This is a genomic window from Nonomuraea sp. NPDC049709, from assembly GCF_040674815.1.
Classification (GTDB): Bacteria; Actinomycetota; Actinomycetes; order Streptosporangiales; family Streptosporangiaceae; genus Nonomuraea.
Map to the genome: position 1 here is coordinate 55,365 of NZ_JBFANM010000023.1, position 56,823 is coordinate 112,187.

The 56,823-nt window shown below is 69.0% G+C and carries 51 protein-coding genes and 2 pseudogenes (2 of these 53 running past the window's edge); 27 read left to right on the top strand and 26 right to left on the bottom strand.

Annotated features, from left to right (window positions below; translation table 11 throughout):
* The 4 genes from AB0J69_RS23920 to AB0J69_RS23935 all read left to right on the top strand — a co-directional run.
* A protein-coding gene (locus tag AB0J69_RS23920) for an aldehyde dehydrogenase family protein (RefSeq protein ID WP_364121032.1) crosses the window boundary here: on the top strand, positions 1-1,281 show its 3' portion. 147 nt of this gene lie to the left of the window's left edge; 1,281 of the gene's 1,428 nt are visible here — the last part of the coding sequence; its start codon lies beyond the left edge, outside the window; it ends in the stop codon at positions 1,279-1,281.
* A gap of 13 nt (positions 1,282-1,294) precedes the next feature.
* The gene (locus AB0J69_RS23925) at positions 1,295-1,921 is read left to right on the top strand and encodes a nuclear transport factor 2 family protein (protein ID WP_364121035.1); all 627 of its coding nucleotides are present in this window, start codon (positions 1,295-1,297) and stop codon (positions 1,919-1,921) included.
* Between the two features lie 100 nt (positions 1,922-2,021).
* Positions 2,022-2,957, top strand: a complete 936-nt coding sequence (locus AB0J69_RS23930; protein ID WP_364121038.1) for a tyrosine-type recombinase/integrase — start codon at positions 2,022-2,024, stop codon at positions 2,955-2,957.
* Between the two features lie 156 nt (positions 2,958-3,113).
* Complete coding sequence (locus tag AB0J69_RS23935) at positions 3,114-3,551, top strand: NUDIX hydrolase (protein ID WP_364121041.1); 438 nt, start codon at positions 3,114-3,116, stop codon at positions 3,549-3,551.
* A gap of 169 nt (positions 3,552-3,720) precedes the next feature.
* Here the strand turns inward: AB0J69_RS23935 and AB0J69_RS23940 are convergent, their stop codons facing one another.
* The gene (locus AB0J69_RS23940; RefSeq protein ID WP_364121044.1) at positions 3,721-4,566 is read right to left on the bottom strand and encodes a winged helix-turn-helix domain-containing protein; all 846 of its coding nucleotides are present in this window, start codon (positions 4,564-4,566) and stop codon (positions 3,721-3,723) included.
* Positions 4,567-4,839: 273 nt separating this feature from the next.
* On the opposite strand from AB0J69_RS23940, the gene AB0J69_RS23945 reads away from it, so the two are divergent.
* Positions 4,840-5,661 (top strand): SDR family oxidoreductase, encoded by an 822-nt coding sequence (locus tag AB0J69_RS23945; protein ID WP_364121047.1) that lies wholly within the window; start codon positions 4,840-4,842, stop codon positions 5,659-5,661.
* A gap of 61 nt (positions 5,662-5,722) precedes the next feature.
* On the opposite strand, the gene AB0J69_RS23950 is transcribed toward AB0J69_RS23945, so the two are convergent.
* Positions 5,723-5,929: a hypothetical protein gene (locus AB0J69_RS23950; RefSeq protein WP_364121049.1), complete on the bottom strand. Its 207-nt coding sequence runs from the start codon at positions 5,927-5,929 to the stop codon at positions 5,723-5,725.
* A gap of 297 nt (positions 5,930-6,226) precedes the next feature.
* On the opposite strand from AB0J69_RS23950, the gene AB0J69_RS23955 reads away from it, so the two are divergent.
* A complete protein-coding gene (locus AB0J69_RS23955; RefSeq protein WP_364121052.1) occupies positions 6,227-6,748 on the top strand; it encodes a hypothetical protein in 522 nt (173 codons plus the stop codon).
* A 296-nt stretch (positions 6,749-7,044) separates the two neighbouring features.
* On the opposite strand, the gene AB0J69_RS23960 is transcribed toward AB0J69_RS23955, so the two are convergent.
* Entirely contained in the window at positions 7,045-10,380 is a 3,336-nt protein-coding gene (locus tag AB0J69_RS23960) for a S8 family peptidase (protein WP_364121055.1), read from the bottom strand.
* 91 nt (positions 10,381-10,471) lie between these two features.
* Here AB0J69_RS23960 and AB0J69_RS23965 point away from each other — a divergent pair, with 91 nt between their 5' ends.
* Positions 10,472-11,494: a helix-turn-helix domain-containing protein gene (locus AB0J69_RS23965; RefSeq protein ID WP_364121057.1), complete on the top strand. Its 1,023-nt coding sequence runs from the start codon at positions 10,472-10,474 to the stop codon at positions 11,492-11,494.
* Between the two features lie 367 nt (positions 11,495-11,861).
* Here the strand turns inward: AB0J69_RS23965 and AB0J69_RS23970 are convergent, their stop codons facing one another.
* Positions 11,862-12,074 carry a hypothetical protein gene (locus AB0J69_RS23970; protein ID WP_364121060.1) on the bottom strand — a complete coding sequence of 71 codons (213 nt, stop codon included), beginning with the start codon at positions 12,072-12,074 and terminating at the stop codon, positions 11,862-11,864.
* 275 nt (positions 12,075-12,349) lie between these two features.
* The gene (locus AB0J69_RS23975; RefSeq protein WP_364121063.1) at positions 12,350-13,693 is read right to left on the bottom strand and encodes a HAMP domain-containing sensor histidine kinase; all 1,344 of its coding nucleotides are present in this window, start codon (positions 13,691-13,693) and stop codon (positions 12,350-12,352) included.
* 804 nt (positions 13,694-14,497) lie between these two features.
* Here AB0J69_RS23975 and AB0J69_RS23980 point away from each other — a divergent pair.
* A complete protein-coding gene (locus tag AB0J69_RS23980) occupies positions 14,498-14,665 on the top strand; it encodes a hypothetical protein (RefSeq protein WP_364121065.1) in 168 nt (55 codons plus the stop codon).
* A 302-nt stretch (positions 14,666-14,967) separates the two neighbouring features.
* Here the strand turns inward: AB0J69_RS23980 and AB0J69_RS23985 are convergent, their stop codons facing one another.
* The gene (locus AB0J69_RS23985; RefSeq protein WP_364121067.1) at positions 14,968-16,578 is read right to left on the bottom strand and encodes a hypothetical protein; all 1,611 of its coding nucleotides are present in this window, start codon (positions 16,576-16,578) and stop codon (positions 14,968-14,970) included.
* An 898-nt stretch (positions 16,579-17,476) separates the two neighbouring features.
* Between AB0J69_RS23985 and AB0J69_RS23990 the strand changes: the two genes are divergently transcribed.
* On the top strand, positions 17,477-17,599 hold the full coding sequence (locus AB0J69_RS23990; protein WP_364121070.1) for a hypothetical protein: 123 nt from the start codon (positions 17,477-17,479) through the stop codon (positions 17,597-17,599).
* A 253-nt stretch (positions 17,600-17,852) separates the two neighbouring features.
* On the opposite strand, the gene AB0J69_RS23995 is transcribed toward AB0J69_RS23990, so the two are convergent.
* Complete coding sequence (locus AB0J69_RS23995) at positions 17,853-18,044, bottom strand: hypothetical protein (protein WP_364121073.1); 192 nt, start codon at positions 18,042-18,044, stop codon at positions 17,853-17,855.
* 1,119 nt (positions 18,045-19,163) lie between these two features.
* Here AB0J69_RS23995 and AB0J69_RS24000 point away from each other — a divergent pair.
* Positions 19,164-19,739: a hypothetical protein gene (locus AB0J69_RS24000; RefSeq protein ID WP_364121305.1), complete on the top strand. Its 576-nt coding sequence runs from the start codon at positions 19,164-19,166 to the stop codon at positions 19,737-19,739.
* 1,548 nt (positions 19,740-21,287) lie between these two features.
* Here the strand turns inward: AB0J69_RS24000 and AB0J69_RS24005 are convergent.
* The gene (locus AB0J69_RS24005; RefSeq protein ID WP_364121075.1) at positions 21,288-22,778 is read right to left on the bottom strand and encodes a carboxylesterase family protein; all 1,491 of its coding nucleotides are present in this window, start codon (positions 22,776-22,778) and stop codon (positions 21,288-21,290) included.
* A gap of 97 nt (positions 22,779-22,875) precedes the next feature.
* Here AB0J69_RS24005 and AB0J69_RS24010 point away from each other — a divergent pair, with 97 nt between their 5' ends.
* On the top strand, positions 22,876-23,475 hold the full coding sequence (locus tag AB0J69_RS24010) for a TetR family transcriptional regulator C-terminal domain-containing protein (RefSeq protein ID WP_364121078.1): 600 nt from the start codon (positions 22,876-22,878) through the stop codon (positions 23,473-23,475).
* A 250-nt stretch (positions 23,476-23,725) separates the two neighbouring features.
* Here AB0J69_RS24010 and AB0J69_RS24015 read toward each other — a convergent pair.
* A pseudogene (locus tag AB0J69_RS24015) lies at positions 23,726-24,387 on the bottom strand (Tn3 family transposase); the annotation flags it as partial.
* Between the two features lie 225 nt (positions 24,388-24,612).
* Here AB0J69_RS24015 and AB0J69_RS24020 point away from each other — a divergent pair.
* Positions 24,613-24,765: pseudogene (locus AB0J69_RS24020) on the top strand (site-specific integrase); the annotation flags it as partial.
* Positions 24,766-24,895: 130 nt separating this feature from the next.
* Positions 24,896-25,105, top strand: coding sequence for a hypothetical protein (locus AB0J69_RS24025; RefSeq protein ID WP_364121081.1), 210 nt, complete (start codon positions 24,896-24,898; stop codon positions 25,103-25,105).
* Positions 25,106-25,250: 145 nt separating this feature from the next.
* Here the strand turns inward: AB0J69_RS24025 and AB0J69_RS24030 are convergent, their stop codons facing one another.
* Positions 25,251-26,456, bottom strand: a complete 1,206-nt coding sequence (locus AB0J69_RS24030) for an ABC transporter substrate-binding protein (RefSeq protein WP_364121084.1) — start codon at positions 26,454-26,456, stop codon at positions 25,251-25,253.
* 177 nt (positions 26,457-26,633) lie between these two features.
* Here AB0J69_RS24030 and AB0J69_RS24035 point away from each other — a divergent pair, with 177 nt between their 5' ends.
* Positions 26,634-26,882, top strand: coding sequence for a hypothetical protein (locus AB0J69_RS24035; RefSeq protein WP_364121087.1), 249 nt, complete (start codon positions 26,634-26,636; stop codon positions 26,880-26,882).
* A 36-nt stretch (positions 26,883-26,918) separates the two neighbouring features.
* Entirely contained in the window at positions 26,919-27,371 is a 453-nt protein-coding gene (locus tag AB0J69_RS24040; RefSeq protein ID WP_364121090.1) for a hypothetical protein, read from the top strand.
* Here the strand turns inward: AB0J69_RS24040 and AB0J69_RS24045 are convergent.
* Positions 27,292-28,164: an IS5 family transposase gene (locus AB0J69_RS24045; protein ID WP_364121092.1), complete on the bottom strand. Its 873-nt coding sequence runs from the start codon at positions 28,162-28,164 to the stop codon at positions 27,292-27,294. The two genes, AB0J69_RS24040 and AB0J69_RS24045, sit on opposite strands and share 80 nt — an antisense overlap.
* 389 nt (positions 28,165-28,553) lie before the next feature.
* Between AB0J69_RS24045 and AB0J69_RS24050 the strand changes: the two genes are divergently transcribed.
* Positions 28,554-31,520, top strand: coding sequence for a hypothetical protein (locus tag AB0J69_RS24050; protein ID WP_364121094.1), 2,967 nt, complete (start codon positions 28,554-28,556; stop codon positions 31,518-31,520).
* Between the two features lie 69 nt (positions 31,521-31,589).
* On the opposite strand, the gene AB0J69_RS24055 is transcribed toward AB0J69_RS24050, so the two are convergent.
* Positions 31,590-31,979 carry a hypothetical protein gene (locus AB0J69_RS24055; RefSeq protein WP_364121097.1) on the bottom strand — a complete coding sequence of 130 codons (390 nt, stop codon included), beginning with the start codon at positions 31,977-31,979 and terminating at the stop codon, positions 31,590-31,592.
* On the opposite strand from AB0J69_RS24055, the gene AB0J69_RS24060 reads away from it, so the two are divergent.
* Positions 31,966-32,745, top strand: a complete 780-nt coding sequence (locus AB0J69_RS24060; RefSeq protein WP_364121100.1) for a hypothetical protein — start codon at positions 31,966-31,968, stop codon at positions 32,743-32,745. The genes AB0J69_RS24055 and AB0J69_RS24060 overlap by 14 nt on opposite strands.
* A 224-nt stretch (positions 32,746-32,969) precedes the next feature.
* Here AB0J69_RS24060 and AB0J69_RS24065 read toward each other — a convergent pair whose 3' ends face one another.
* The 6 genes from AB0J69_RS24065 to AB0J69_RS24090 form a co-directional block, all read right to left on the bottom strand.
* Positions 32,970-33,092, bottom strand: coding sequence for a hypothetical protein (locus AB0J69_RS24065; protein WP_364121103.1), 123 nt, complete (start codon positions 33,090-33,092; stop codon positions 32,970-32,972).
* 43 nt (positions 33,093-33,135) lie between these two features.
* On the bottom strand, positions 33,136-33,288 hold the full coding sequence (locus AB0J69_RS24070) for a hypothetical protein (protein ID WP_364121105.1): 153 nt from the start codon (positions 33,286-33,288) through the stop codon (positions 33,136-33,138).
* Between the two features lie 113 nt (positions 33,289-33,401).
* The gene (locus tag AB0J69_RS24075; protein ID WP_364121108.1) at positions 33,402-33,893 is read right to left on the bottom strand and encodes a hypothetical protein; all 492 of its coding nucleotides are present in this window, start codon (positions 33,891-33,893) and stop codon (positions 33,402-33,404) included.
* The gene (locus AB0J69_RS24080; RefSeq protein WP_364121111.1) at positions 33,893-34,852 is read right to left on the bottom strand and encodes a nucleoside 2-deoxyribosyltransferase; all 960 of its coding nucleotides are present in this window, start codon (positions 34,850-34,852) and stop codon (positions 33,893-33,895) included. Before AB0J69_RS24080 ends, AB0J69_RS24075 begins: the two co-directional genes overlap by 1 nt.
* 206 nt (positions 34,853-35,058) lie before the next feature.
* A complete protein-coding gene (locus AB0J69_RS24085; RefSeq protein ID WP_364121114.1) occupies positions 35,059-36,474 on the bottom strand; it encodes a DUF1906 domain-containing protein in 1,416 nt (471 codons plus the stop codon).
* Positions 36,475-36,489: 15 nt separating this feature from the next.
* Positions 36,490-37,857 (bottom strand): CHAP domain-containing protein, encoded by a 1,368-nt coding sequence (locus AB0J69_RS24090; protein WP_364121117.1) that lies wholly within the window; start codon positions 37,855-37,857, stop codon positions 36,490-36,492.
* 477 nt (positions 37,858-38,334) lie between these two features.
* On the opposite strand from AB0J69_RS24090, the gene AB0J69_RS24095 reads away from it, so the two are divergent.
* From AB0J69_RS24095 to AB0J69_RS24105, 3 genes are all read left to right on the top strand, one after another.
* Entirely contained in the window at positions 38,335-41,334 is a 3,000-nt protein-coding gene (locus tag AB0J69_RS24095; protein ID WP_364121120.1) for a BTAD domain-containing putative transcriptional regulator, read from the top strand.
* 91 nt (positions 41,335-41,425) lie between these two features.
* Complete coding sequence (locus AB0J69_RS24100; protein WP_364121123.1) at positions 41,426-42,079, top strand: M15 family metallopeptidase; 654 nt, start codon at positions 41,426-41,428, stop codon at positions 42,077-42,079.
* 577 nt (positions 42,080-42,656) lie between these two features.
* Positions 42,657-43,280: a hypothetical protein gene (locus tag AB0J69_RS24105; RefSeq protein ID WP_364121126.1), complete on the top strand. Its 624-nt coding sequence runs from the start codon at positions 42,657-42,659 to the stop codon at positions 43,278-43,280.
* On the opposite strand, the gene AB0J69_RS24110 is transcribed toward AB0J69_RS24105, so the two are convergent.
* Positions 43,225-43,476: a hypothetical protein gene (locus AB0J69_RS24110; protein ID WP_364121129.1), complete on the bottom strand. Its 252-nt coding sequence runs from the start codon at positions 43,474-43,476 to the stop codon at positions 43,225-43,227. The genes AB0J69_RS24105 and AB0J69_RS24110 overlap by 56 nt on opposite strands.
* A 471-nt stretch (positions 43,477-43,947) precedes the next feature.
* Between AB0J69_RS24110 and AB0J69_RS24115 the strand changes: the two genes are divergently transcribed.
* Positions 43,948-44,601 (top strand): Tn3 family transposase, encoded by a 654-nt coding sequence (locus AB0J69_RS24115; RefSeq protein ID WP_364121132.1) that lies wholly within the window; start codon positions 43,948-43,950, stop codon positions 44,599-44,601.
* A gap of 297 nt (positions 44,602-44,898) precedes the next feature.
* Here AB0J69_RS24115 and AB0J69_RS24120 read toward each other — a convergent pair whose 3' ends face one another.
* Positions 44,899-45,732 carry a helix-turn-helix transcriptional regulator gene (locus tag AB0J69_RS24120; protein WP_364121135.1) on the bottom strand — a complete coding sequence of 278 codons (834 nt, stop codon included), beginning with the start codon at positions 45,730-45,732 and terminating at the stop codon, positions 44,899-44,901.
* A gap of 165 nt (positions 45,733-45,897) precedes the next feature.
* Here AB0J69_RS24120 and AB0J69_RS24125 point away from each other — a divergent pair, with 165 nt between their 5' ends.
* Both AB0J69_RS24125 and AB0J69_RS24130 read left to right on the top strand, forming a co-directional pair.
* The gene (locus AB0J69_RS24125; protein ID WP_364121138.1) at positions 45,898-46,917 is read left to right on the top strand and encodes an aldo/keto reductase; all 1,020 of its coding nucleotides are present in this window, start codon (positions 45,898-45,900) and stop codon (positions 46,915-46,917) included.
* A gap of 97 nt (positions 46,918-47,014) precedes the next feature.
* Entirely contained in the window at positions 47,015-47,152 is a 138-nt protein-coding gene (locus tag AB0J69_RS24130; RefSeq protein ID WP_364121141.1) for a hypothetical protein, read from the top strand.
* A gap of 243 nt (positions 47,153-47,395) precedes the next feature.
* On the opposite strand, the gene AB0J69_RS24135 is transcribed toward AB0J69_RS24130, so the two are convergent.
* Positions 47,396-48,187, bottom strand: a complete 792-nt coding sequence (locus AB0J69_RS24135) for a hypothetical protein (RefSeq protein WP_364121144.1) — start codon at positions 48,185-48,187, stop codon at positions 47,396-47,398.
* Positions 48,188-48,257: 70 nt separating this feature from the next.
* On the bottom strand, positions 48,258-48,515 hold the full coding sequence (locus AB0J69_RS24140; protein WP_364121147.1) for a hypothetical protein: 258 nt from the start codon (positions 48,513-48,515) through the stop codon (positions 48,258-48,260).
* Positions 48,516-48,613: 98 nt separating this feature from the next.
* Between AB0J69_RS24140 and AB0J69_RS24145 the strand changes: the two genes are divergently transcribed.
* Entirely contained in the window at positions 48,614-49,165 is a 552-nt protein-coding gene (locus AB0J69_RS24145) for a hypothetical protein (RefSeq protein ID WP_364121150.1), read from the top strand.
* A gap of 139 nt (positions 49,166-49,304) precedes the next feature.
* Here AB0J69_RS24145 and AB0J69_RS24150 read toward each other — a convergent pair whose 3' ends face one another.
* Both AB0J69_RS24150 and AB0J69_RS24155 read right to left on the bottom strand, forming a co-directional pair.
* Entirely contained in the window at positions 49,305-50,201 is an 897-nt protein-coding gene (locus tag AB0J69_RS24150; protein ID WP_364121153.1) for an alpha/beta hydrolase, read from the bottom strand.
* Positions 50,202-50,304: 103 nt separating this feature from the next.
* Entirely contained in the window at positions 50,305-51,120 is an 816-nt protein-coding gene (locus tag AB0J69_RS24155; protein ID WP_364121156.1) for a sigma-70 family RNA polymerase sigma factor, read from the bottom strand.
* Positions 51,121-51,232: 112 nt separating this feature from the next.
* Here AB0J69_RS24155 and AB0J69_RS24160 point away from each other — a divergent pair, with 112 nt between their 5' ends.
* Entirely contained in the window at positions 51,233-51,568 is a 336-nt protein-coding gene (locus AB0J69_RS24160; protein WP_364121158.1) for a cation transporting ATPase C-terminal domain-containing protein, read from the top strand.
* Positions 51,569-51,742: 174 nt separating this feature from the next.
* On the top strand, positions 51,743-52,138 hold the full coding sequence (locus AB0J69_RS24165; protein WP_364121161.1) for a hypothetical protein: 396 nt from the start codon (positions 51,743-51,745) through the stop codon (positions 52,136-52,138).
* Positions 52,139-52,205: 67 nt separating this feature from the next.
* On the opposite strand, the gene AB0J69_RS24170 is transcribed toward AB0J69_RS24165, so the two are convergent.
* Entirely contained in the window at positions 52,206-52,619 is a 414-nt protein-coding gene (locus AB0J69_RS24170; protein ID WP_188190344.1) for a hypothetical protein, read from the bottom strand.
* 873 nt (positions 52,620-53,492) lie between these two features.
* Here AB0J69_RS24170 and AB0J69_RS24175 point away from each other — a divergent pair.
* A complete protein-coding gene (locus AB0J69_RS24175) occupies positions 53,493-53,687 on the top strand; it encodes a hypothetical protein (protein ID WP_364121164.1) in 195 nt (64 codons plus the stop codon).
* A 717-nt stretch (positions 53,688-54,404) separates the two neighbouring features.
* Here AB0J69_RS24175 and AB0J69_RS24180 read toward each other — a convergent pair.
* Positions 54,405-56,823: the 3' portion of an FAD-binding protein gene (locus AB0J69_RS24180; RefSeq protein ID WP_364121167.1), read on the bottom strand. Its footprint extends 1,298 nt past the window's final position; only the last 2,419 of its 3,717 coding nucleotides appear in the window; its start codon lies off the right edge, out of view; the stop codon is at positions 54,405-54,407.

Genomic DNA, 56,823 nt, shown 5'->3' on the forward strand with positions numbered 1-56,823 from the left:
GCGGCGCGCGCGGCCTTCGCCGCGTACTCGCACGTCAGCGTGGAGCAACGGCTGGAGCACCTCGAGCGGATCATCTCCGGCTTCCGGGCTCGGCTGCCCGAGATCGCTCGGACGATGACGCGCGAGATGGGGTCGCCGATCACGTTCTCGACGGAACGCCAGGCCACGGTGGCGCTGTTCCACTTCGAGGAGGCGGCCCGCGTGCTCGCGGACTACTGCTTCGAGGAGAAGATGGGAGCCGGGATCGTGCGGCGCGAGCCGATCGGCGTCTGTGGTCTCATCACGCCGTGGAACTGGCCGCTGAACCAGGTCGCGTCGAAGGTCGCCCCGGCCCTCGCCACGGGATGCACCGTGGTGCTCAAGCCGAGTGAGATCGCGCCGCTCAGCGCCATGGTGCTCGCCGAGGTCATCCACGACGCCGGGCTGCCGCCCGGCGTGTTCAACCTCGTCAACGGTGACGGTCCCACGGTCGGTGAGGCCATCGCGGCGCACCCCGACATCGACATGGTCTCGCTCACCGGCTCGACCGGTGCCGGCATCAGGGTCTCCAAGCTCGCGGCCGACACGGTGAAGCGCGTCGCGCTCGAGCTCGGTGGCAAGTCGGCCAACATCATCCTGCCCGACGCGGACCTGGAGTCCGCGGTCGTCACCGGGGTGCACTCGTGCTTCACCAACGCCGGCCAGAACTGTCAGTCGCCCACGCGGATGCTCGTGCACCGCTCGCAGCGCGACGAGGCGTACGCCGCTGCGCGACGGGCAGTCGAGGAGGTCCGTCTCGGGGAGCCGCTCGATCCGTCGACCACGATGGGGCCCGTGGTGAGCCAGGCTCAGCTGGAGAAGATCACCGCGCTCGTGCAGTCGGGGATCGACGAGGGCGCGACGCTCGTGGTCGGCGGCCCGGGGCGCCCCGATGGGCTCGACAAGGGGTTCTACGTCCGTCCGACCGTGTTCGGCGACGTCACGCCGCAGATGCGGATCGCGTGCGAGGAGATCTTCGGCCCCGTGCTCTCGATCCTGCTCTACGAGACCGAGGACGAGGCCGTCGAGATCGCGAACGACACGCCGTTCGGGCTGGCGGGCTTCGTGCAGTCGAAGGACCCCGACCGCGCCCGCAGGGTCGCCAACCGCATCCGTGCGGGCCGCGTCTACCTCAACGGCGCTCCGTTCGACCGCAGCCTGCCGTTCGGCGGCTACAAGCAGTCCGGGAACGGACGAGAGTTCGGGCGGTTCGGCTTCGAGGAGTACCTCGAGGTGAAGGCCGTGCTCGGCTATCCGCAGTGAACGAGAGGACGACATGGTGAACCCTGACCACAGCGAGCGGCTGGCAGTCCTCCTGGACCGCGAGGAGCTCTTCGACCTGGTGAGGCGGGAACGCTTCGCCCGCGACCAGCGACTCTTCGACGTGATGCGTGACTGCTTCCACGACGACGCCTACGTCCGGACCACGTGGTACGACGGACGCGGCGGCGAGGCCTACGTCGAGGCGACGAAGACGTGGATGGGGCGGACCGGGAACAGCAAGCACTGGGTCTTCCCCGCCTACGCGCGGGTCGAGGGCGACCGGGCGACCGTCGAGAGCCCGGCGAAGATCTTCAACCGGACCACGGTGAAGGGAGTGGAGGTCGACTTCCACGCCTACTGCCGGTTCTTCTCACGTGCCGTTCGGGACGAACGACGGTGGAGGCTGATGAGCTTCGAGATCCTGCTGGAGCGCGACGAGCTGCGCCCCGTCCACGCGGGTGAGATGCTCCCGGTGGACGTGACCCAGCTCGCCGGGCTTCGGCCGTCCTACCGGTTCCTCTCCTGGATCCAGTCGACCCGCGGCGTGACGGTGAGTCAGGACCTGCTCGGCGACGACCGGCCGGCCGAGCTCGACGCGTTCCACCAGGGCGAGACCGCCTGGCTCGCCGGCACGGGATAGCGGTCAGCGCCGGACGTTGACCGCCCTGCATCGCCACCTCGACCGGTGCAAGCTGTCGGCCAACACGGTCAAGGCATGCAAACGGCAGGCCGCCGCCTACGTGAGGTGGCTGGCCGGCCCTGGCGCCGAACACGACGACGCCTTCGCCGACGTCGTCGGTGCTGAGGCCGCGGTCACCGGCTGGCGGCGGTACCTGATCGACGGCCGGGCCGCGCCCAACACCATTAACCAGGGGATCGCCGCTAACCAGGGGATCGCCGCGCTCACTCTCATGTACGCCCAAATGGGGCTGCGCATCGACGTTAAGCGCGCCACCATCCCCAAACTGGGCGAGCCCGACGCCCTCACCACCACCGAGCAGGCCGCCGTCGAACGCGCCGCCACCCACCGCGGCGCCCGCGACGCAGCGATCATCGCCGTCCTGATGTTTACCGGAGCCCGCGAGGAGGAGTGCGTACGGCTGGAGGCCGACGACATCGCGATCACCGCCCGCACCGGCACGTTCCGCCTGCACGGCAAGGGCGACCAAGTCCGCACAGTCCCGATCCCACCGACCGCCCGGGCCCGCATTACTGCATGGCTCGACATCCGCGGCTCAGTGGGAGCGCTCGACGTCACCTTCACCCCGCCCAGCAGTTCCACCGTCACCTACTCCCCGCCGCTGACCCTGACGGCCAAGCCCACCACCGTCACGGTCAACAACGTCTACGCCCCCTGCGTGTCGGCCAGCGCGCCAGCACGGTCTTCATCCCTAGCCACTCCTGCCTGGACCTGTTCGAATCCGAGCCCAGCACCTTCACCACCAGCTGGAACACCGGACAGAGCTCTGCCGTCACCGGCAACCGCACCACCCAGGTCGCCGGCGCCGTCGTCACGACCACGATCACCGGCGCCGTCACCTCGGGACTGTTCACCGGCGACAGCGTCGTGGTGGTCATCGCCGGTCTGGCCATCGACGTCACCCCTCTGCACCCTGGGCCTGGGATCGGTCGCCAACGTCTACCGCACCGTCACCCTGACGATCACTTCAGTCTGAACAAGACGCCGGCCCTCTCTTCCGTAAGCTCGGGTTCCTTTCTCAGGAACCCTCGATTACCAGGGAAGATCACCAGATGGTGCCGCTGGTTCGTGACCTGGCTGAGCAGACCCGCGACGGCCGCGCATCCGGACGCCTTCGACGACGTCGGCGACGATGCTCCCCTGCGGTCGATCAGGCGCGGGGAGGAGTGTCCATCGCGGGCGGCGGTTCGGCTGTACTGCCAGCTCGGGCGTCGAGCCCGGCGAGGACCTCCTGCAGGCGCTCGAGCGCGAACTGAGCGAAGAGATCGGCTGGCACCACCCGCTGACCGTCGAGCCCGGCTTCGCCGCCGCCTTCGACTACACCAGCGGCTCCGGCCGCGCCACCCGCCAGCTCACCTTCACCGTGCCCGCACCCGACCGCACCGCCACCCCGTCTGGCGAGCACACCGCCTGCCCCTGGATCGACCCGGCCGACACGCACGACAGCGACCCGACCACCGAGTCGATTCAGACCATCCACGCCTGGCTCCGGCACACCGCCAGCAAGGACGGCGGCCCGATCGCGCCAACCGCTGAGAAGGACACCCTCCCGCTGGTGAACCGTCAGTAGAGCAGCACTAGACGAGTAAGTCCTGGAGTCGCACAGGCGTCACGGCAGGTTGCAGGCGTTGTGCGTGGACGGCATCAGCTCGGTGAGTCCGCCGCACGTGCAAATCCTCATCCAGCGCGACCAGGTGGCCGCCAGCGGCGCATCGGACGAACGCTCGAGACCGCCGCTCTCAGCGCGTTGCTGAAGGATCGTCATCACTCTGTTGCATTGTCCTGCCATTGAGCAACATGGTGCCGAGGGGTGTGAGGGTGTGGAGGACGGTGTTGCGGTGACGGCTGGTGGCGATCAGACCGGTTTCCCGTAGCACGGTGGCGTGCTGACTGGCGCTGGCCGAAGAGATGCCCAGGTGGCGGGCGATCTGGCCGGTGCCACGGCCTTCGGCGATGGCTTCCAGAACCGCGGCCCTCGTCGGGCCGAGCAGTGCGGCCAGTCGGCGATGGGCCGGCCCCTGCGGCGACGTCAATAGGGCCAGCGCAATACCGGAATCGGGAGACGTCGGCAGCACCAGGGTAAAGGGGCTGTGCTGATCGGCGGGGATCAGCATGCTCAGATCGTGGGAAAACACTGACACGAAGATGTCCAGGCCGCGTCCGCCCAGGTGAACGTCCCGTCCCTGCGTAGGTGCCGGGACATCGAGGTAGGGCGGCCGCCACCGGCCGGGTGTCCGCTGTTGCCCCAACAGGCCGGAGAGGCCGTCCGTGGCCAGCCTCATGGCGGCATGAACCGTTTCGGCATGCAGGTGAGTGAGAATCCGATCCCAGTACGGCGCCACGGTCGCCTGGTGGCAGGCGCGTAGCGCCGCCATCAGCGCGAGGCGTGCCTGGCGGTCGTTGTCGGCAAGGCCCCGTACCGGCGCGGGAAGAATGTGCCGGTTCGGCAGCGTTTCGAGTTCCTCGCGCACCCAATGGTCCGGCGCCGTCCGCACCGTGTCCAGGGCCTCGTCGATGCCGGGTGTGTGCCCGGCCAGGGCCGCCAGATCGAAGGGGATCCGACTGGCGGGCGTGAGGAACCGCATGACGCACGCTCCGGCCGGGCTCAGCCTCCGCAGCGAGCGGCGTCGCCATTCACCCTGCACCGCCCCATGGTCAGGCCTGTGCAGCGCGCACATGGCGAACATGGTCTCCGCCAGGGGACCCAGCGGCCCGCGTACCCGGACATTCGCCAGGTCGTCGCTGCTCAGATGGAAGCGTACGTCCCCCGCTGCTCGGCGCATACCTCATCTTACGAGGGGTTTGGGCAGGCCTGAAAAACGTTGCTCCCTTATTGGGGGTCCTGTATAGCTCAGTACGTGCATGTCGATAAGGATCAACTGGTAGCCCTCGTCGTAGGTGCCTCGTCGGGCGTAGGTCGCGCGACTGCCGAGGCACTGGCGAAAAGAGGCCACACCGTATTCGGCTCAAGCCGCACGCGACTTCGCGTGAAAAGTCCGGGCATTACTCCAGTCGAGCTCGAGGTCTGCAGCGAGCACTCGGTCAATTCGGCCATTGAGCACGTCCTGAAGTCGGCGAACCGCATTGATGTGGTCATCTACAGCGCGGGCGCCTATGTGGCGGGTGCGGCAGAGGAAACGTCGGACGAGCTCGCCATCGCTCAATTGGAGGCCTATTTTATCGGAGTCCACCGCGTGGTACGTGCGGTCCTGGCGTCCATGCGCGAACAAGGCAGGGGGCGGCTGGTCCTGATGAGCTCCAGTGCCGCCGTCGCCGCCATTCCCTTCCACTCTCTCTATTCTGCGAGCAAGGCCGCCCTCAACCACTACGCTGACGCATTACGCTACGAGGTCGAGCCCTTCGGCATAGAGGTTACGTGTATAGAGGCCACCAGCGTGCGCACGGGGGCGGTGGATACCATGAGCACGGACAAGCCGATCCGCGCCTACGAACCCGAGCGAACGCGGGTCATCGACCGCTTCCGGCAACTCCAGCTCGACGGCCACTCACCCGAACCTCTCGCCCAGGCCATAGTGCATGCCGTCGAATCTCGGAAGATGCGTCCCGTCTACCGCGTCGGACCGCAGGCTCGGCTGCTGCCAGTATTGCAGTCCGTCCTTCCCGGATTTGTATTCCGTCGCCTCTACGGTGGATTCTTCGGTTTATCGCGGACTCGGTGACGAGCTTGTCACTTAAGCATTCAGGGCCGGCGCATTTGGATATGGCGTGATCGACCCTGGGTCATCCCAAGGCGGTCAAGACCGCGCTGCTGGCCGACGAGGTGACCCGGACGGCGGGGCGGAGGCACTGGAAGAGTTCGACGCCCGCCAGGCCGCCGCTGGTGCGGCCGGCCGCACCGCGGCCGCGGAGCAGCCGGTGGACCCGGACGGTCGCGGTGAAGGAGCCGTCGTTGTCCAGCGGCCACTCGTCGTTGACCCTCAGCGACACGGCCCTGGTCTCCCGAAGCTGCGGCGAAGTGACAGGTAGCTCTCTGCGATCAGAGTGACGCTCGGTCGGGGAGGGCGAGGCGGGGCCCGGGAACCTCGCTGACCTGGAGGACGGCGAAGTCGGCGTGGGCCTGTTCGACGGCTTCGGGTACGCCTGGCGCTTGGCGTGTTCGGAGAGTGCCCGGTAGATGCTGGCGACGGAGGGGTTCTGTCCCTTGCGCTTGCCGGTGCGGGTGCTCAGGTCGGGCTGGATCTGCTCGACGGACTCCGCCGCCTGGGCGGCGCCGGAGCACGCGACGTGTTCGCCGCGCCATCGGTGCGATGGACCGACCCCCGAGCGCAGCTGCTGAACGGGGCCGGCTGGCAGACGGTGCGCGCCGAGACGCTCGCCGGTCTCGGACTCGCCGCACCCGGCGCTGCGCACCTGACCGAGCTGGCCGGCGCGCTGGATGCCGCCTGGCGGCTGCTGGCTCAGCGGCTGGAACAGGCCGGGCCTGAGGTGAGCGTGCGGCTGGTGCCCGCCGAGGACGGGCGGGTGAAACTGGCGGTGGACCGGCTGGAGGCGATCGGCGAGAGCGAGTCGCTGAAAACCCTGCGCGCCGAGACGCATCCAGTTCACCAACGAGTCCTGGTACGCGGGATCAGTGTGAAGTGGGCGCAGGATGTTCACGAGTTCCGCCAGCGGCAAGATCCCGTGCCGTTGCGACGGGAGCGGACCGTATCGGCCCTGGCCGGAGTCGGCGTAGGAGCACAGCACGCCATGAGACCTGCCTCGGTACTGGCCGCGAGCGTTGGTGGCATACACCTGCACTTGGGCTAGAGGACCAAGGTCATGCCCTTCCAGGAACGGCGTGAGGTTCGGCGTCTCCTCCTCCCATGACCCCAGCGGGCCAGCGCGAACAGCCGGTGCGTGGCGTCAAGCCGGCGATACTGCTCGGGCAACCTCCGCAGAGAGGGAGCGGGCCGCAGTCATGATCCGCGAGCGTTCTCCGGCGTGATCATGACTTCCAGTTCTACTGCCTCGTCGTAGTCGGTCACGCGGTCATCGTGGTGCCTGACGCGACGTCAGGGTCAAACCCCGCCGCGTCCGGAGAGCGCGGCGGGGTTCGCGGTGACCTACTTGATGGCGTAAGCCTTGATCATGGTCTCGTCGAACGCGTTGCCGCCGGCGTCGGCGGCCTTGACGCGCAGCGACGCGTACTTGCCGCGCGAGCCGGCCGGGTGCCAGGTCTCGGCGGCGTAGGCGTCCTTGCCCGAGCGGTGCACCAGCGTCGGCAACCAGGTGCGGCCGTCGTCGTAGGAGATCTCCACCGTGAGCTTGGTCACCTTGAGATCCGGCGAGCCGTCCTGGCGCTGGATCTCCAGCGGGATGCGCATGTGGCCGACGGAGGCGTTGTTGCGGTCGTCCAGACGCGGACTGATCTTGACGGCTATCAGGGGCAGCAGCTGCTCCTCACCCGCCTTGGGGCTCTTCGACTTGAACCGCCACTCGGTGCTGATCTGCGTGTAGGGCTTCGACATGACTGTGCCGGCGGTCATGGTGAGCCGGTACTCCGTCTCCTTGGGGTCGTCGGGCACCTTGAAGAGGCTGTACCACAGCTCCTCCATCTCCTCGCCCTCGCGATAGAGCTTGATCTGGGCGTGCTCGGCGAGCAGGGTGCGGTCCGGCCTGCCGTTCTCCATCACCTGGGCGGAGAGCTCCAGCATGTTCTCCTTGCGGTAGGAGTGGCTGCCGTTGTGGGTCAGTCCGACCGCGGCGGTGCCGATGTTCCACCGGTCGGAGGTCTTGCCGGCGCGGTAGAAGGCGGCCTGACCGAGGACGGCACCTTCGACGTTGTCGTACTCGTCGCGTGGCACCGGCTTGTACTGGACGAAGGTCGGGGCCCAGCCGCTGTCGCCGGGCGTGTAGTACTCCGTCCGGTGGAAGGGGAGCGAGAACCGCGACACCGGGCCGTACGGCATCCACGGCACGACCGTGCCGTGGAGCACGGGCAGGGCCCAGTGCTCGCCCTGCCTGTCGTCCCGCTGAGCGCCGTACGTCGCGCCGACCTCGGCCAGGTCCTGGCGGCGCGGGCGGTAGCCGGGATCGGCGGGAATGCCCGGATCGGCCTTCATCAGGTGGTAGATGTACGGGCTGTCGTCGTAGGTGCCGTCGCCCTTCGGCTTGGCCCACTGCGTCCACCGGGCGAAGGCGAAGTTCTTGCTCACCGTACGGTTCGTGGGGATGGCCTTGAAGCCCTCGAGGCGGGCGGCTCCCAACGAGCCGGACAGGTCGAGGTCCACGCCAAGGGGCGAGCGGCATTCGGGGGTCTGACCGCAGTCGACGGACTGGAGCAGGCTGAGCATGCCGACGGCCAGCCGGGCCGTCGGCTCCTTCGTGCGCACGTCCACCGGCTTGGCCTGGCGGGCGTCGGAGGCGAAGGCGCGGTCGGCGTCGAGCGTGAACTCCGGGTCCGCGGCCATCACCGTCGTGCCGTCGTGGTCGAGCATGAGGGTGATGATCGAGTAGCGGCGGCCCTTGTCCAGCCGCAGATCGAGCGCGCCGGTGGCGATGTCGTAGTTGACCTGCTTCTTGGTCTCGAGGTCGATCAGACCGGCGTAGGCGACCTTGGCCGGTTCGCCGTCCGAGCCGGTGAAGGACAGCTTGACCGCGTGCCGTTCCTGCATGACCCGCATGCCGATGCCGGTGCGCACGGAGACGTCGCCGCCCGTGGCGATGACCGTGCCGCTGTACATCCCGACCGCGTCGGCCTCGGCGGTCACCTCGACCTGCGCGGTGCCGTGCGCGGGCACCTCCACCGTGGTGGCGCTGAGCTTGAACGGCGTCACCGCGTTGCCCTGGCCGTCTTTGGCCGTCACGCTCAGGTCCAGCCGGACGGCGGCGTCGCCGTCGTTGCGGTAGGTGAGCGTACGCTTGGCGGGCGTGGAGTGGGGCAACTCGGTCTCACCCATGCCGAGAGAGGCCGGCTCGGAGGTGACCAGCTGGGCGACGGCGCGGGCGACGTCCACCCGGCCGGTGCCCTGGACGTAGGCGCCCAGTTCGTCGCCCGGCGCGGTGGAGGCCATCAGCGCCGCCTTGATGCGGTCGGCCTTCCAGTCCGGGTGCAGGCCGGCGAGGATCGCCGCCGCTCCGGACACGTGCGGGGTGGCCATGGACGTGCCGCTCATGGGGGTGTAGGCCGGCGCGCCGTCCATCGGGAAGCCGGTGCCCTCGGCCCTGGCCGCGACGATGTCCGAGCCGGGCGCGATCAGGTCCGGCTTGACCGCCGCGTCGCCGGCGCGGGGGCCGGTGCTGCTGAAGGTGGCCAGAGCGTCGTGGTCACGGTGGGAGGCGCCGACCGCGAGCGCGCGGTCGGCGGTCGCCGGCGAGCCGAGCGTCTGGGGGCCCTGGTTGCCGTTGTTGCCGGCCGCGACGACGAAGAGGGTGCCGTACTGCTCCGACAGGGTGTTGACGGCCTGCTCCAGCGGGTCGTCGCCGGGAATGTCGGGGGTGCCGAGGCTGAGGTTGGCGATGCGGGCGCCATTTTGCGCCGCCCACGTCATGGCCTCGACGATGCTGGAGTCCGGGCAGGACCCGCTCTGGTCGCAGACCTTGGCGATCAGGAGCTTCGCGCCGGGAGCGACGCCCTTGAACCTGCCGTCCGAGGCGGCGCCGGAGCCGGCGATCGTGGAGGCGACGTGGGTGCCGTGGCCGTTGGTGTCGCGGACGTCGGGCTCGGTGGTGAAGTTCTCGGCCTTGGTGACCAGGTCCTGCAGGTCGGGGTGGTCGGCGTCGTAGCCGGAGTCGAGCACCGCGATGGTGACGTCCTTGCCCGTGTGGCCGGCCTCCCACGCCCGCGGCGCGCCGATGTGCGGGACGCTGACCTCGAGCGACAGCTTGGCCTTGCCGTCCAGCCAGATCTTCTCCGGTCCGGACGCCGCTCCGGCCTGTGCGGTCAGGGACTTCCACAGCGTCCCGGCGCCGGTGCGCGGCTCGCTCTGCGCGGCACCGTTGATGGCGGGCAAGGGGCGCCCGCCCGCGACGCGCGGCGCGGCGGTGCCCGCGGGGTAGGTCACGATCAGCGGGAGCGCCGGGCTGGCCGCGTCGTCGTAGCCGAAGGCGGCGAGCTGGGTGACGTTGAACAGCCGGGGGTCCAGCCGGCCGGCGGCCAGCAGGGGCATGGCGTCCGCGGGGACGATGCTGAGTCCGTCCTCACCCCGGCGGTGGATGAAGTCGACCTTTTCCCTGCCGGGGCCCGGCTTCACGGTGAGCTGGTCCTGCCGCGTGGGGAACGGCCGAAGGGTGACCTTGTCGCCGGTGATGAGGGTGATCGTCTTGGGCGGTCCAGCTTTCGCGTCGGCTTGCCCCGCCTGAGTTGGGGGCGGGGTAGGAGCAGGGGTCGCCTGGGCCGGCGTGGCGGCCGCTGCCAGGGCCGTGATCGCCATGCCGACGAGGGCGGTTTTCTGTAGCACGACGTTGATTCTTAACCGGTTCTAAACCATGAGGACAAGGAAAATTAGTGTCCTGTTGCGGCGTGCGCCGGATCCGGCCAGGATCGTAGGCATGTTGGACGACGACCCGGCGCTGGAAATAGTGGGAATCACCGCGTTCGAAGAGCGCGTCCATCGCGCGGTGCTCGCCTCTCCCGGCATCACCCTGCAGGAACTCCTCCTGAGGAGCGGGGAGAGCGCGGCCCGCATCCAGTCCGCGTTGGCCAAGCTCCGCGCCAAGGGCCTGGTCACCCGACTGCCGGGCCGCTCGCCCCGCTGGACGGCGACGAACCCCGGGACCGCGCTCCGGTCGCTGGCGCGCGGCGTGCTGAACGATCTGGAACGGCTGGCCGACACCGCCGACGCGCTGGAGGTCGCCTTCCAAACCATCGGCCAGGACCCGGAGGAAGCCGGTCAGTTCGAGGTCCTGGCCGGCCCGGAGCAACTCGCCCGCTGGTACGTCCGGCTGCAGCAGGAGGCCGAACACGAGGTGCTGATCTTCGATCGGCCGCCGTACGTGCTGGACTACCGCAACCCGCTGCAGGACGCCCGCCTGCGCGACGGCGTCCGCTACCGGACCATCTACGCGCCGGAGGCGTTCCAGCACACGGGGGCGCTCGACCAGTTGGACGACATGCTGGAGTCGGGCGAGCAGGCGCGGGTCCTGCCGGGGCTGCCGTTCAAGATGGTGCTCATCGACAGGCGGCAGGCGATCATGCCGATGCACCTGGACCCGCCGCTGACCCGCAGCGTGCTGATCAGGGGATCCACCATGGTCGTGGCCCTGGTCGAACTGTTCGAGCGTCTGTGGCGGGAGGCGGTGCCGATGTACCCGCGGCCCGCGGACGCGCCCGGCGCGCCGGAACCGGCCGACGAGCCGGGCCAGGGTGAGGGCCAGCAATGGGCGGAGCTCAGTGTGGAGGATCGCCGGCTGCTGGCGCTGCTCGCGGCCGGGCTTAAGGACGACGCCATCGCCCGCCAGCTCGGCATGAGCCCGCGCAGCCTCCGCCGCCGCCTGCGTCCTCTCATGGACGCGCTCAGGGCCGAGACCCGTTTCCAGGCGGGCGCCGAGGCCCACCGCCGGGGCCTGGTGTGAATCGTGGTGGAACCATCCAACCGGGCACGGGCCACGGCGGGCTGAACGGGCGGCCGCCACCGGAAGCTCCAGCTCGCACGCGCCCGGCCTGGGCCTTCCGGACCTACCCGTCCAAGACCGTGACCGAGTCGGTTCAAGGTGCTCGGCGGCTTCCACGTCCCCGCCGACGGGCTCGCCGCGGCCGTCGCGTGCGGCCAGGCGCAGGCCGTGCGGGCCACCGAGCGCGGCGCGCAGAACCGTGGAGTGGGCCTGCCGTTAAGGAAGCTGCTACCAAGTACATGCGAGCGTATTGAGGCTGGTCAGTGAGCTCCTCGTCACCTGCTACCGGGTCTTTCGCAGAATCCGAGACGTGCACGGTCGCGTACGGTCAGTATTGATCCGATCTCGGGGGTCGGTCCGGCGGCGGCCAGGTGGTCGTCAACGCCGCGAGAAAGCCGGATACGACGTGGCGCGTGTAGTCGATGAAGACGAGTTGGGTGGGAACTGGACGCTCCTCGATGAGGAGATGGCGCTGTCGGCGGGACGGCGAGGGCCGACGAAGCTGGCCTTCGCGTTGATGCTCAAGTTCCATCAGCTCCACGGCCGGTTCCCCCGTGGCCGGACTGAACTGCCCGACGACGCAGAGTCGTTCTCGCTGACTGAGGCCTCATAGCCGCCAACGGCTTCCTGACGAACCTCCTCCCAAGTCTCCGGATAGGTGCCCCACAGGTTGCTGACCGGCTACGTAGTTCGCTGGACTGCCCAGATAACGATGGGTTGCGGCCGAGCTCGGTGACGTCGAGCATGCCGGTCTCGTTATGCCGCTCTCGACCGGCGATGTGAGCCAAGATGGCGGGCCGGCGATCAGTCCGGCGGTCAGTCCACCAAGGGCATGCGCAGCACCAGGCACGTTCCTTGACCGGGGTCTTCGATGGTCAGGGTGCCTCGGTGGGCGTGGGCGATCTCGCGGCAGATGGCCAGGCCCAGGCCGGTGCCCTTCGGGTCGCGCTCGCGGGACGCCGGCAGCCGGGCGAAGCGTTCGAAGATGATCTCGCGGTGTTCGGGGGCGATGCCGGCGCCGTCGTCGAAGACCGCCAAGATGGCGGTGTCGTCCTCGGCCCGGACGGTGACGGTGACGGCGGTGGCGGCGTGGCGCTGGGCGTTGTCCAGCAGGTTGGCCAGCAGCCTGGCGATCAGCAGCCGGTCGGAGGAGACGACCACGCCCTGCGCCAGGTCGGTGCGGATCGGGACGCGGCCCGGTACGCGGCGCTGAAGCTCGGTGCGGGCGAGTTCGGCCAGATCGGTGCGCTGGTGCTGGGCCGACCGGTCGGCGTCCAGGCGGGCCAGGGTGAGGATGTCCTCGGCGATGGCCTGCTGGCGTTCCACGTCGCTGAGCAGCTCTTTGGCCATGCGCGGCCAGTCGACCGTGTCCGGGTCCAACAGTGCTTCTTCCAGTCGCAGGATGGCGCCGGTGATCGGGGTGCGCAGGTCGTGGGAGGCCTCGGCGGTGAAGCGCCGCTCGCGTTGCACGGCTCCCTCCAGCAGTTCCAGGGTGTGGTTCACGATGGTGGCCAGGTAGCGGATTTCGTCGTGATGCGCCGGGACGGGCACGCGGTGCCCGAGGTCGGTCGCGGTGATCTCGGCGAGCTCGGCGGTCATGTCCTCCACCGGACGCAAGGTACGGCCGACGAGGTGATACGTCCCCAGCGCCACAACGGCCAGCCAGAGCGCCGAGCCGGCCAGGAGCCGGGCCACCAGCTCCTGGCTCCCGTACCACGGGGGATCCGGCAGCGCGCTGTAGACGATCAGGTCGCCGCCGGGGGCGGGAACCCACATCGCCGCGACCATCATGCACCGGCCGGGGAAGCCGGGTACGGCGCACAGTCGCCGATCCATGGCCGAGTGGCGCCGCGACGGCACGAACATGGCCATCCGCGGCCGGCCCTGGAACCGGCCGCTCGCCGACACCACCCGTCCGGCACGATCCACGAACTGCATCGCGGCCACTTCCCAGACGTGCAGAACCGGCGGCGGCGCGCGGTGCGCGAACCGATGCACCATCTCCAGGTCCGCGCTGTACAGGCGCCTGAGCCGGTGATCCATCTCGTGATCGTGTCGATGATCCAGGACCAGCCATGCCGTGAGCACACACAGCACCGCCGCCACCATGGTGGCCAGCATCGTCACCCGCGCCCGGATGGACCACGTGGGCCACCCCACACGCCTGAGGCTCGCAGTTACCTGCGATCCCATGTGCACGACCCGCCGGATCAGGTCCCGTACGGCGTGCTGCTGCCCACCTCGATCATTGGGCACATTCTGCACAGCAGCACCCCCGTTCGGTGGTCCAGGGCAGCCCCATCTCCGGGCACCTTTCCCCTGACCAGCGGAAACAAGCTTGCCGCGGGCGCGGGCCGTCCCATGTAGGCCCTCCTCTCGGGTCGATGTGATGAGCCCAAGGTGGAGACGCTTCCGCAGGCCGGCTGAGGGGGAGTGGGGAGTTGAGCAATGTGAGCAATCCACCTCCGCGCCGGTGCCAGGTGGATGGAATGGGTGTATGGGCCTTATCCGGTACTCTTCCCGCCCGTCCGCCCGAGCTGCGGTCGATGTGGTGGTGGGCTCTTCCCGCCGTTGTACTGGTCGGAGCGGCAGTCTGGGGTATCAGCGCCTGGTTGCTGCAGGACGTGGGCAAGCTGGACATCGACAGGCAGGTTGCCACCCGGATCGAGGCCGTCCGGACCGCGCTGGCGGCCGGCACCGGTGCCGGCGCCGCGGTGACGTTGCTGCTGGCCGTACGCCGCCCGCGGTACCAGGGGGTGACCGCCGCGCACACCACACACGACGCCGCCGAACGCCGGGTGACCGAGCTCTACGGCAGGGCCGCCGAGCAACTCGGCAGCGACCAGGCTCCGCACCCTCCTTCGGGGGTGAGCTGCGGCCTGGTCGCCCATACGGCGACCCGGCAGGTGGCCTCCGGACTCGACCCGCACCGCGAAGGCTGGACGCTGCACAAGCTGCGGCACAGTGCGCTGCAACATCTCGCCCAAGCCGGCCGTACCGGCGCCCGAGCTGCAGGCCAAGAGCCGCCACCAGCACCTGGCCAGCCTCGGCCGCTACGTCCGCCTCGGCGAGGAGGCCTCCGCCCGCATCACCGCCGAACACGACCCCGCTGCCCGTCGGCGCTCGCGCTAACAGTCCGGCGTCCTATCCCGCACCACGCGGTGTGTTTCTGGCGTACTCCGGTCGTGCCCCCAGAGGCGTGTGCGAAGTGAATCGGGCGGAGTCTGGATGACGCGTGCGATTCAGTGTGCCTGGCCATGTCATCCCGAGAGGGGAGAAACGTTCATTCTGCCCGCAAGAAGGCTGAACGGCCGAACTACGCGGCGCCCCCAAGCAGGTCCAGCTGGCCCCGACCGCCACCGACCCCGAGACCTGCCGCCGACTGTGGGAGGTGTCCGAACGCCTGACCAGCGTCCGGTGCTCCCTTCCGCCGCTCACGGCTTCACCTTGAGCCTCTTCTTCGACGCGCCCGGGAACACGACGACCAGGTGCTCCTCCCCTGTCTCGCCGAGCCGCACGTAGACCCGGAGCCGGTAGCGGCCCTTGCCCGCGATCGCCAGGTTCGGCATCGGGGCGCCCGCGCCCACCTCGCCATCGCCCATCTCCGGCACGCTGAGCCGGCCGCTGCGGCTGACGATCGGCACCTCGTTGACCAGCTCCCACCCGGCCGTCCGCAGTGGCGGTGCCGTACGGAAGGCCTTCACGGTGAGGCACAGATCGGACACGTCCTCGACGTGCCCGACGAGCACCGTGCTGCCGGCCACCCCGATGGGGGAGCCGTCGTCGTCGTAGAGCTCGTCCACCGCCCGGTCCATCGCGCCTTCGGCCGCTTCGTCCTCGGGGTCCTGGACCACATAGCCGTGATCACCGTCGACGAACAGGAAGTAGTTGGCCGTGGCCTGCACGACACCCTTCCGCCGGGGCCACGGGTCGCGGCACTTCGCGTTCGCCTCTGCGATGTAGGAGTCGTTCGCCGCCTCCTTCTCCGCGGTCGACCGCAACAGCTCGGGACGGGTCGCTCCGATGATCTCCGGGCAGACGTAGACGAGTTCCCACGGGTCCGCGCCCCAGACGGGCCGCTCGCTTCCGGCCCGCTTCAGAATCGCCTCCTGCTCCTCGAGGTCCTTCGCCCGGCACAGCGACCGTCCGTACGCGAGAACCCCCTGGTCCGACAGGCTGTCGGGGAACATGGGGGGCACCCCGCCAGCCGTGTTCCGAGCCAGGCACAGGAACATGGCGTCGCGTTCCTCGGGCTTCAGGTCGCCGAAACTGGGCCGGTCATAACACTCCGTCGACCAGCCGGAGTAGGAGAGGTGCGCGGACTGCTCCGGGTGGATCTGTGTGATGACCGGCAGCACGGCCACGGTCGCCACCGCGACCCGGAGCGCACGCTGCCGCCCGGGCCGGAGGTCGGTCAAGCGCTCCTCAGTGGGCAGTTCACGGGCGGTCGCCGCCATCCACACGAGGCTGACGAGTTGTACCGCGTCCATCACGACCCACACCACCGTGTGGCCGCCGGAGATGCTCTCAAGGAGAATGTTGAGCGGGAGCGCCAGCGCGAGCACGCCCACCGACAACCATCCGGCGGTCAGCGTGCCGCGGCTCCACCGGCCGTCACGCCACTGCCCTATGACCGTGATGACGATCGCCGCCGGCCCGCTCAGCATCAGCAACAGCCCGACGCCGCCGCTCAGTGGAAGCTCCAGAAGGTCCAGCTGGTCGAGCAGATCGTTGGCCACCCTGGCCAGCTCGATCGCGAACAGCACGCCGGCCCCCGTGCGCAACAAGCCGGACCGCCATCGGATGACGAACAGGTAGAGGACGTCGATCGCGGCGAACAGCACGAGCTCGAACGCCAGATCAACCCCACCGGGGAACAGCGCGATCGGATACCAGAGGAAGAGGGTATACGCCACCGCCAGATAAAGCAGCCAACGCAACGCCGTCGCCTGGCGGTTCATCGGTCCCGGCACGGGCGCGCGCAGGATCAGCCACAGGAGCGCGGCCTTCACCAGAGCGGACACGAACATCGCGACAGTCGTCACAGTGTCGAACCTGCCGTGTTCGGCGAACCCCGCATAATTCGGCGGTGTCCACGTGGCGGCCACCCAGAGCCAGGCGTCACCAAGCACCAGGCCCGTGACCGCCGCCACGACAATCAGACCGACTATTACGGTCCTGACAATCCGCCATAACCCACCCGGAAGCATGGGACGCGATCTTAGCGCCGCCCACCGACAGGGCGCGATTTCCTGATCGCCTCTGCCGGTTGGCTCCTCGACACCGGGAATGGGGTTATCAAATCAACAGGGGCGTCGCACCCGTCAGAGCGTTTGTGAATCTCACCGAGCGTACACAGGAAGTGGCCACCGTACGGATAACGACTTTCTCGGGAAGCCAGCCAATGGCGCGGGCAATACCGGCGTCCCGCAGGTCATCGCGGATACGGCCGGTGAGCATCGCGGCGACGTCCGGCCCGTGCCGGCTGCGGGAACTGGATCTCCACGGTGCCGAGGACTTGTCCGGTGCTCACACCGCCCGATGGTCGTCTCTCGCGGGGCGGCCGGTAGAGATCCCAGACCCGCGGCTCGGCCTCCCGCACCCGCACATGGCCGTCTTCGCCCACCATGGCAACGTACGTGTGGTGGCGTCAGCAAGCCGGATCCCGGGCGCGGATCTGAATCCCAGCACCGCGCTCCGGTCTTTCAGAGCCAGGGAACATGCCGTACGTGCCTGACGAGATCATCCGACTCTGACCTGCGGGAAGAGGCCGAGAACCCAAGATAAGGCCGGCGCTGGCGCTGCGCCTGCCGGCGAGTCGGAGCATGGAATTCCCCTTGATGCTCGCCGTTCTCTTCGCCGCCGCAGTGGTGGCTGTCACCGCCCGGCCCGTCGTCGTCTGGGGGCGCACCTTCCTGGCGCGGGCACCGCCTCCTGCCGGCCGTGACGCTGCTGCCGTTGCAGCCGGTGCTCGGCGTGGGCGTCGGTGTGCTGCTGATCACCCAGTGGGACCACGTCGACGGCAACGGCATGGTCTTCGGCGTCATTGCCACCTCGCCGGGCTGATCGCCTTTGGCATCGTCACCGGCGTGCAGGAGCTGCGCCGAGCCCGGCGCCGCTGACGGCCGGGCCCGAGCGACTGCGGCGTGACCAGCTATTTCGCTTGACTACCCCAGATAACGATCGCTTTCTGTTCTTCGTTCTAGACGCCGGCCCCGGACCGTTTCGCTGACCTGCGGTGGCGCATGGCACCGCGGCGGCCGCGAAGGCCTCGCCGGCAATGAGCTCGGCGCCGATGTCCACCAGCCACGGCCTCTCATCATCGATCACGTCCGCCGTCGTCCTTCTTCCGCCCCCTGAAGGCAAAGCCCAAGGCCACGCCCAGGGTGACACCCAAGGAACCCCCGATGGCGAGGTTGTCCAAAGCGATCCCGAAGACGGGGCCGAAGACCAAGCCGAGGCTGATCCCGAAGAAGAACCTTGCGTCCCGAGGCATCTTCTTGCTCGCCATCGCATCTCTCCCAGGGGACGTGGGCGCATGCCGCTCACCAAACCCTATGCTCCGGCCTCTTCGGTGACTCGATCCATCGCCTCTGCCTCGCTGACGTGGTGGCCGCAGTTCTCGCACACGCAGTAGCCGGCCCGCGGTTCCCACTCCAGGCGCCGCAGTCCGCGTCCTGGGCAGCGCGCGTGTGTCTGTCCGGGCTCGCCGTCCACCAGGCGCCGCAGGCGGGTTCCCAGGAGAGAGCCCAGTCCATCGGGCCGAGCTCCACTGGGGCGCGCTCCTCGTCCTCGACACTGGACAGGACGGTGAGCCCGTCGATCGCCAGCAGCGTGTCCAGCTTGTCCACCAGCCACGTCACCGACCTCGACCGCACCACTCCCGACCGGCCGGCGGGCACCAGGTCCGCTAGCTCCAGCCGCTCCCCACGTCCCGGCGCAGACGCAGCAGCTCCCCGTCAGCGTGTGCACGATCTCGGCTTCCCGCGACATGCTGCCGTGGGGCCTGGTCCCCTTCACCCGCGACCACCTGGTCTGCGCATTCACCACGCCCGGCGGCACGTCTCCCGTCAAAGCGAGCAGTGCAGCGGCTCCCCGGCCGCCACGAGACGACCGGCATCAGCGGCTCCGCCGGAGGCTCCCCCCTTCCCGCCCTCAGCCAGCCACCGATCCACCGCATCCGCATGCGCCTCCCGAGCGTGAAGAAACGCGCCCCACACCCGCCGTGCCTCACGATTACGCGGCCCCCGCACACACCCGATCCGACATCCCGACCTCCCGGCCGCCGCACCCCACGAAACCAGGACACCCTACGACAACCGGGAAAGATCAAACCATTCGGCAAGAACGCCGTACCGGCAGACCTGCCCCGGGCACCGCGGCCTGAATGGTGAGCGCTTCGTGGACACGTGTCCAGACTGCGGGGAACTCCGGCCGCCGCTGAGCTATTTCCACTGGCGCTGGCAACTCTATTGCCACCAACTGCGGCGCACGGAGCAAGAAGCTTCCGCTACTGTAAGTCGCAAAACATTCATAAATTGCCCTGGCGAAGCGTGCCACAGCAGCGAACGGCAATCACTAAGAGCTATTCTTCACGCGGGTAAGAGGACACGCGCAACAGGAGAATGACATGCACAAGATGGGAAGATTCGCCGCAGTTCTGGCTCTCTCAGCAGGTGGCGCAGTTATCGGTAGCAGCGGATCGCCAGCACTGGCAGACCCTCACCCGATCATCGATATCGTCGACGACGTCGTCCCGAACGCGAACGTCCTCCCGAATCTCATCCCGAACCCGAACATAGCGCCTTCAGTGTTGTGCCTTCCCGGGGCGCGTAACAACAATTCCATCAAGGGCGACCACAACCAGGTAACCACCAGTCAAACCAACAACTGTACACAGAGTGCGCAGCAGGCCACCACGCCGCCGACGAGTGGCGTTACCGGCTACGAGGTCGTCGCGGAACTGACATCGTGCGCAGTTGATGACAGGACCTGTGAATCTACAGCGAGATGCCCAGAAGGGAAAAGCGTTCTCGGTGGAGGATTCCGCCTTTTCCCGGGCGGAACTGATGGACCGACCACCACTGCAAACCACTCCTTCTCCGACGCCACCGGATCCGGATGGTTTGTCGAAGTTACCAATCTCCCGGCGGGGATCCTAGTATTTGTCCAGGCGTATGCCGTCTGCGCCAACGTGACGCCATAGCAAGGGAAGGGTGAGGGGCCACGGAGATTCCGGACAGCCGTCTTTTGGTCGCAGCTCATGTGGCTGTTTGGGTTGAAGGGGCTCGTTGAGTACTTCCACGGGTGGCCGATAGCCAAGCGCCGAATGCAGGCGGCGGTGGTTGTAGCACCCTTCGATGTAGCGGATGACCTGCCGTCTTGCCACACGTCTTCCAACACCCGAGCCGGCGCTTCGATAGTCGTCGCGCTCTCCGACGCCAGCACATGGCTCTGGCCTCCCGGTAAGCCAGCGCTGTGAGGCCCAGGGAAAGTCCGGCCACTACACGCACACCTTAGTTGCCAACTGCATCTCCGGAATTATCCCCCGGTGGCCCGCCTCGCAGGCGGTCGCGGCCGCAGAAACACCACGGCGCTGGTGCGGATGTTGACATGGGAGCACGGCATGGCCGGTGTTCAACGGTCATGAGGGTGCCTAGGTAGACGGTCTTGGGTTGTCTCGGCTGGTGGCCATCAGAAATCCAGGCTGATGGTGTCGCCCGCGTCCGCGTCCGCTCGACACCTACGCCTGCTGCGCCGCCGTATCCTGCGGCAGCGAAGATCACTCAACGCCACCGCCGACTGTCTGAGAACATATTCCGGTCCAAAGTGCCTTCACGCCCGCCTGGCGGCGCCCGTGCGGGTGCATCGGACGCCGCAGGTGGCGTGGGGAGGAGGGTGCCTCAGGTGACGGTGAACATGAAGGCGCCCGTCAGGGGGTTGTATGCGTTTTTGTAGAGGTACCAGGCTGCGTAGGTGCCAGGGCCGGGCAGGGCGGTGGTGGCAAGGGTGACGCTGCCCGACGCCCCGGGGGTGTGCTTGTAGACGAGGGAATTACCGGTGCCGGGCTTCCTGTCGGCGGGGTACAGGCCGATCCAGTTCAGGGCGTCGACGGTGCCGGGCGGGGTGGAGTACTGCAGGGCGATGTCCGTCCCCCTGACGATCGACTGCGTGGCGCTGGTGAGGGTGCTGGCAAGGGCCGGCGCCGCCGGCGCGATGGCGGGGCTTCGGGGATGAGGTTGTAGTAGGCGGCGAGGCGGCTCACGATGGTGTCGGCGTGGGGGGTCAGGCGGGGCAGGTGTGTGGCGAGCGCGGTCTTGGTCGCCGCCCTCACCTGGTTGTAGGTGGTGGTGGCGCCGGTCAGGTAGGGCTTGAGGCGGTGGATGAGCTCGTAGTCGCTGCGGTGGACAGCACGATCTTCGAGGGCGGGCTCGACTGGGTCAGGTGGTGGCCGCTAAGACCGGCGTCCCTCACCGTCGCGAGAACCAACTCCGCCGCGCCCAGCTGCGCGCCGCTGATCGTGGCCAGCGTGTTGAGTGCTGCGTCCAGAGCCGCCTGGTCTGGAGCCGCTGCCGTACGCGCTGGTGCGGCGGAGGGAGGCGGAAAGCGAGCCCATCCGAGCCCTGGCCGGGATCATCCGTGACCTGGGCCCTCTCCCGGCTCTTGATGTCGTCCGTCACCCTCGCCAATTCGCGCTGGTCCCCGATGGGCAGGTGGGTGGCGGCGTCGCAGTCGTAGGAGCCGACCCGGACAATTACGAGAGATCGAAGGGGGCGGGGGAGTGGCCTTCCCAGATCTGGCGGGATGCCTGTTCGGGGTAGGGCAGAGTCTTCGACTCGGTGTCCAGGACGCGGGTGAGGTGCCCGCCGGGCCGGTGGGCGGACCAGCCCGCGTCGCCGGTGGTGACGAAGCGGACCCATGCCTCCTGGAGTTCGCGGGAGAGCGCGACGGCCTCGGGAGTGGGCTCCTCGCCGATGAGCTGGGTGCCGACGGGGCTGTCCAGCGTGCCGAACGCCAGGGGCACGTCGAGGCTGTGGCAGGCGCCCAGGATGCCTCCGAGGGCCGGGGCAACCCAGCACAGTTCGAACAGGTACGAGGTGCCGCCGGCTGCGGCGTTCGCCTCGGCCAGCTTCTGTGACGGCATGCGGAAGAGGGCGTCGGAGTACACCGTCTCCACCAGCTCCTCCGGGCCTGCCTGCGGGAACGCGGCACGGTAGGCCCGCGCGCCGTCCGGCTGCGGGGCGTGCAGTTCCAGGGCTGCGCGGGCGTCCTCCTCGGTGAAGGTGCCGTACCGTCCGCTCATGACGCTGAAGTACCGGAATTCGTCCCGGGTGTGGCCGACGAGCAGTTCGGTCCCGCTCGCGCGCGCGCCGGTCAGCGCGAGCCAGGGCGTTTCCGGGAGGACCTCGCCGTCGACGACGGGGCACAGCGCGGTGCCGGTCTCCGTGAGGCGTCCCCAGCTCTCCCGGTGCGCGTGGAGGCCGGCGTTGAAGGAGGTGAGCTCGGCGGCCAGGTGCCATGGGTCGATGTCGCGCAGGGCCTCGGCGGTGGGGGCCGCCGCGCCGAGCCGGTCCGCGAACGCGGCGGTGACCTGCCGTGCCAGCGCGGGGGTGCTGTGCAGCCCCGGCACCGAATGGGCGATGGCCCGCCGGAACAGTCCGCGCGCCGGCTTCATCGTCAGCAGGGCGGCGACCGACCCTGCCCCGGCAGACACCCCGGCCACGGTGACCCGGCCGGGGTCGCCTCCGAAGGCGGCGATGTTGCGCTGCACCCACTCCAGCGCCGCGATCTGGTCGAGGAATCCGCGGTTGGGCGGCACGTCGTCGAGGAACGCGAAACCCTCCGCGCCCACACGGCAGTTGATGGTCACCACGACGACTCCCGCCTCGGCCAGCGCTGCCGGGTCGAACATCGGATCGCTCGACGCCGCCGAGAGGTAGCCGCCCACGGGGATCCACACCAGCACCGGCAGTCCCGCCGCGCCGGGATCCGGAGTGCCGACGTTGAGCGTCAGCCAGTCGGTGCCCTGCGGGGGCACGTCGATCGGCAGGGACAGCGGCACCACGGGGCCGAACTCGACCGCCTGCCTCGTCCCCTCCCAGCGGTGCGGCGGCGCGGGCGCGGCGAAGCGGAGCGCTCCGACCGGGGGCTGGGCGTAGGGGATGCCGCGGAACACCGCGTGCCCCTGCCGCCGGCGCCCCTGCACCACACCTTCCGTGGTCCGTACCTTTGGCTGTTCGGACATGACGATTCCTTCCCTCGAGTGGACCCCAGGATTATGGGTCAGGTGTATTATGTCAATCGTATTGGAACAGTCCCGGGATACGGGGGAGGGGCCGGCGATGCCGAAACAGGTGGATCACCGCGGACGCCGCGAAGCGATCGCCCGCGCACTGTGGCGGGTGGTGGAGCAGCGCGGCGTCACACAGCTGACGATGCGCGTGGTGGCGCAGGAGGCGGGCATGTCACTCGGGCAGCTGCAGCACTACTTCGCCTCCCGGACCGCCATGCTCTCCTTCGCCATGGACTTCGCGTCCGAGCAGACCTCGGTGCGCGTACACCAGGGGCTCGAAAAGCTCGGTGACCGTCCGCACCCCCGTGACGTGCTGCGACTGACGCTCGCGGAAATGCTCCCCCTGCATGCCGACGCCCGCGCGACCAGCCGGATGAGCGCCGCCTACGTCCTGGAGGCGCTGCACGACGAGGCCGTGCACGAGCAGGCGCGCCGCGGCCTCGGCCAAGGGCGGGCCCTCGTCGAGCAGCTGGTCCGCCAGGCGATCGCCGACGGGCACATCGACTCCGGCCGCGACCCGGCGACCGAGACGAACCTGCTCCTCGCCCTCACCGGCTTCACCTCCCTGATCGAACTCGACGTGATCGAGCCCCAGGACGCGCTCGCCGCGATCGACGTGCATCTGGACCGGCTGTTCAGGAGTACGTGACCTGCCCCGGACACGGGGGCAGGTGGGGACAAGATCAGCTCTAGTCCGGCCGCTCCCCGGCCTGGTGCCATCTGACCGGCCACCTCTATCTCGGCACCGCGCCCCGGCAACGACCGTCCCCTCTACGCCCTGAGCGTCCGCGCCGACGCCCGCCGTACCGAGCCCCATGCACCGTGGCGGTCAACCACCGACTGACCCTCACCCAGCTCCATGTTCGCGCGGCCTCCTGATCAGTTCCCTGAACCGACGCTCAGCTGCTCTCGTGGGCGCCGTCATGGAAGGGACGCAACCCCCCGGCCACATCAGCTCGGGAGAAGGCGTAGCGGCCCAGGAAGTTGATGTGGTCATACTGGATCGGCGACAGCCGCGCGCACATCTCATCGGTGACCGGGAACCCCTGCTCGCGCAGGTGCTTGACAGCAGCATCCAGATACAGGCTGTTCCACCAGATGACCGCGTTCAACGCCAGACCCAGACTGCCCAGCTGATCCTCCAAACCTTCGCGGTAGCGCTGGCGCAGCTGGCCCCGGTTGCCGAAGGCGATCTTCCGTGCCAGCCGGTGGCGGGCCTCCTGCACGTTCAGCTGGGTGCCGATCATCCGTCGGTAGCCTTCGTCGGCGATGAACTGCAGCAGGTGCAGCGTCTTGGAATGCGGCCGTAGTGCGCGAACGCCTCGCCCAGGCCGGTGGTGCGGCCGTCGGCCGACAGCATCCGGATCAGGTCGTAGGCGCGCGCCGTGCCCATCGTCAGCGAGCCGGCCACCCGCAGCATGTCGCCCCAGTGCGCGCGGATCTTGTCCAGCCGGATGGTGTGGCGGGACATGTGCTCCAGCGGCCCGTAGACGGCGCGGGTGTTGGTCCGCCACAGCCGGGTGTCGGCCAGGTCGGCAATACGCGGGGAGAACTGGTAACCGCAACTTCGGGGACCACGAACTGCAGGGCGTCGCGGACTGGGACGGCGACGGCCACCAGGTAATCATCGCCGGATACCTCCTGACCCTGCCGGACCAGTTTCCGGACCTGTGGCTCCATCCCGGCGAGGGTCTGCGCGGCTGGAGCGCGCACGGTCGCCAAGACCACCATCCACCGACTGCTGTCCCGCCGCGACATCCCGCTCCGGGAGAAGACGCTGTGGCGGATGCTCTACGAAACCGCCGCCCGAGCCGCCGAAGTCCTCGCTCTGAATGTTGAGGACCTCGACCTGGAGCACCGCCGAGCCCCGGTCCGCTGCAAGGGCGGCGGGACCGAGTGGGTGTACTGGGACAGCGGGGCCGCACATCTGCTGCCCCGCCTGCTCCGGCTGCCCGACGGCAGCACCCGCACCCATGGCCCGCTGTTCCTGTCCCAACGCCGCCCCGTCCCGGCCCGCCGGTCCGCGGCCGGCGACATCTGCCCGCACACGGGCCGCGCCCGCCTGGGCTATGACCGCGCCCGCGTCCTACTGGACACCTACACCGGGCTCGACCTGCCACAGCGCCGCCACCCACCTCGGCGAGGCCGAGGTACCGCTGCAGCTCATCATGGGCAAGACCCGCCACAAGAGCCCCCGCACCGCCATGCGCGACGTCAAACCCGGCGCCGAAGCCATCGCCAAGGTCACCGAAGTCCTGGCACCCCGCCGTACCCACTGATCAACCGAGTGGCGGCTCGCCGCAGCTCTGGGAGTTCCGTGCCTTTATGGTCTCTTGCCGCAGGTCAGAGCCTGCTGATCTCTTCTTACACATGTGGCACGTTGGCCGATCTTCACAGCAAGTGGACGGGGACGATCAAGGAGTGTCAGCGCGTGGGCGTGAGGTCAGCCTCGACGGCCACCTCGGGCAGGCCCGTGTTGGTCACGATCGCCAGCTCGCTGCGATGGCGCCGTCCCGTCTGCCACTGGCCGCCGGCCAGCGGCACGAGTGCCACGTTGGGGGTCGGACCAGCGGTCCAGTCGAGTGTTCCGGCGATGGTGTCAAGCCGGGTACGGCCGACCGTCGCGGCCACCGAGCGCCGACAGGTCGGATCGTCGGCAGTGGCCAAGACATGGGCGGCCACTTCCAGCAACGCGTGGGCGAGTCCCAGGGGCTGCAACCATCGGTTGCCTGTGCGCTGCTCGTAGGCGTCGGCGAGTTGTGCGGTCGTCGTAGCATCCAGGCTGGAGCGGTATGGGTGGCGCGGGGACCAGTAGATCAAGGTAGCCACGCACGCCCGAGCGAGCGCGCTCTCCTCGGCCGTGCACGGGTAGGCCAGCCAGCGCGAGGAGGTGATCAGGCGAGGCCGTAGTCCCTGCTCGATGGCCTGCCGGTAGAAGAGCCTGAGATCGGCCTCGGTGGCGGCGCTGGTGACCACCTCGATGTCCTCGTCCAGGAATTGACGGATGTGCCCCTCGAAGCCGTCGGCAGGCTCGTGATAACTCCCCGGGTCGTTGATGACGTGGCCTCGCGCCCGCGCGCGGGGCAGGAAACCGTACCCGGGATGGCGCAGCAGCTGTCCCTGCAGATCGTCGTTCCATACGCAGCCCACGCGGGGACGCGGCATACAGCGCTGCCACAACTCGGCGAAGACGTCCGCGATGTCGTCGAGGCCCCAGGCGAAGTGGTTTGTCCAGGTGAAAGGCCGCGAGGGATCGCCGCCGCGCCCATACACGAAACCCTGCCAGGGGAACGCGGTCGAAAGGCACGGCACGCCGAGTTCCTCACACGTGTCGGCCACCGCGGGCAACACCTGGGTGCCTGCCATGGTCACCACGATCTGGGCGTTGTCCAACTGGATGAGGTCCCGTACGGCCTGGCGGGCGGTGACCGGGTTGGAGCGGCTGTCGCGCCAGGCCAGCCGCACGGGATAGCGGTGTCTACCGTTGATGATGTGACGCAGAGCGGGGCGCAAGAACTCGATGGCGAAGGTGAGGGGGTCACCGAGCCGCGACAGCCTGCCGGTGTGCGGAACGACCGCTCCCACGCACAACTCCCTGCCGTATTGACCGGCCGCATCGCTGCTCGTCATGCACTTATAGTAGCGATACCGCTACTTTGTGTACCCAATGGGGTGGGTGACCGCGAACAGTCGACGGCCGCCCAGGCCAGCCTCACCACGCCCGGCCATGTGCCTTACGTGCCTGACAAGATCACACCTCCCTGACCTGCAAGAAGCGCCAACAACCCAAGATAACGATGGGACCAGGTGCGGCGGCTGCAGGACGAAGCCGAGCGGGCCACGGGCATCGACGCCTGCCCGGCCGGCTGGCCCCGTGCCCAGGACGATGGGCTGCCGCTGCCGTGGGTCACGCCCGTGCTCGACGGCTGGGAGGTCATCCTGGACAGCCCCGCCCTGGCCAACCGGCGGCTCAAGCCCGACACCGATCACCGCATCCGCGTGGCCTGCACCCGGGGCCGCCCCGCACCCCTGATGCCGTGCAGGAGCAGCGCGTGAACGCGCGCTCACCGCACTCGTCCAGGAACACGGCTCATGAGCCGCGCGGCGGAACAACGGCTGCTGGAACAGGCCGGCGCCAGCGCCGGGATGTGGCGCGCCGCCCACGCCGGCCAGCGCGACACCTGGACCTGCGCCAGCCTGCGCGAGCTGCTGCTGGCCCAGAACCGCCTGTTCACGCCGGCGCCACAGCCGTCCCGGTTCGCCTCCGGCCCGCCGGGCACGTGCTTCGCCATTGCCACCCGCGTGGCCGACGACCACGAGGACCCGCTCGACGTCGAAGGCATGGTGCTGGCCGACGGCGTGCCGTTCGCCTTCGGCCACGCCTGGTGGGTCAGCGCCGCGAGCGATCACGTCATCGACTCCACGCTGCCCGCCGGGGCTGGCCTGGCCTACCTCGGCATCGTCCTCACCGAGGACTACCGCCCGGCGGGGGATTACGCGCGTGTGACGCTCGCGGTTCAGCACGTCCTGACTTCGTCGAATTGAGGTGGTGGTCAGGTATTCGTAGCCTTTGGCCAGGCGGCGATACTTGCCCAGCCAGGCGAAGGTCCGCTCCACCACCCATCGGCGGGGGCACGAGCGAGAACCGGGAGACCTGCTGAGGCGGACTCCCTTTCCTGGCCCAGGTGTGGCGGAATCCGCTATCACGCCGGACGACGATCTGCAGCGTCACGCCGAACTGATCCAAGATCCAGCCGATGAACTCCTGGCCACCATAGCCCTGATCCACCCAGACATGCTTCAGACGGCGCACGAGCTCGCCGGCGCGGGCCAGCAGCACGACCGCGCCATCGCGATCGTTGACACTGGCCGGGCTGACGCAGGCGGTCACCACAGTGCCGAGCGTGCCGACCAGCAGGTGCCGCTTGACCCCCGGCACCTTCTTGCCGCCATCGTAGCCATGCAGGCCGCACCGGTCGGTGGCCCGCACGCTCTGGCTGTCGATGATGCCCGCACTGGGCGTGGGATCACGACCGCCACCGACGCGATCACGCTCGCGTAAGCAGGCCAGGATCTGTTCCCAGCGGCCCTCGATCCGCCAGATGCGCCAGTAATGGTAGACCGTCTGCCACGGCGGCAGGTCATGGGGCAGCAGCCGCCAGGCACAACCTGCCCGCACCCAGTACGCCAGCGCATTGACGCTCTCCCGACGCTCATGAACAGCAGGCCGACCACCCAACTTGGGTGCCGGGATCAGCAGGGCGAGCACTTCCCACTCGCGATCGGACAGATCGGTCGGGTACGAACGCCGAGGACCATCGCACGCCTCCAGGCTCACGCCCCCGACACCTGTCAGCATGACTCGCCGGCCCCTTTTCAGACACCCTCTACGCAGCGGTGAGATGTCCGAACGGTCACCGGCTGCCGCTGGTCGGCTCGGGTGCTGCAAGAAGACCGCGAAGCGGCGGTCAGTGGTTGCGATGATCTCGATCTGCGGCCGTACGCCTGCGGCGGAGCTCTCCACCGCGGCGGGCCGCGAAGGCCGATGCCGTCGAGAAATGCCGCCTCGCAACTGCGATCTTGGTGGCATGCTGAATGAGGTGTCACAGCAATCGTGGCGGCTCGAATCCAGCGGAGGAAGCAAGATCTCCGGCAATCGGTCGCGTCGCGGTCCGGCCGGCGCCCGGTGGTGGTGCGGTCGCCGGGCGGGCACGTCCGATTGGGGGTATGAGGCTGATGGACAGAGATGACCTGCTAGAGGAGATCGTTACGGCGCTGGTTTCAGGCAGGCACCGGGTCATCACGCTGGTACCCGAGCTCGATGGTGTGGAGGGCTTCGGCACGACGACGCTTGCCGCAGTGGCCTGCCGCAGGTCAGAGGTGCGTGATCGATTCGGGGGCGAGATCGAGTGGGTGACCCTGGGCAACGATCCGGTTCAGGTACTCGACCACCGTCTGACCACGCGTCTGGGGCTGGCTGCTGAGCTGAAGGTGCGTGATTTCCTGGCGATGGCGGTTCCGCAGCGGATCAGGCCGGCAAGGCGGCTCGTCGTGCTGGACGAGGTGCGGCCTGAGACGGGGGAGTTGGTGGTACGGGTGGCCGCGAGCAACGCGGTGGTCGTCGTGACCGGCGCCAGGGCACCGGCCGGCGGGCTGGTGTTCAAGTTGCCCTCGATCTCCTCCGAAGCCGGTGACCGTAGCCAGGGCTGGCCCTTGCTGCGTACGTTGATGCGGTCGTTGGACGCGGTACCCGACGAGCCGTTCGACCTGGCGGATGCGGGGCAGCGGGCACGTGCCGTGCACCAGGTGCTCGACCATGGGCTGACACGAACGCTTGCTTCCGCAGACCTGGAACGCCTGCTCGAACTGGGAGGGTTCAAGGGGAGCCGGCCGATACCGCTCGACCTGGCCGCCCTCCTGTGGTGGGAGACGGCCGGCCTGTCGCGGGCGGAGAGCGAGCGGTTGCTGGCCGAACTGGGCGCGCTCGGCCTGGTGACCCGCGCGCCGGACCGTGACGTCATTCTGATGCCCGGCGCCGTACGCGACTACCTCCGCGCCGTCATGGGCACGGTACGCGTGCAACAGGCGGACCGGGCAATGGTGGAGATCGGCGAACCCCGCGAGGATTGGTCCGAAGAGGCGGGCGTGTACTTCTACGAGTACTTCGCCGACCACCTGGAGGCGGCGGGCGGCGACCTCGGCGACCTGGTCTTGGCAGGGTCGTGGTTGGCGACCAGGCTGGTGCAGGCAGGACCGCGTGCGGTGGCGCGAGAGCTGTCGAGGGCCGGTACGCAAGAGACGGAGCTGTTGCGAAGGGCCCTTGAGCAGAACCTGCACCTGCTGGGCGAGCCCCCCTACACCGACTTGAGCGTCTTGGCGACGCTCGCCTGCCGCGTCCATTACCTGCCGGAGATCGCCGGGCAACTGCGCGACGTTCTGAACGACATGGCGGTGCCCTGGCTGGAGTGCCTGTGGACATCGCCCGATCTGCCTCATCCCTCACTGAGGCTGAGCTGGACGGTTCAGGAGGGCGAGGCGACCAGCGTCGCGATCAGCCCGGACGGCACCTGGCTGGTGATCGGCGGCGAGGACGGGCCGGTGCGGTTGTGGAACCGGGACGGCAGCGTACGCACGGAGCTGGCGGGGGATTTCGGTCAGGTCAGCCGGGTGGCGATCGCGCCCGACGGCACCTGGCTGGCCACGGCGGTAAATGGTGGCGGCGTCCGCCTGTGGTCGGCCGACGGCGAACCACTGCGGGAGGTCGGCGACTATGAGACCGGGCAGGACGTGGTCATCGCGCCCGACGGTACCTGGCTGGCCGCCTTGAGCTTGTACGGGGGATTGACCGCGTGGACCGCGCAGGGGCGTGAGCTGTGGCACGTTGACGCGCAGTCCGACGATGCGGAGCTGTCGACCCTCGCCATCGCCGCTGACGGCTCCTGGCTGGCCCACGCGGTCGGCGACCGGATCCATGTCCGGAACGCCGACGGCACCCTTCGCGCCGGAATCCCGCATGCCGTACAGGGAATCACGCTGGCCGCACATCCCACCCGCGACGCGCTGGTGACCAGCGACGGAGCGGTGTACGGCCCCGACGGCGAGCTCCTGCAGCGAATCCCGATCGAGCATTGGTCCTACGCGCCGCTCGCCGTGGCGCCCGACGGTACCTGGCTGGCCACGGCAAGCCGGGGCGACGACGTGCTGGTGGCACGTCTCGACCGGCCCGCGACCCATCACCTGCTCGGCCACGACGACGAGGTCCAAGGTGTGGCGATCAGTCCAGACGGCACCTGGCTGGCATCGGTCAGCGCGGACGGTACCGCCTGTGTCTGGGAGCACGAGGACCTGCCACGGCTGGACGGGCAGTCGCCACCCGGATCCCAAGGGGCAGTGGTCGTCGCGCCCAACGGCAGCCTGGCCACCGCCGGCGCCGAGCTCGTCTACTGGGATGAAGCGGGAAATCCGCTGTTCAGCGTGTCTGGCCTGGTCAGCCACATGCGGCTGGCCGCCTGCCAATCCTGGCTGGTCGCCTGGGATCATCAGAACCAGCTCTGGCTGATCGACCGCGAGGGGAACGTACGCGAGCGTCTGGAGACCCACCACTCCAGGCCGCTCGCGCTCGCCGCCGCACCCGACAGCACCTGGTTCGCCACCAGCGGCGCGGAAGGCGACATCAACCTCTGGTCCCACGACGGTATCGTGATCCGGCGGCTGCGTTCGGACATCGGACCGGCGCGTCATCTCGCCATCTCCGCCGACAGCCGCACCCTGATCGCTGCCTCCGATACTGCCGTCCGACGGTGGACGAAGCAGGGACGTCAGATCGGCCGCAGCTGGCGGATGAACTCTCCGATCAAGGACCTGGCCACCTCGCCCGATGGGTCGCGCACGGCCGTCATCCTTGCCTCCGGCGCCATCCGCCAGTGGGACGATCGATACAGAAAGCTCCCTGGCCTGCAAGGTCTCGCCAACTACGCCGCCACGCTCGCCTACAGCCCGACCGGCGCCCTGCTGGCGGCGACGTACGCCTCGACGCTGCAGGTGTGGGACGCTGCCGCGGGGCAGCCGATGGCCCGCATCCGACTCGGCGCGACGCTCAGGGGCTGCGCCTGGTCCCCGGACGGCACCAGGGTGTACGTGACGGGCGATGCCGGACTACACGGCTTCACCCTCCACGTTCCCAGCGGCAACTGAGCCGGCGACTCCCGCGCCCCGTGCCTGGCCGGCGCAGCAACAGATGCGCCCGCGGACCCGAGAACGACCTCACGGCGCGGCCCGGACCGTGAGGATCCGGACGTTGGGTCGTGGCACCGGCCGTGACGACTGCGATCTCACACCGAGCCCTTCGATGAACTGCCGCAGCACCGGCGATTCGTTCCCAGGAACGCCCCAGCACCGCCGAGGTGATCGGAGGCGCTGCTGGACGCGATCCGCCTGGAGCCCGGCGCCGATGTCTTGGCGGTCACTGCCGTCCAGCTGCGCCAGGTCGTCGAACGGCTGACCGAGGCGGGGCAGTGGCAGGACGGCGACCCGCCGATCCTGCTCGTGGCCGATGCCGGCCACGACCTGCACCGGCTGACGTTCCTGCTGGCCGACCTGCCCGTGGAGGTGCTGGGGCAGGCTGCGCTCGGACCGGGCGATGCGCCGCCCCACTCCGCCGTGCGTCTACAACCCCGAGGGCGGCAGACCGCCCAAGCGCGGCGGCGAGTTCGTCTTCGGGCAGCCCGCCACTTGGGAGGAACCCGATCAGCAGACCACCACCGCCACCACTCGATACGGCACCGCGACCGCGATGGCCTGGGATCGGTTGCACCCCAAGCTGACCCGCCGGGCCGCCTGGATCACCCACGACATGGAGCTGCCGCTCATCGAAGGCACCGTCATCCGGCTGAGCGTCGAGCACCTGCCCGGCGGCGGAGAACCCAAGCCGGTCTGGCTGTGGTGGTCGGGCACCGGCGCCAACGCGGCCGACGTCGACCGGCTCTGGCAGGTGTTCTTGCGCAGATTCGATCTGGAACACACCTTCCGGCTGTTCAAGCAGACCCTCGGCTGGACCGTCCCCAAGATCCGTGACCCCGAGTCAGCTGATCGCTGGACCTGGCTCATCCTGGCCGTGTACACGCAGCTGCGCCTGGCCCGGTCCTTGGCCACCGACCTGCGCCGCCCCTGGGAGAAACCCGCACCGCCCGAACGGCTGACCCCGGCCCGGGTCCGGCGAGGGTTTCGCAACCTGCGCTGGAAGATGCCCAGCCCAGCCGGTGCACCGAAACTCGGCAAGCCCGGGCCCGGACACCCGCCCGGCTCCCCGAACCAGTACCGCGCCCCACGTCACGACGTTGGACGCATCCTGGCCACCGGCGAGGCGCACCAACGCCCCGCCCATCACAAGAAGGGAACCAAACCCCGGCGCATCGCCTGAACGATCACGCTCTGCAACCGCCCTATGCATGCAGTTTTGCGGCAAAGGCGAAGATCAGAGATTGAATCACAAGCTGAGAGCATGTAGCGGGTGGTCTCCAGACTCCGCGCGATCCTGCGCACGACGAGCTCGGCACATGGGGGCATCACTCAGCGTGGACCTGGAGCGCACCACCGGCACCTACGACTCTTTCGCGCGCGCAGCGTTCGCATCGGCGACTGCGCTCAGCCCTGCTTGGGCTGGTCGCTCACCTTGATCAATGTTCCGTGTGCGCCGCGCTCGTAGCGTCGGGCCTCGTTCTTCGCCATCTTGGCTTCGACGGCCGCGTCGAGGTCGATGCCGGACATCTCCGCGATGCTGGTCAGGAAGATCAGAACGTCGGCGAGTTCCTCACCTAGGGGTCTCGGGGTGCTTGCGTGCCGCCTCGAAGGCTTCGGACAGTTCACCGTGGGCGAGGGCGAATTCCAGGGGCATGTCGGTGGTGTTGAACCCCTTGGCCAGCTTGTTCTCCCAGGCCCGCTTCTGGACGTCTCGGAGGTGCACCCGATTCTCCTGTGGCCGCGGAGCCTCATGCGCTCCGTGAGGACGACGAACGGCCGCGAGCCTAGCGTCCATCGTGTCGCGGGTCAGGCGAACGGCTTGTCTCGTACGACGCGTCAGGCCGCTTGTTCGTTGTCCACGGTGAGGACTTCTGTATACCGGGCCAGGTCCGCGAACACCGCGAAATATCGGGCGATGAGCGCGCGAGGCTCGTCGAGGGTGGGTGCCGTCCCGTCGCGGGCGAGAAGACGGGCATGGATCTGTTCCGGCCTGGCGGTGAGATGGACGAGGACACCTCGGCGGGCGGCCACCATGCGCAGCAACTCGCCGGTCTGCGATGAGGTAAGGCGGCAGCGGCCGTGCAGCAGCGGGCCGTAGACCAGTTCGCTGATGAAACTGCGATCCAGAACCAGGCGACCGGCCATGGCCAGGATGGCCTGGTGGCGCTGGCAGAGATCCATTCCCTCGGGGGTGCGATCGGCATGCACCCGCTGATAGCCGTATCCGGTGGAGAGCGCCACGGCGTAGGTCGTCTTGCCCGCCCCGTCACAGCCCTCCAAGATGATCACCTCGTAGCGGTCAGCCCACATGGCGAGGTCGGCTGCCATCAGACCTCCAGGTGCTTGGTGAGTTCGTCGAGATCGCTGAAGGTGCCCGTCAGGCCGTACTGGATCATGAGGTTGCGGTAGTTGGGCTCGCGGCCGTGGGCGAAGGTCCACCAGCAGCCGGGGTCGGGGGCGAAGACGGGACGGCCGGTGGCCGCGCACGCGCCGATGACCAACGCCGCGCCGGGCGGTGTTTCAGGCCCGCGGATGTCCACCACGGCCAGGCTCGCATGTGCCAGGGCGGTCCAATCTTCAATGGCCGTCCGAGTCGGATGCGCCGCAGCGTTGGTGAACCGCCCGGCGAGGTGGGTGGCGAAGCCGTGGGCGCGGAGACCGTCGCAGACGCGAGCCGTCCAGCCGCTGCCTCCGTACGGGGACGGTTCCAGATAGGCCAGCCGCTGGCCGTTGATGTTGGGAGGCGGCATGGCGGGACTGGGCGTGAGCCAGCCTGTTAGAGCGTCGACTACCTCGGTTGCCGCTCGTGTGATGGTGTGCAGGTTCTGGGCGAGGAAGCGCTCGAACCGATCACCCTCGCCGCCTGGGGGACCGAGCTGGGGCACGGAGATGACTCGGCTTACCACGTGCTGGAGGAGCGGGTCAGGGAACTGCAAGCGTAGCGCGGTGTCCGCGGTGGCGCCGTAGACCTGGAAGTCGGTGGTGACAGCGAGGATGGGAACGCCTCGGCCGGCGGCGTAGCCGATCTCCATGCAGACGCCGTCGTCGAGGCTTGGACCGTGCAGGATGGCGACCATGGCGTCGATCCGGGCCAGGCGCTCGCTGTCCAGCTCGAACAGGCGTCGGCCCTTTGCAGGGGTGGTCGAGGTTCTCTTCATCGGTGTCGCAGAAGGGAAGGAACACGGCCTCTGGCCCGAAGTGGCCGGCTGCGAGTGGCAGGCGGCACGGGCCAGGAGCGAATGTTGTCGCGGCGTTCCTCGACCCCGGACCCCTCGACGACCGGCCACTTCAGCCAGCTCATCTGGAAGGGCAGCACCAGGGTCGGCGCGGGGCCGCGTGGCCGGCCGGGGCTCCCGGTTCTTCGAGACTTACCTCATCTTCGTGTTCGAAGAGCCGGGCAACTTCGAGGGCGAGTATGCGAACAACGTACAGCAGGCCTGAACCAAGTAGCCGTGCTTCCCAAGCGGAAGCACGGCGACCGTCGTGGGCAGGTCTATGTGATGGTGGCGGGCTGGGCTGACAGCAGGATCTGGGTCCAGCCGGTGTCGTCGACGGTGCCCAGACCGAGGATGTCGGCGCCGTTGCCGTCGTGAGGGCTCTGGTCGAGGTAGTGGTGCATGGAGCCTTCGGGACGGTGGCCGAAGTAGACGCCGCTGCCGGGGGATGTCAGGTTGTCGAAGACCTGCCAGGTGCTGTCCTTGAGCTCGTACGGGATGTAGTTGCCAGTACCGGTCAGCACCCCGTTGATCCGGTAGGCCAGCAGCCGGCCGTCGAAGGCGGTGCCCAGGATCCAGTTGGAGGCGGTCGTGGTGAGGGTCTTCAGCACGAAGCCGGTGCCGACGAGTTCACCGCTGGAGATGTTGGCGGCGGCGGGCTTGGCCGTGCTGACGGTGTAGCGGCGCAGCACCCCGCCTGCGATGCCGAACAGGTGGGTGTTGCCGTCATAGGCGAGCAGGTCATGGGTCCAGCCGGTGGCCAGCAGGATGGGCTGGTTGAACACCAGACTGTCCTTGTTGGTGACCACATCGACCCGGTACAGCTTGCCCTCAGAATCGGTGATCAGGATCGTGTTGAAGTTCAAGGTCGCCATCGCCTTGGGCGTGAATCCGATTGTGGCGGTGGAGACCACCGCACCATGCGAACGCCGGCCGGTGGCCACGTCGACGGCCGTGTAGGTCAACCGCCCATCAGGCAGCACCCCGTAAATCGACGCCGTTCCGGTAGGCCCGCCGCCGCCCCATTGCCCGAAGTCGCCAGCGTGGGCCTCATTGAGGTCGCAGTCCGCGCCGTCCACCGTGATCCCGTTGCGCACCTGGCGTAACTCGGCCCGGCTGTCCCAGAGGCCGTCCGACCAGGCGTACGTCTGCCAAGCCCAGGTGATCTTGCCGGCGTCCAGGAGCCGGTCGATCGCGTAGTAGCCGCCGTACGCGGCGGTGCGCCCGCGCCCGATGACCGAGGCGATCCCGTCGAAGTAGGCGTTGATGGTGCTCTGCTGACCGGCGGTGGCGTCGAAGTCGACGCTGAAGTAGATCGGCCGCGAGGCGGGCGCGCCGCAGGCCAGCGCCTGGCGCTTCGCCTCGGTGGCGTTGCGCACGCCCTCCGCATAGCCGCCCAGCGCCTCGCTCGGGGTGTACTCCCAGTTGCTCACGATATCGAGCCCGGCGGCGCGCAGGGCGTCCGCTTCGGACCTGGTGAGGTTCTTGCCGGTGGTGTTCCAGCTGAGGTAGCGGCAGACGAACGAGTAACCGGCGGCAGCGATCGCGCTGGGCCGGGGCCGACCCCAGGAGTAGTCGATTCCCAGGCGGACCGCGGCGGCCGCCGGCGGGGTGCCGATCGTCATGCCCGCCGCCGTGCCCAGCGCAGCGGTCCCCACGGCGCGCAGCAGCGTCCGGCGAGAGAGATGTCCCATCTGTGTTCTGGCCTTTCAGACGGTGGCGGGTTGGGCGGACAGGAGGGTCTGGGTCCAGCCGGTGTCGTCGACGGTGCCCAGGCCGGCGATGTCGGCGCCGTTGCCGTCGTGAGGGTTCTGGTCGAGGTAGTGGTGCATGGAGCCTTCGGGACGGTGCCCGTAGTAGATGCCGCTACCGGGGGAGATGAGGTGGTCGAAGACCTGCCAGGTGCTGTCTTTGAGCTGGTAGGGGGTGTATTTCTCGGCGCCGGTCAGCACGCCGTTGATGCGGTAGGCCAGGAGCCGGCCGTCGTAGGCGGTGCCGAGGATCCAGTTGGACGCGGTGGTGGTGAGGGTCTTGAGGACGAAGCCGGTGCCGACGAGTTCGCCGTCGGAGATGTTGGCGGCGGTGGGTTTGGCCGTGTTGACGGTGTAGCGGCGCAGGACACCGCCGGCGATGCCGAACAGGTGGGTGTTGCCGTCGTAGGCGAGCAGGTCGTGGGTCCAGCCGGTGGCTATCGGGGTGGGTGGGTTGAAGACCAGGCTGTCGCGGTTGGTGATCACGTCGATCCGGAACAGCCGGCCATCTTGGCCGGTGACCAGGATGGTGTTGAAGTTCAGGGTCGCCATCGCCTTGGGCGTGAACCCGAGCGTCGCGGTGGAGACCACCGCACCATGCGTACGCTGACCGGTGGCCGCATCGATGGCCGTGTACGTCAACCGCCCGTCGGGCAACACCCCATAGATCGACGCCGTGCCCTGGACCTGCGCGGCTCCGACGGGAGCGCTGTAGCCGACGATGTCGACGTTGGAGCGGGAGTAGGAGTTGGCCTTGATCCGGTCGCCGCTGTTGCCCTCGATGGTGTACACGGTGGTCGAGGTCGCCGAGGTCACGATGCCGACGTGGTCGATGTCGCCGTTCTGCTCCCAGTCGAAGACGAGGGCGTCGCCGGGCTGGGGCGTGTAGCCGCTGGAGCGGGTGTGCCAGGTGCCGTATTGGACGCCGTAGTCCTTGAACGAGGCCGCCCAGCCGGTGAGGGTGCCGCCGTCGCCCTCCGGCACGTCGGCGTGCTCCACGCCGGCGTTCCGCCAGACGTACTTGACGAAGTCGGCGCACCAGTCGCTGTCCCGCCACTGGACGCCGTCGCTGTACGGGCAGCCGGCGGAGGGCTTCCAGCTGCGGAAGTATCCGGTGTAGTAGTTGCACCCGCTGCCCAGCGGGGACTCGTGATTGCGCGCCGCATTGCCGAGTTGGCCCTGCGCCACCGTGACGATGGTCGAACGGGAGACCGCCGACGCGGGTGCCGGGGAGACCATGACCACGCCCAGGGCGACGATGGTGATCGCCAGAACCGGACGCAGTAGACGTAATAGGACGGCGATGTAATTCTTCGAGAGTTTCATGGCCGGAAGTTTCCACCGGCCTTCTCCAAAGCCGCTGCAGAGCCCGTCCAACGCACTTTTCCGCATCCGACCGTGTGCCGGTCGTTCTCCACCATGGGGGACTGCCCGGTCGGTGCCACGGCACGGAACGGGAACTTGGAGGCCGGATACAGCAGAACTACAGCGGGCCCGGCTCCTTCATGGCGATCTGCCGAAGCAGCATGATCATCTCACCGCCGCCCGAAGGCGCGGCTTCGGTGTACGGGTGGTGGCCACATGGGCGGTTGGCGTAACGGCCGCCGTACGGGCGGAGCGGCGGTCTCACGTCACCGTGAGTTCACCAATACGCCGCCGGCTGACCCGCTGCACCGTAGTGGCCCCCGGAAGCGCTCCAGGATCCTTCGTGTCGCCGGCCGATTCTCCAACCGCGACTCTGGTATGCCGCGTCGGCGGACCCTTAGGGTTCGGGAGAGGCGGCCGAATCTCTGGGGAGAGCCAATGGAGTTACGCCTCCTGGGTCCGGTTGAGGTGTGGAGCGGCGGACGGCAGGTCCCCATCGGGGGAGCCAAGCCGCGGGCCCTGCTCGCCGCCTTGCTGCTCGCCCCAGGCCGGGTGGTCACCGTCGAGCGGCTGACGGAGGTGATCTGGCAGGACCGCCCGCCGCCGACCGCGCGCGGGGTGCTGCAGACCTATGTCGCCTCGTTGCGCCGGGCGTTCACCGACGCGGGCCTGCCGACGATCATCGTCTCGCACCGCGTGGGCTATGCCGCCGAAATCGCTCCCGACGCCCTGGACAAGGACGTCTTCGAGCGGCTCGTGGACCGGGGACGGCGGGCGGCCCGCCACGGCGGCCACCGGGAGGCGGCCGACTCCTTCCGCCAGGCCCTGGCGTTGTGGCGAGGCCCGGCGCTGGGCGGGATCGGGGACACGTTCCTGCATTCGGAGGCGGCCAGGCTGGACGACTTGCGGCTGGCGGTGGTCGAGGAGCGGGTCGCGGCCGACCTGGCGGCGGGCCGGGACGAGGGCCTGATCGAGGAGCTCACAGAGCTGGTCGCCGTGTATCCAGTGCGCGAGCGGCTGCGCCGCGACCTCATGGTGGCGCTCTACCGAGCCGGTCGGCAGGCGGACGCGCTGGCCGTCTACCAGCGGGGCCGGCAGGTGTTGATCGACGAGCTGGGGATCGAACCGGGGCCGGAGTTGCAACAGGCGCACGAATCCATCCTGCGGTCCGATCCCGCGCTGCTGGGCACGGCCAAGGCCGCCGCACCCCGACAGCTGCCCTCCCCGCCACCCGACTTCACCGCGCGCGAGGCGGAGATCGAGCAGTTGCGCGACCGGCTCACCCGGCCGGATGCCATGCCTGTTTGCGTCATCTTCGGGCCGGGCGGCGTCGGCAAGTCGGCCCTGGCGCTGCGGGCCGCGCACGAGATCGCGTCCTTTTACCCCGACGGCCAGCTGCACGTCGAGCTGCGCGGCACCACGGAGGCGCCGGCCACTGCGCAGGAGGTCCTCGGCCGGCTGCTGCGCGAGCTGGAGCCGGGCACGTCGCCGCCCGACACGCTGGAAGAGTGCGCCGCCCGCTACCGTACGCTGCTGGCTGACCGCCGCAAGCTGGTCGTGCTGGAGGACGCCGCCGCCGAGCGACAAGTACGCCCGCTGCTGCCGGGCACTCCCGGTTGCGGAGTGATCATCACCTCCCGCAACCGGCTCGCCGGCCTCGCCGGCGCCGCGGTGCTCGACCTGGGCCTGTTACCGGACCAGGCCGCCCTGCGGCTGCTGGAGCAGGTCACCGGTCCAGAGCGGATCGCCGCCGATCCGGACGCGGCGCGGCGGATCGTCCGCCAGTGCGGCGGCCTGCCGCTCGCGCTGCGCATCTGCGGAGCGCGGCTGGCCTCGCGCCGCCAGTGGTCGGTGGCCCGGCTGGCCGACCGGCTGGCCGACGAGCAGCGCCGGCTGGACGAGCTGGCCGTCGGGGACCAGGAGGTGCGGGCCGGCATCGCCCTCAGCTACGACCTGCTGCCGCCCGAGGCCAGGACCGCGCTGCGCCGCCTGGGCCTGCTCGGCCTGCCGTACTTCCCGGTGTGGGTGGCGGCGGCGGCCATGGAGAGCGGCCTGGACGAGGCGGAAGAGGTGCTGGACCACCTGGTCGACACCTCCCTGGCCAGCGTGGTGGACACCGACGGGGCCGGCCGGACCCGCTACCGGCTGCACGATCTGATCCGGCTGTTCGCCCGGGAGCGCGCACACGCTGAGGAGCCGGAGCCGGAGCGCACGGCGATGGTGCGCCGGGTGCTCGGCGGCTGGTTGTGGCTGGTCCAGCGGCTCAGCGAGGCCGTGCCCACCGGGGGGATCCCGATGCGCGCCTCTCCCGGCCTGGCCCGGCCGGTGGATGCGGAGGTGGCCCGCATGGCACTGGCCGACCCGCACGGCTGGCTCCGCGACGAGGAGGAGGCACTGATCGTCGCGGTGGAACTGGCGGCCGCGATGGATCTCGACGACATCGCCGTGGAACTGGCCGCCGCGCTCTCCTCCGTCGCCTTCGAAGGCAGCCAGTACGTCTTCGACAACCCGTTCGCGGCCTGGCACCGTACCCACGAGGCCGCCCTGGCGGTGGCGCGGCGGAGGGACAATGCCCTGGGCGAGGCCACTCTGCTCGCCGGCCTCGGTCACCTGTACTACGAACGCGACCACTACGCCGAGTCCCGCGAATACCTCAGTCAGGCACTGTCGCTGTTCCGCTCCGCGCGGGACACCCGCGGCGAGGCCGCCACGCTCGCCGCGCTCGGCGCCGCCTGCCGCGAGCAGGGTTACCTGCCGGAGGCGCTGCACTTCCTGGGCCGCGCCGGCCGGCTGTGGGCTGACCTGGCCGACCCTGCGGCGCTTGCGCATGTCAGACGGCTGGCCGGCAGCGTGCATGTGGAGCGCGGGGACTACCCGGCGGCCTGGGGCGACCTGAGCGCCGCATTGTCGCTGTATCAGGAGGCAGGCAGCCGCCGCGGTGAGGGGCTGACGCTGCGCAGCTTGTCCCTGTACCACCGTGCCCGGGGCGAGCTGGTACGGGCGGAGGAGCTGTCGGAGCAGGCGCTGGCGATCTTCCGTGAGCTGGGCGACCGGCTGATGGAGGCGTACTGCATGCGTTCCCTGGCCAAGGCCCGGCTCCGGCTCGGCCGGTTCGACGCGGCGCGCCGGGACATGGACGAGGCGCTTGCCGCGATCCGGACTCTCAGCGACCGCTGGGGCGAGGCGTGCACGCTGCGCGCGCTCGGCGAGCTCGACCTCGCCGAGGGGCGGCTCTACCAGGCCAAGAACCGCCTGACCGAGTCGCTGGCGTTGTGGGAGATGTTGCGCGCCGCCCTGTTCCGCGCGCGTACCCTGCGCGACCTGGCCCAGGTGCACGAGGCGCTCGGCGACGACGATGCCGCCAAGACGGCCCTGGCCGAGGCCATGGAGATCTTCCGGCTGCACGACGCGCGCGAATACCGCGAGCTCGCCGGTTAGACCGCGATTACAGCGTTCTTGGAGCGGCCGACCGCATTATGGCCGTCGGCGTCTCACATGGAGCGTCCCTGGAACCATCACGGAGGCTTCCATGCCCGAAATCGTGTTGCTGTCGGACCCGCGGATCGCCGAGGTGGCGGTGAAGGAGTGCGGCGAGCCGCTGGTGGATCTGCGCACCCTGGAAGCCGTCCGGGTCGACCAGCGCCTCGCCGACCGCGAGGGCGCGTTCGCGCACGTACGGCTGAGCGTGGCCGACCGCCTGATCGCCGCGCAGACCCGGCTGCCCCGCGAGCTGCGCCTGCTGGTCGTGGAGGGATTCCGCCCGGCGGCTCTGCAACAGCGCTACTTCGCCGAGTCCGTGGCCATGCACCGGGCGAAGCACCCTGCCTGGGACGACCGGCGGGCCTACCTAGAGACCAGTCGGTACGTCTCCCCGCCCGAGGTGGCCCCGCACGTCAGCGGCGGCGCGGTGGACCTGACCCTGTGCACCGTCTCCGGCACCGAGCTCACGATGGGTACCCAGGTCAACGCCACCCCTCCGGAGAGCGACGAAGCGTGCTACACCGCCTTCCCCGGCATCTCCGCCGAGGCCCGTCGCAACCGCGACGTCCTGGCGACCGCCATGGCGTCCGCCGGCTTCGTCAACTACCCCACGGAGTGGTGGCACTGGTCCTACGGCGACCGCTACTGGGCCTTCACCACCAGCTCCCCGTACGCCCGCTACGGCATGAGCCGCGCCGCCTAGGAGCGGCAATGGTCATCTTGGATTCTTGGCCTCTTCTCGCAGGCCAGGGCGAGATGATCTTTACAGGCACGTTAGGCGCGTTGGCTGGCGTTGAAGGCAGGTTGCATCCACCGGCACGGCACCGTTGATGCCCTAGCCAACCTCTTCACCAAACACGGCTGGACCACTCGAGACGACCTCGCTGACCAGCGGCTCAGCGCCCATCGAGAAGTCCCGTTGGGGTATGACCACTACCCCACCCCTTCCCGCCGTGCGCCAATACCGCTGGGCCTCTGACCAGACAGAAGCACCGCCCTGTCCATCTCGGAGACTCTGTCGCCGCAGATCAGAGACCCATAGTCGGTATGGGCGCCAATCCGGTCCCACGCTTCCCGCGACAGCCCGCCGCCGAAACCCCGGCTCCAGCCTCCGCCGTCTGACCTGCGGGTTCAAGGGAAGGCGGGCCGTTTCCGCCGTATTCCGGGACCACCCCTGCTGAGTCGAACTTGATGCTGCAATATTTCAGGCTGGTACGGTTCTGAACTCCTGTGTCAGTCTGGTGTTCGCTGCTGTCGGCCCGCGGCCCTTACAGGTGACCATGGCTACAGATGAGTCAGACGTTGACCCGATCTTCCAGGCGCAGAACGATGCCCTGCTGACTCTCGGCTGGATGGCCGGGTGCCTCGGCGTGATAGCGGTGACAGCCTTTGCCGCGGCCGGGGAGGTGGTCGGTGGCCGCTGGCCGGTCCTGGGCACGGCACTCCTGGGTGCAGCCGTCCTGTTGAACTGGGCGGGGGCCATCTATGCTGCGTTGTCCCTGTGGGGTTCCGGAACCCCTCCGACCTCCGCCATTGAACGGGACTACCGAAGCAGTCCCTTCTTCAGCCTGCTGTTCATCTCCCTGATCGCCGCATCGGCCGCGAGTGTGCTCTCCTTCGGAGAGTTCGCCAGACACCTGCACATGGCCGCAGGCGGTTTCCAAGCTGCCAATACTGACGTCCTGCCATGGATGATGTTCAGCCTGGGGGAGTGGGTCGACGCGATAACCCTGGGATCGGCGGCGATCTATGGCGGGGTGTCCGACATCAAGGCCACCGCGTTCTGGAGCAGAACGTTCGTCGTCCTTCCCTACCACCTTGTCGCCACGGTGGTTCTGTTCGGAGCGATCAAACATGGCGTCGCCGCCCTGCGGGGCCGCAGGGCACACAGGCCATCCACTTGATCACGACACTCTTCCGGCACAGCGAGGGCTCTCGTGGCCACAGTCGGCGCAGCTCGGCGATGCTGCGGTCGACCAGCTCGGCGTCGTCGCGCCGGGAGCCGTCCGGCTGGTGGCCTTCGCCGCACGGACGTAGCCGCACGGCCAGGCGGATCGGCGCGGCCAGGCGCTGCGCGTCGTCGGATGTGGTGCTCGTCATCGGTGATCTACCTTCATTGCGGGATCGGGACAACGACCACGCTGCAGCGCGTGGTCTGTCGGCGCGGGTGAGGGTGACGGGGCGGTCGTGGCATCGGGCGCGGAAGTTGCTCCGGATCGCTGCCACCAGCGACGGCCAGCAGGAGACAGGGAATAGAGGTGGTCGGCCAGGACACGCTGGGCAGCGAGTCGGACCTGGCGCTCCTCGTGAGGGTCACGTAGCCCGCTGGCGGTCCTTGCCTGATGGCTGGCGCGGGCGCGGGCTGCGCAGCACGAATCTTCTCCGGCCGATCCTCTCCAAGCGGTGGGTTGTGGGGCGTCCGCAGGCATCCACAAATCACATTCACGATCGTCTGCCTCATTTCCGGGGCATTCTGGGCGACCTGTTCCAGCAAGGTCGTCCTCTACATGTCCATGTCCCTGGACGGCTTCATCGCCGGCCCGGACGACAAAGTGGGTCGCCCTAGCGACCTTGTTCGGGTTCGACCTGATGCCGCGCATCCGCAAATTCACGGACCTGATCTTCTTCCGCGCTTCGGAGAAGATCGCCTATCCGCATATCGACCAGCTGTTCGGCGAGAGCGGTCGCAACGTGATCGACTGGAAGCTGATCGACAAGCACTGGATCGACCTGGTGCAGGTAGCGATCTCCATCAGCGAGGGCCGCCTGTCCTCGGCCACGCTGATGCGGCGGCTGCGCTCCAACTCCCGCAAGAACCGCATCTACAAGGCCTTCCGGGAGGTCGGCCGTAGCGTACGGACCGTCGCCCTGCTGCGCTATCTGGCCGACCCGGCGCTGCGGGCGCGCATCACCGCGGCGACCAACAAGGTCGAGTCCTACAACGGGTTTTCCAAGTGGCTCGGGTTCGGCGGGGTGCTGGCCGACAATGACCCCGAAGAGCAGGAGAAGCTGATCAAGTTCAACACGCTGCTGGCCAACCTGGTCGTCTTCCACAACGCGCTGGACATCTCCGATATCGTGCGGCAGCTGGTCACCGGGGCTGGAGCATCACCGCCGACCAACTCGGCCAGATCGCCCCGTACCTGCGGGCCCACATCAGCCGCTTCGGCGCCTATGCCACCGACGAGCTGCGTCATCGGCCGGATCCGTTCGACCCCCTGCTGAAGGAGGTCGACTTCGCCGACGTCGAGCTGGCCGCCTGATCACCCGCCGCGTCGGGTGGCGGGCGTCGCTGGACGGCGCGCCTGCTCGCCAGCCGTCAGTCGCTCGGCTTCCTCGTGCAGGGCCTGAATGAGCACGAGCCTCGCTCTCCCGGCTTAGGCGGGCTCGATGATCGCCTATCGTTAGCTCGCCTGTTGTCGGCCGTGTAGAGGCATCGGTCCCGACGAACCTGCCGGTGGCGACGCTCTCCGATCATGTGTCCGTTCCGGCGCCCGTCAACCCCGGACGCGACGACGCCCGTCAGACCGGGACGCCGACGACCTCCAGTAGCCGCAGCCGCTCGGCGGTCTCGCTGCCCTCCGCCACGGTGAAGGCCATGATCCGCAGATCGGTGCCGAGCGCCGCGAGGATGTCGCAGTCGAGGGTGAGTTCGCCGACGCTCGCGTGCCGGACAGTCTTGGTCAGGGGCTCGTGCACGCCTACCACGCCGGAGCCCCACAGTGCCGCGAAGTCACCGCTCCGGGCACGGAGCTCATCGATCAGTGCGGCCAGTCCGGCATCCTTCGGATAGCGAGCCGACGCCGCTCTCAGGTCGGACACGAAGGCGGCGCGGTGACCCGTCTCCCTGCTCACCGCCTGGGGGTATCCGGCGGGCGGCTCCACGAAGGACCACCACACCGCATTCCTCCCGAAGCCGCGTGACGCGGGCGGGTTGCCGAACAGCGCGGCCCACAACCGGTTCCACGTGATGAGGTTCCATGCGGCGTCGTACACGCTCAGCGGTGTGCCGGTCAGCCGATCCAGCAGGCGCTGGACGCCTGCCGGCACATGGTCGGAAATCTGCCCGGGGCCCGGCACCGCCTGACCGGCGAGCACGAAGAGGTGCTCACGCTCCGCCGTCGTCAGCCGCAACGCCCGAGCCAGCGCGGACAGTACTTGGGGGGACGGATTCGTCGACCTCCCCTGTTCGAGCCGCACGATGTAGTCGACGGACAAGCCGGTGAGCAGGGCGAGCTCCTCACGCCGTAGGCCTGGCGCGCGCCGGCGTCCGTCGTCCGGCAGGCCGGCCTCGGCCGGTTTCGTGCGATCCCGCCAGGCGTGCAAGGCCCTGCCAAGATCCGTGGATCCGGTCATCTCCCCAGTATGGGCAATCGGCCGCGTCCCGTCGTGGTACTCCGGGTCCACTGGCTGCGGCGGGTACTGGCTGATGCCCGCGGGTGCGCGGAAGGTGGATGTACCGGCCGACGGGCGGTGGCCGGCGGGGACCCACCCGCCGGTCGGGACCGAAGGAGCACGTTCATGAAGTATCGCAACCTCGGGCGGACCGGGATCAAGGTCAGCCCCTACGCACTCGGCACGTTGATGTTCGCCAGCCAGATGGGCAACGACCCGGACGAGTCGGTCCGGATCATCCACAAGGCGATAGACGCCGGGATCAACCTCATCGATACCGCCGACCGCTACGCCGACTCCGAGGACATCGTCGGAAAGGCCCTCAAGGGCCGCCGCGACGAGGTGGTCCTGGCCACCAAGGTCGGCATGCCCATGGGCGAGGGCGTCAACCAGCAGGGTGCCTCCCGCCGCTGGATCACCACCGCTGTCGAGAACTCCCTGCGCCGGCTCGGCACCGACTACATCGACATTTATCAGCTCCAGCGGCCCGACCCGGACACCGACCTGGAGGAGACCCTTTCCGTTCTGACCGACCTCGTCAGGGCCGGCAAGGTGCGCGTGATCGGTTCCTCGACGACGCCCGCCTCGATGATCGTCCAGGCGCAGTGGGCCGCCGAACGCGCCGGGCTGCAGCGCTTCCGCACCGAGCAGCCGCCGTACTCGATCCTGAACCGCGGCATCGAACGGGAGGTCCTGCCGCTGGCGCAGGAGTACGGCATGGGCGTCATGGTGTGGGGTCCATTCGGCCAGGGCCTGCTGACCGGCCGGGTGCGCCAGGGCGGTGAGAACGACCTCAAACGCGTCCAGTTCTCCCGCCACCTCACCGACGAGCGCCGCATCGACGTCGTCGAACAGCTCATCCCGCTCGCCGAGGAGGCCGGCCTGCCCATGACCCACCTGGCCATGGCGTTCGCCATCGCCCACCCGGGCGTCACCGCCGCGCTCCTCGGCCCGCGCACCATGGAACACCTCGACGACCTTCTGGCCGGGGCCGACGTCGAGCTGTCCGACGACATCCTCGACCGGATCGACAAGATCGTCCCGCCGGGCACCGAGGTCAGCGCGCTCGACCAGGAGTACAAGCCCCCGGCATTGCTCGACCCCGCTCTCCGGCGTCGTCCCGCCGGGCTCCGGTCGGCGGCCTGAGCCCGGAGGCCAGGCTGCGGTCTGCCCGGGGAGGTGGTCCGGCCCTGGCACACCGCAGCCGGGTGCACGAGGCAAGGCTCAGCGCGACCCGCTCACCGTGGCGAACACGCCAGAGCCGGTCGAACGCGAGCGCCGGGCCGCCGCGCTGCAGGCAGTCGAGCTGGCGGCCGCCGAGACGGCCACGGCCGCCCGCTTGCCACCACGCAGCTCCAGGACGAGTGAGAGCAGCGGTTGACGCCCACTCGTCACCGCGGCTCGCGTTGTCGTGCCAGGGCCAGTAAAAGAGGCCCGTTGCTGGAGCCAACTGCTGCGATCGGGTTGCGCGTCGCGACGAGCAGCCGGTTCGATGGTTATCTTGGGTTGTCAAGCGAAATAGCTGGTCAGCTGCTTGAAGGTCTGTCAGGCACGTAAGGCAAGTTGACTTACTGGATGCGATGACGAGGCTCCGCGTCAGGGCTTCTGAGCAGAACTGGGCGGGCTAGTCGACGGGCCCGGAGCAGTAGGGCGCGCTAGTTCTGCCGAGGTTGCTGGTCAGCGTCACGCCGAGCTCCCTGATCACGATGCGCACTTCGTTCCCACCCTTGTTGAATTCGATCTGGCGCTCCCCTCTGGGGATGTCTTCGACTCGGGCGAGCTGGCCAGAGCGCTCGCGGGACCATGCCATGCCGGCGGGATCAACAACCATGACGCGGTTGACGTCCAGATCCAATCGGGAGCCGGAGTCGCGGTCTTCGAAAGTCAACCTCAGCCTGCTGATGCTGCAAGGGGGAAGAGCGCCGATCTGCATCTGGCCCAACGCTGCCAGGAACTGTGGGATGTCGTGCGCTGGGGAGGGGCTGGGTGCAGGAAGGGAGTCGAAGGAGACGCCGGTCACGATGAACGCGGGCATGGGCTCGTAGCTGCTGTTCTGGATCGCGAGGGTGGTGACCTGGTCCTGGGCGGTGCGCTCGGTCCACCAGGTGACCTTGGAAGCGAAGCCGGCGACTCTGCGCTGCTGCTGGTCGTCGTTCTGTTGCTGCTGAAGGATGAAGGTCATGGCGGAGACTAGGAGGGCGGCCAGGGCGGCAATGCCTGCGAGCATGGTGCCGATCATCGTCCAGAGGGAGACCACGCGGCCGGTGGTGCCGGTCAGTGGGGTCTGCGCCGCCAATGTGCTGCCCGGCTGGTGTGCTGCCTGATCGGTGGGCGGCGTGGTCTTGCGGCGCCGGGCCGCGCGTGCGCCGGTGAGAAAGATGACGGCCAGCGTCACAAGCGTCCGGGGGCGTCCCATTGCGTAATTGTAGATTTCGCCCCGTGCCAGGCTGAGGGCCCTTGCGGAGATTTCCCGATCTTGACGGCTTTCAGTCGAGAAGTCCCAGAGTTTCAGGCGTTTCCCAGGCCGTCAGGTGCCGGTCAGGGGCGGTTTCCTGCTGCGCGAACTGGTTGATCAGGTCGGCGAGGGCTTGCCGGTTCTGGTCCGAGAGGTCCTGCAGGAGGATGACCACCGGCTCCAGCACCTTGATCGTGGCCTCAGGCGCGATGTCGTCAGCATCGCTGAGATCAAGCCAGATGACGATCTCCGTGAGGGCTTTGGCGAGGGTGCGTTCGAGCGGGGTCATGACGGACCGATGGTACCGACTTCATCAACGACTTCCAGGCGCTGTGCCTGGGCTCCGGACTGGGCACCAGCAACATCGGCGACGCCCCGGCGGAGTTCGTGCACCGCTTCTGCGAGTTCCAGGCGCGTCCTGCCCTGGCCGATGCGGAACCCTTCGCACGCTTCGGCCACGCCTGCCGCGGCTACGACCAACTGGAACACGATCAGAAGCCGGAGTTTCACCGGGCGGTCTTCCACCAGGCGTATCGCCTCATGAGCCCGTTGCCGGGCGGCTTGCTCGGTCCATGGAAACGACTCTTCGACCGTCTGATGGCCGACAAGCCGCTGACAGCCGGGGACCTGGCCTGGGCCGCCGAGCGCGCCAAGGCGGCCTATCATCAGGCCTCCAGGCCCCCTGTCCGTCGGCATGGTCAATGGTGTGAGCCCGACGCCGACCGCGATGTCCCGTGCGGCCGTGTGCTGGACGCGCTGAGCAACGCGCGACACGGCGGAAACAGCCGCGGCCTGGCTCGCCTGTACACCCTGGCCGAACCCTCCGGGCAGCAAGCCGCGCGTTGGCTGGATGACCTCGGCACCTTCATCGCTCACCAGCTCGCCGTCCGTGGAGTCGTTCCTGACCGTAAGAAGGCGGCAACGGTCCCCTACTGGTGATCGGGTCCAGCGCACTGGCGCCGAGCCGTCGCGACCGCGTTTCGGTACACGCCTCGATGTCGCTGTTCGTCACGTGCGACAGCGAGGGCGGCTCAGCCTGCTGGGACAGGCGGGCGCGGCGCCGCGCCCGCGCGTTCCGCTACGCGGGTACCGACCGGACGAAGTCCCGGATGGCGGCCGCGAACGTCTCGGGTTCCTCCAGGTGGCCGAGGTGCCCGCTGTTCTTCAGCACGGCCAGCCGGGACCGGGGGATCAAGGCCGCGAGTTCCCGCGCCCACCGCATGCCGCAGGACACGTCGTATCGGCCGGCCACGATTAGGGTGGGCACGGCGAGCGACGGGAGAGTGTCGCGGTCGTCGATGATGTCGGGGACCAGGTTCTCGTCGACGTGGGAGATGTAGGTGCAGGTGATCTTCTCGCGCAGCTCCCTGAACTCGTCCTCGCGCTCCCAGTAGTGCGCGAAGAAGACCGGCAGGAGGTCGCGCAACGCCGCGGTGATTTTCTCGTCGTCGGTGACGGTCCCGGAGGCCTGGAGCCCGGCGAGCACCGTGGGGAGTTCCGGCCGGCCCTCGTTGCGCTGGACGAACTCCTCGACCCTGGCGGCGGCCTCGGCCATGTGCTCGGGGCCCGTCACCGGAGCGCTCTCGTACAACACCAGGCCGCTGAGCCGGTCCGGGTGGTGCAGCGCGAAGTACTGGGACACGAAGGCGCCGTGTGAGTGCCCGAGGAGGAACACCCGGGGGAGGGACAGCCGATCGAGCAGGCCTGTCAGGCTTCGCGTGTAGCGCCTGCGGGTGTAGCCGTCGGGGTGTGACGGCAGGCGTTGCGAACTGCCGGTGCCCAGCGGTTCGACGTACACCATGGTCAGGAACTTCTCCAGGGCCGGCGCGCGCAGGGACTCCCAGGTGACGCCGGGCCCGCCGGGCATGGCCAGGCAGACCGGGCCCGAGCCGTACACGTGGTAGCGCTGGTTCAGGCCGTCCACCACGACGTCGTGGGAGCCGGGGGACAGAAGGCCGGTCGTTTCTTGTTGCATCGGGTTCTCCGTGTGGGTGGTGTCGCGGACACCCACAAGACGCGGCGGGCCCGGTGAAGTTCGATCGGGGGAGGGTGACTCGCGCCACATTGCCCGCGCCTGCTCAGCCGGCGGGTGCGTGGAAGAGCCGTAGCTGGTGCATCAGGCCGTTCCGCATGGACATCAGCCAGGCGACCGCGGGCGGGCAGTGGCCGGGTTTGTCCGGCGGGTTGACCAGGTCCATCTCCCAGATGGTGGTATCCCGGCTGGTGACGGCGATCCTGAACTGCTGGCGCACACCCGCCTCCAGATCGCTCGCCATGCCCCGGATCAGGAAGTCCCGGCCGCCCACCCGCTGCCGGCCGCGGTAGTAGGCGACATCGGGGGTCCACCGCTCGGCCGTCAGCTCCGCGAACCGCCCCTGCTCGGCCGCGGCCAGAATCTCGGCGGCTTCACGGGCGCTTGCCCGGGTCAGGGCGGCGTCGTCGTCGTGCGCCGTGTCCGCGGTCGTGGCCATCGCCTCGATCAGCTTGGCTCTGGCCTCGCTGAGCCTGCTGCGTACCGTGCCCACCGGCACGCCGTACAGGGCGGCTATTTGGTGGTACGAGGGGGTGCGCGGGCTGAAATGCCGCAACATCACCGTCATGCACAGGGTGGGGGTCAGCTCGTCGATCGCCCGCCAGAGCCAGTCCCGCATCGCGTGCTGGTCGATGAGCTGCTCGGGACTCGTTCCCGCCGCGGGCACCGCCAGATCCGGCAGCGGCGTCGTGGTAGCCGCCGAGCGCAGGCGGGAGCGGCAGACGTTGCGCACGATCGTGCGCAACCACGCGCCGACGGAATCCGCTTGCCGCACGTCGCCGATGCGCCGCAGGGCGATCAGCGTCGCGTCCTGCACGGCGTCCTCCGCGTCCGGTCCGTGGCCCAACACGCTCAGCGCCACCGCGCATGCCGGCCCTATGCTTCTCGATCAGCGTGCCGATCGCGGCGACCTCGCCGTTCCGCGCGGCGCGTAGCAGTTCCTGGTCGGACGGATTTTCGGACATAACGCTCTAATGGTACGCAGGCGCCCCAAGCTTGGGTCTGCTGACGCCGCCTCGGGCACCGCCTTTGCCGCCGTCGTGCTGGGACAGCTCGCCAACGCCTTCGCCCGCCGCAGCGAGTCCCGCTGGATCGGCAGGCTGCAAGGGCGCACCAACCCCTTGCTGCTGGGCGCGGTCGCCTTCGCAGCCGTCCTGCTCCTGGTCCTTCTCGGCCTACCGGCCGTCGCGAGCCTGCTCGGAGTCACGTTTCCGCCGGCGGTCGGATGGATCCTCGCCGCGCTGGCAATTCCCGTGATGGTGCTGGCCGATGCCGTGCACAAGGCTTGGCGAACGAGTCATCTGGGGTGACTCTTGGTAGTCGGGCATGTCGGTAAGTAAGGTTGGCGCCTACTTACCAGACAGATAGCTAGGGGTCTTCAGGCATGTCAGCCGTGTCAGGTGCACTGCCTCGGTACTACCGGCCTGAGCGGGCGGTGGCCGCCGACCTCGGCGCCGCCGGGCAGGCTGTGGCAGCGCTCCTGTGTGCTCTCGACGCCGGCAGCGTTGTCGGCGCCGGCGTACTGTCACCCGAGCGGGCCGCTGTCCTGCGCGCCCCCGGCCGAGCGCCTGGCCGCCGCGCTCACCACCGGCGACGCGGCCGAGCGGGCGGAGACAGCTCGATTGGTCATCGCCACCGCGGCCGGTGCCGGCCATGCCTGGAGCCTGGCCCTCGGCGAGGTCCTGGATGCGCTGACGGCGGCCGTGTTCGGCGTTGAGTCTGCCCACCAGGTCCTGCACGACCCCGCGTTGCGTCGCGGTGAGCTCGGCGAGGGCCTTGCCCGACGAAACCCTGCCCACCGCGGCGCCTGCCGTGACCGGCGATACGGCACGACAGGCGGCAGGACAGGCTGCAATGCGCGGCGACTGGGACGACACTGACGTGTGCCTGTGGCGCATCCGGTGGCCGCTGGTGCCCGCACGCGCCCGGTCACACGCCCCTCCTAGATCATTGTGTGAAGCTGATGCACTTGTAGTAGCTGCCGCCCGGCATGCCGGTGTCCTTCTTCAGGCAGCCCTTGTAGGTCTTGCCGGAGATCAGCTTGTAGCCCTTGGTGTAGCTCGTGCCGTTGATGTCGACGCTCACGGGGCTGCTGCCCACGATGAAGAAGAGCTTGTAGCTCTTGTTGGCGGTGCTGGTGGGCTTGCTGATCCGGGCCCAGATGTACCAGTTGGAGCCCAGCTTGCCCTTACGCAGTTGCAGCGTTCCGAGGTCGGTGTTGGCCTGCAGCCGCGTCGTCACGTTGATGGCATCCGTCGGTGCCGAGGAGTCCCAGTTGTCGGCCGAGGCGGGAACCGAGCCGAGCAGCGACAGGGCCAGCCCGGCACCCGCGATGAAGGCTGTCTTGCGCAGATATCTCACTACCGTCTTCTCCCGAATCAGGGTGTCTGGACGAGAGGCGACAGTAGTGACACGTGGTATGTCCTCGGTATGTTCGCGCGCCTCGCCGCGGCGTGTGGATCACGCCGAGCCGAAGGCTCTGCCCTACCCCGAACAGGCCTCCCGCCGGATCTGGGGAAGGCCATGCCCCGGCCCCCTTCGATCTCTCGTAGGGCGCAGACACCGCAGGCCGGACCGGCGCACCGCTCATCTCTTCACGTACAGGTCACTGAAGATCCTCGGGAACTCGAGCCCGTGCAGCGTCTCGTGGCACACGTACGCGGTCCATTTGCCCGCGACTACCCCCTCCTGCCCGATCTGGTTGCACCAGGCGTGGCGCCGAAGTGGGAGTTCTCGTGCACGTAGCCCGCCGGCGGCGTCCAGGCCGCGGACGGGCCCCCGGCGAAGGAGGCGCCGGCGGAGGATGTGGCGGCGGCGGCTGGCCCGCCGGCGAGCCGCACGGAGCTGCTGAGTTGTGATCACGGACACGGGTGGCGACCTTCATCTGGGCGAGCGGTTGTCCGAGGGCGGCCGCGTAGGACTACCGGATGATTCACCGCGGGTTCTCCCTGCTGCGGGGGCCGTTGGCCAGCCGGGCTTCTGACCCTGGCGGGCGGACCGTCCGGTGCGGTTCCCCCTCCCCGGAGTCGTGCCCTCCGGGCTTGGCCAGGCCGATCCGATCAACGAGCGCGCCGAACAGGGCGAGCGACTGATCGCCGTGGGCGCCGCTGGCCGCGCCGGCGCGGGATGTCAGACAACGGTGCGTCTCCTTGTCGAAAGGGCCGCGGGCGCGTCCTGCCAGACGAGCGTCGCGGCCCAGCCCAAGAGAGCACAGCGCTTCCACCGGAGCAGCGGATGAGGGCCAGCATCGCCAAGCAGCGAGGACCTGGTGATGGCGAGCACGACGACCAGGTCGAAGAGGCGGAGGTGGAAATCGCGGCCAGGAGCGGCAGCGCCGCGGTGAACACAGAGCTGGCAGCGATGGGGAAGATTCACGACGTGCTCGCTGGGCTGGAGGATCCAGCTGCGCGGCGCCGAGTGCTGGGGTGAGCCTCGGGGATATTCGCCGGCGCGCCGGCGGTGGACTGACAGGAGCGGCACGGGAAGGCCCGCCCGCTCTCGAGGGCGAGCCTCTGCCGGTCAGGGAGGACTTGTCCCCCAGCCGCCCGCAAAGGGGCGAGGCCGCCGCCCACGCCGGCAGCCGGCGGCGTCGTGTCCTGGCGTGGTGATCGTGCGCATGTCAGGGTGCGCACGGCAGAGGCTCCTGCGGGACCGAGACGCGAGCCGCCCGCTCCAACGACCACCTTGTCGGCAAGCGTGTCGCCGCCCACGACTCCTGGTTCCCCACCACCCATCTGTGACATGCGCTTCCAAACACGCCAGCCACCCGGCCAACATGGTTGGATCGGCTACGTGGCGAACACGAAGGCGGGTTCTACTGGTAGGCCCGGCTATCACAACCTGCCGAATGGTAGATGAGGCGGAAGGTGTTCTCGAGGGGCTGACCGCAAGGATTGTCCGGTCTCACTGCTCGCAGCATGGCTGCTCAGATACGCGGCACATACATGATGACGGCGACGTCGATGAGGCAGATGAGCGCGCCGGTGATGTGCCGGTGATTCCCCTGCCGCCGCTGTTCCGCAGTGTATCCCGCGCACGCCGAGCCTTCAGTGGGCGGCGCTCGGCCTCGTCGACAGATTTATCGCAGAAACCGGACCGAGCTCGGCTCCGTCACGACGTCACCCGGACCGCAAGCTCTCGCTGGTACTACGGTCGGCCCGATGGGGTGACTGCTTGGCGGAAGGTGAACAGCTGATCGGGATCGCAGGTGGCCTTGACGCGCTGCATCCTCGGGTAGTTCTCGCCGTGGTAGGCCGCCGCCCAGTCGGTGAGTTCGGGGTCCATGCCGTTGGTGTAGCCGCCGATCCCCAGGTGGGGCTGCATGGCGGCATGGACGTCGCGTAGCCACTGGAGTCTGCGGTCGATGTGCGCGCGGTCGGTGAACTGGTGCCAGTAGGAGTGGTACTGCACGACGCCGACCGCGGCCCGGTGCGGGAAGGCGGTGGCATCCGAGGGCCGGTCGTTGACCGCGCCGCCGAGGGCGTCGATGAGCAGGCCGCTGGCCCCGCCCACGCCGGTGAACTGGTGCAAGCGTTCCAGAGCCGCGGCCATCTCGGCCGCTGCTGCCGGGGTCATCGGTTCGCGCACGATGTGGGACTTGGCGGCGAAGGCGACGCGGGGCCCCCAGGTGCCGCCGCCCCAGCGGTCGGCTTCGGAGGCGGCCCGGACGTAGTCGCAGGGAATGAGCACCCGGTGGGCTTCCGGCCTGCCCACTGCGGCGGCCAGCCGGTCCAGCACCGGCCCGAGGTCGCCGGGTGTGCCGATGAAGGTGCCGGTCACTGTCGGCGCCGAGGGCATGCCGGAGTCGCTGAGCTGCTCGAAGGCGCAGCAGACCGTGCGTGGCGTTGCCGGGTCGGCGTTCCAGGCCGTCCAGCCCTGGATCACGGCCGCGGCCGCGGTGGCGGGCCAGGCGAGCATGAACCTGGTGAAGCTCAGGTCACGGATGTCCTCGGTGGCGAACTCCAGTGAGGTGACCACGCCGAAGTTGCCTCCGCCCCCGCCGCACAGGGCCCAGAACAGGTCGTCGTCCGGTGGCGGCGAATCGGGGCGCACGCGGCGGATGCGGCCGTCGGCGGTGACGATCTCGATCTCGCGCAGGTGGTCGCAGGCCAGCCCCCACGCCCTGGTGAACGCGCTCAGCCCGCCGCCGAGGGTGACCCCGGCCAGTCCGATGGTGGGGCAGCGGCCCAGCGGGAGCCCGGCTGCGGCGGCGGCCAGCGCGAGGTGAGCCTGCATGCCCTTGACCCCGGCGCCGAACAGCGCCCGCCCGCCGCCCACGACGGCGGCATTCAGCGAGCTGACGTCGAGCACGAGCCCGGGACCGGTGGAGTATCCGGCGTAGCTGTGCCCGCCGGAGCGCAGCGCCAGCGGAACCCGGCCGGCGCGGGCGAAGTTCACGCATTCCACCACGTCGTGGACACCGGCCGGGTAAGCGATCGCTTGCGGGCGGATGTCGTCGAAGCGCTGGTTGACCAGCAGCCGGGCCTGCTCGTAGGCGGCCTGCTCGGGCCGGAGCAGCACACCGCGCAGGCTCGACTCCAGCGCCGACCAGCTCGTCCCGGTCGTACCACAGGTCGTCCTGCGCGCCGTGGTGGCGGGCACGCGGGCGCGCCGCAGGGCGGATAGGGTGTGCAGGTCGGCGAGCACCGGATAGTCAAACGGCAGCGGCCGCGGGCCGACCTGGTCGGGCACCGAGGTGAAACCGCCGTCGGGGTCCTGCCGGTCCAGCAGGTACGCCACCGCCCGTCCGGCCGAGAGCCGGTCGCCGTGCCGGGCCAGCACGGGGACGGCTTGGGCGGTGGAGAGCACGTCGCTGGGGTCGCCGGGGAGCTGCCCCCAGCCGCCGTCGCGGTTCTGCGTCTGGACGAGGCGTGCCATGGATCGGGCGGTGGCGGCGGAGATCCGGGCGGCCAGCCCAGTGGTCGCTGGGGGGATCGCGTGCAGGGCGTCCAGGGTACGCAGGATGGCGCTGGACTCGCTGACCGTCCAGCTCCGCTCGAAGGTCCCGTCGGCAAGCTGAGCGTTCAGGACGAACTCCACGGCGGCGGCGAGCAGCCGCTCGTGCCGTGCGGCCTGCGGGGCCAGCGCGAGGATCGCGCCGGCGGTCATGTCCAGGTCCGGCGCGTCGCCGCGCACCCAGGTGGGGAATCCGCCGTCGGGGTCGGCGATCTCGGTCAGGTACCTGGTCGCCTTCTCCAGTGCCTGGCGGTGCCGGATCGGGTCGGCGGCGTGCAGGAACTCCATGCACCGGGTGGTGGTGTCCACGTCGGTCTGCTGCATGCCGGTGGCGAACGGCCAGCCTCCGTCCGGGGCCTGCCAGGACGCCACGAGATCGGCCATGCGGGGAACGTACGGTGCCAGGGTGTCTTCGCCGGTGAACGCGAGGCCGGCCACGGCGGTCAGCCAGAGGTCTTGGCTGTCCAGGAACGGCACGCCGTCGTCGGCGTTGATGGCCAGGCACAGCCGCAGCAGGCCGTCGTCGAGGACCTGGGCGTCCGGCCGGAACGTGCGCACCGCGTGCAGGCCGAGCAGGTGGGTGGTGGCGCTGGCCTCCCACAGCACCCGG

What these genes read in the sequence shown, in the direction of transcription:
- AB0J69_RS23925 (WP_364121035.1), top strand. Translation starts at nt 1,295, where the DNA reads ATGGTGAACCCTGACCACAGCGAGCGGCTGGCAGTCCTCCTGGACCGC.
- AB0J69_RS23935 (WP_364121041.1), top strand. Translation starts at nt 3,114, where the DNA reads ATGCTCCCCTGCGGTCGATCAGGCGCGGGGAGGAGTGTCCATCGCGGG.
- AB0J69_RS23940 (WP_364121044.1), bottom strand. Translation starts at nt 4,566, where the DNA reads ATGCGGTTCCTCACGCCCGCCAGTCGGATCCCCTTCGATCTGGCGGCC.
- AB0J69_RS23965 (WP_364121057.1), top strand. Translation starts at nt 10,472, where the DNA reads ATGTTGGACGACGACCCGGCGCTGGAAATAGTGGGAATCACCGCGTTC.
- AB0J69_RS23995 (WP_364121073.1), bottom strand. Translation starts at nt 18,044, where the DNA reads ATGGCGAGCAAGAAGATGCCTCGGGACGCAAGGTTCTTCTTCGGGATC.
- AB0J69_RS24000 (WP_364121305.1), top strand. Translation starts at nt 19,164, where the DNA reads ATGCACAAGATGGGAAGATTCGCCGCAGTTCTGGCTCTCTCAGCAGGT.
- AB0J69_RS24005 (WP_364121075.1), bottom strand. Translation starts at nt 22,778, where the DNA reads ATGTCCGAACAGCCAAAGGTACGGACCACGGAAGGTGTGGTGCAGGGG.
- AB0J69_RS24010 (WP_364121078.1), top strand. Translation starts at nt 22,876, where the DNA reads ATGCCGAAACAGGTGGATCACCGCGGACGCCGCGAAGCGATCGCCCGC.
- AB0J69_RS24025 (WP_364121081.1), top strand. Translation starts at nt 24,896, where the DNA reads ATGACCGCGCCCGCGTCCTACTGGACACCTACACCGGGCTCGACCTGC.
- AB0J69_RS24030 (WP_364121084.1), bottom strand. Translation starts at nt 26,456, where the DNA reads ATGACGAGCAGCGATGCGGCCGGTCAATACGGCAGGGAGTTGTGCGTG.
- AB0J69_RS24040 (WP_364121090.1), top strand. Translation starts at nt 26,919, where the DNA reads ATGAGCCGCGCGGCGGAACAACGGCTGCTGGAACAGGCCGGCGCCAGC.
- AB0J69_RS24050 (WP_364121094.1), top strand. Translation starts at nt 28,554, where the DNA reads ATGAGGCTGATGGACAGAGATGACCTGCTAGAGGAGATCGTTACGGCG.
- AB0J69_RS24060 (WP_364121100.1), top strand. Translation starts at nt 31,966, where the DNA reads ATGCGCCGCCCCACTCCGCCGTGCGTCTACAACCCCGAGGGCGGCAGA.
- AB0J69_RS24065 (WP_364121103.1), bottom strand. Translation starts at nt 33,092, where the DNA reads ATGTCCGGCATCGACCTCGACGCGGCCGTCGAAGCCAAGATGGCGAAG.
- AB0J69_RS24075 (WP_364121108.1), bottom strand. Translation starts at nt 33,893, where the DNA reads ATGGCAGCCGACCTCGCCATGTGGGCTGACCGCTACGAGGTGATCATC.
- AB0J69_RS24085 (WP_364121114.1), bottom strand. Translation starts at nt 36,474, where the DNA reads ATGGGACATCTCTCTCGCCGGACGCTGCTGCGCGCCGTGGGGACCGCT.
- AB0J69_RS24090 (WP_364121117.1), bottom strand. Translation starts at nt 37,857, where the DNA reads ATGAAACTCTCGAAGAATTACATCGCCGTCCTATTACGTCTACTGCGT.
- AB0J69_RS24095 (WP_364121120.1), top strand. Translation starts at nt 38,335, where the DNA reads ATGGAGTTACGCCTCCTGGGTCCGGTTGAGGTGTGGAGCGGCGGACGG.
- AB0J69_RS24100 (WP_364121123.1), top strand. Translation starts at nt 41,426, where the DNA reads ATGCCCGAAATCGTGTTGCTGTCGGACCCGCGGATCGCCGAGGTGGCG.
- AB0J69_RS24105 (WP_364121126.1), top strand. Translation starts at nt 42,657, where the DNA reads ATGGCTACAGATGAGTCAGACGTTGACCCGATCTTCCAGGCGCAGAAC.
- AB0J69_RS24110 (WP_364121129.1), bottom strand. Translation starts at nt 43,476, where the DNA reads ATGACGAGCACCACATCCGACGACGCGCAGCGCCTGGCCGCGCCGATC.
- AB0J69_RS24120 (WP_364121135.1), bottom strand. Translation starts at nt 45,732, where the DNA reads ATGACCGGATCCACGGATCTTGGCAGGGCCTTGCACGCCTGGCGGGAT.
- AB0J69_RS24125 (WP_364121138.1), top strand. Translation starts at nt 45,898, where the DNA reads ATGAAGTATCGCAACCTCGGGCGGACCGGGATCAAGGTCAGCCCCTAC.
- AB0J69_RS24135 (WP_364121144.1), bottom strand. Translation starts at nt 48,187, where the DNA reads ATGGGACGCCCCCGGACGCTTGTGACGCTGGCCGTCATCTTTCTCACC.
- AB0J69_RS24140 (WP_364121147.1), bottom strand. Translation starts at nt 48,515, where the DNA reads ATGACCCCGCTCGAACGCACCCTCGCCAAAGCCCTCACGGAGATCGTC.
- AB0J69_RS24150 (WP_364121153.1), bottom strand. Translation starts at nt 50,201, where the DNA reads ATGCAACAAGAAACGACCGGCCTTCTGTCCCCCGGCTCCCACGACGTC.
- AB0J69_RS24160 (WP_364121158.1), top strand. Translation starts at nt 51,233, where the DNA reads ATGGTACGCAGGCGCCCCAAGCTTGGGTCTGCTGACGCCGCCTCGGGC.
- AB0J69_RS24175 (WP_364121164.1), top strand. Translation starts at nt 53,493, where the DNA reads ATGAGGGCCAGCATCGCCAAGCAGCGAGGACCTGGTGATGGCGAGCAC.